Source organism: Bradyrhizobium sp. SUTN9-2 (genome assembly GCF_003122645.1).
GTDB classification, from domain to species: Bacteria; Pseudomonadota; Alphaproteobacteria; order Rhizobiales; family Xanthobacteraceae; genus Bradyrhizobium; species Bradyrhizobium yuanmingense.
Genome location: NZ_LAXE01000001.1, coordinates 1,311,822 through 1,367,976 on the forward strand (window position 1 = coordinate 1,311,822; position 56,155 = coordinate 1,367,976).

Genomic DNA, 56,155 nt, shown 5'->3' on the forward strand with positions numbered 1-56,155 from the left:
CCATCGCCGCCGCCATCGGCATCGACATCGTCTGTGGGGCGGGGGGAGGCGGCGCGGTGCGCACCGCGCGCAGATCGCCCTCGATCATCGAGAGGCGATCGACGACGTGACCGAGCGCGCTGTGGACGGCCTCGAGCGAGTCCTGGGTGTGCCGGTTGGTCTCGGCCTGACTGAAGCGGATGTCGGAGAGCTCGCGCTTGACGAGGTCGACCATGCCGGAATCGGGCGGCGGCGCGGAGCTGCGGCTCTCGGCGAGGGCCGCATAGGTCGCCTGCTGCCGTTCCAGGTGCCTGAGGATGTCGTGCAGCCCGTCCTCGACGCGGCTCAAATTGCCGTTGCGCGGATCGGCGGCGGCCTCGATCCGCTCCAGGAGATAGGAAACACGCTGCTCGAGATGGGCGAAGGTCGAGGCGGAATCGTTGCCGACCTGCATGCGGTCGAAACGGTCCGACAGCGCGCGGATCGCAGCTTCGAGATGCTCGGTGCTCTCGGACGGCTGCGGCCGCTCGCGGGTTTCCAGCGCCGCCGTGAGCGCCGCGATGCGCTGCTCCAGCGCCGCGAAGCTGTCGCCATGGCCGGACGCGCGGGTGATCTGGTCGACCTTGGACGACAGCAGCTGTACGTCTTCGGATAGCCGCGCCAGCGCCTCGTTGGAGGCGACGTTGGAGACGATGGCGCGCAGCGCGGAGATCGCGCCTTCGAGCTGCTGCACGGTCGAGGGATCGTCATTGGCGCGCAGGATCAGGTCGAGCTTGGCGCCGAGATTGCGGATCGCCTCGTCGTATCCGGTGAGCTGCTCGGCCGGCGTCAGCGTGCGCAGTACCTGCTTGATGTCGGACAGTGCGCGCTCGATGCCGGCAAGAACCTGCCCGTCGGTGCCGTTGGAGCGGGTCTCGTCGATCCGGCGGTGCAGCGAGCGGATCTCGTTCTCGATCGATTCGATCGCGCGCCGCGGCATCGCCTCGGTGATGGCGGCGCGGATTTCGGCCAACTCGCTGCGGAAGGCGTTGATGGCCTGCTCGGTATTGTCAGGCCGCTGCAGCGATTCGATCTGGCTCGTGATCTTGAGCAGATGGCGCTCGAGCGCGGAGAAATCCGGCCCCGGCTGCGGTGGCGGCGGCGCATAGCCAGGGGCGGGCGGCGCCATCGGCGGCGCGCAAGGAGCCGTTGGCGCAAGCGGCGGCGCGGCACGCGGCGGCATCTGCCGCGGCGCAAAGCCGTCGAGCTCGCTCTGGCGCGCGGTGATCTCGGCGACCGCGACGTCGAACGAAGCCGGGCTCAGGGGTGGTGAGCCGCGATAGACCTGCGCGGCGGCGCGCTCGACGGCATCGGCCTGGCGCTGGCGCGTCTCGGCCGGGGTGGGGCGAGGGGCCTGCGGCTGCGGCGCTTGCCGCTGTGGACGGGAGATCTGCGACAGGCGCGCGTCGAGCCGCGAGATCGCATCGTTGAGCTGGCGCGCGACGCCCTGCTCACGCGAGACGTCTGGTCGTGAGGCGTCTTGTCTTGAGGAGTCTTGGCGCGGCGCGGGTTTCGAGATTCGCTCGATCTGCTGAGTGATCGCGTCGAGCCGCTGGTGGATGTCGGCGACTTCGCGGCTCTCCTGACTCGGTCCTTGGCTCGGCACGTGCTGCGGACGCTGATCGTAGGATCCGCGGAAGTTGGGCGGGGCAGTATCGCCGAGCGTGGAGTTCAGCCAATCGTTGAGCGACATGCCGGCACGGCGCGCAGCAGCCTCGGCCCGCTCCCGGACGGATGGATCGATGCCGTCGACACTCCACGATACGCGCGAATTCATGACTCTGTCCGGTTCCGACTTCGGCACCCCACCCCGGCGCCTCCAGCTTCCCCACGCGTGCCGGTTGCAAAGACAATCGAATTTGGCGCGGGTCGTCTGCCTCGAAAACCGACTTTTTCCTGTTACGGTAAATAACGAGTTAAGGAATGCCGAGCCGCTGTCTTAAAGTTGGGCGGCGGGAACTGGGGGCGGTGTTGTGTCGCTCATCCGGTCCCGAAACAAACCGGTGTCATGCCCCGCGAAGGCGGGGCATCCAGTACGCCGCGGCTCCTCGGCTCTAGCCGCGCCCTCTCTGGAATACTGGATCGCCAGCCTTCGCGGGCGATGACAGCGGGGAGGCGGAAAGGGCTCGCGTAACGTCGGCGCCCTCAGCCCTTCTCGCGCTTGCCATCCTCGATCGGCACCACCGTCGCCTTGCCGCTCATCGCCGACAGCGCTTCCAGCGCCTCCTCGCAGAAATCGGCCACCATCTGCTCGTGGCGGGCGCCGAGCTGGAGCAGCAGCAGATTGCCGAGATCGAGCCGTCCCTCCGCCGTGCCGTCGGGAAAGCGCTTCTTCAGGATGCGCTCGTAATTGGCGTGGCGGTCGCGGTGGTGCTCCAGGCGGGCCATCAGGTCGGTGCGCATGGGCTCGATGTCGATGCTGTCGAGCGCATGCAGCCGCACCAGGAGGTCGTCCTTGATCGAGGGCGGCGTGCTTGGCCGCGCGGCCCAGTGCCGCAGTGCTGTTCGGCCCTCGGGAGTCAGCGTATAGATCAGTTTATTGGGCTTGCCCGACTGCACCACCTCGCGGCCCTGGATGTAGCCGCGGTCGCGCAGCTTGGAGAGCTCGCGGTAGATCTGCTGATGGTCGGCCTTCCAGAAGAAGCCGATCGAGGAATCGAACGTCTTGGCGAGTTCGTAGCCCGTCATCGGGCGTTCCGTCAGGCATGCGAGGATTGCGTCGCCCAGTGCCATGACTGGCCCCCTTCTTTAGGTTTGACCAAGCTGCTTGACTTTATGCGCATCGGCGCATATGCGTCAATGTGCATATGAGGCAGCGTGCAGGCGGGCCACAGGCCCGACTGAATAATCAAGTGAAATCAATCTCCTCGCTACTGTGCATGGGGTTGTTTTCGCACTTTTTGCCCTGGCCTTGAGGGAGGCACCCGACAATGACCGGCCTCGATTCCTGGTACGCCTACATGAAGTCTCACGACCGCGCTGCGCTCTGGGACTTGCTGCATCCCGACGCCGTGTTCGAAAGCCCGGTCGTGCATACGCCGCAGCGCGGCCGCGACATCACCTTCAAATACCTCTCCAGCGCCGAGAAGGTGCTCGGCGGCCCCGGCTTCACCTATGTCGGCGAGTGGCGCAGCGACAACGGCGCGGTGCTCGAATTCAAGAATGTCATCGACGGCATCGAGATCAATGGCGTCGACATCATCAGCTTCGATAGCGAGGGGCGCATCACCCACTTCAAGGTGATGGTGCGTCCGCTCAAGGCGATCAACATGCTGCACCGCCTGATGGCGGAGCAGCTTGCCGCCGCCCAATCATAAGCCCAACATCACCCTTCAAGCCCCAATACTTCAAGGACACGCCGGGAGACCCCAATGCCGATCTATAAAGCCCCCGTCGAAGACGTGAACTTCCTGCTCAACGACGTCTTCCAGATCGATCGCTACGACAACCTCGCCGGCTTCTCCGATGCGTCGAGCGACGTGCGCGAGGCCATCCTCGGCGAAGCCGCCAAGCTCGCCGAAGAGGTGCTGCAGCCGCTCAACCGCGTCGGCGATCTCGAAGGCTGCAAGCGCGCGGACGACGGCAGCGTCGCCACGCCGAAGGGGTTCAAGGAGGCGTTCAAGCAGGTCGCCGAGGGCGGCTGGCTCGGCCTGTCAGCGCCGACCGAATATGGCGGCCAGGGCCTGCCGGTGACGCTGAGCCAGGCGGTCAATGAATTCCAGATCTCCGCCAACATGGCGTTCTCGATGTATGGCGGCCTCACCATGGGCGCGACCGCGGCGCTCTTGGTGCACGGCACGCCCGAGCAGAAGAAGACCTACGTGCCGAAGATGGTGGCCGGCGAATGGACCGGCACCATGAACCTCACCGAGCCGCATTGCGGCACCGATCTCGGCATGCTCCGCACCAAGGCAGTGCGGCAGGCGGACGGCAGCTTCAAGATCACGGGCACCAAGATCTTCATCTCGGCCGGTGAGCACGACTTGGCCTCCAACATCATCCACCTCGTGCTCGCCCGCATCGAGGGCGCGCCGGCCGGCATCAAGGGCGTGTCGCTGTTCGTGGTGCCGAAGTTCCTGGTCAATGCCGACGGTTCGGTGGGCGCGCGCAACGGCGTCGTCTGCGGCTCGATCGAGCACAAGATGGGCATCCACGGCAATTCGACCTGCGTGATGAACTACGACAACGCCACCGGCTGGCTGATCGGCGAAGAGAACAAGGGCATGCAGGGCATGTTCGTGATGATGAACGAGGCCCGGCTCGGCGTCGCCGTGCAGGGCCTCGCGCAGTCCGAGGTCGCCTACCAGAACGCGGTCGCCTATGCCCGCGAGCGCATCCAGGGCCGCGCGCTGTCAGGCGTCAAGGCGCCGGACAAGCCGGCCGACCCGATCATCGTGCATCCCGACGTGCGCCGCACGCTGCTCTCGATCCGCGCGTTCAACGAGGCCGCGCGAGCCTTCGTGATGTGGACCGCGCTGAAGAGCGACGTCGCCCACCGCTCCGAAGACCCCAAGGACCGCCAGGCCGCCGACGACCACATGGGCCTGATGACCCCGGTGCTGAAGGGCTTCCTCACTGACTATGGCTTCGCCAACGCGGTGCAGGCGCAGCAGATGTATGGCGGCCACGGCTACATCGCCGAGCAGGGCATGGAGCAGTTCGTGCGCGATGCGCGCATCGCCATGATCTATGAAGGCGCCAACGGCATCCAGGCGCTCGACCTCGTCGGCCGCAAGCTGCCGCGCGACGGCGGCCGCGCCATCATGGCCTTCTTCGGCGAGGTCATGGCGTTCGCCAAGGAGAACGGCGGCGACGAGGCGCTGAAGCCCTTCATCACGCCGGTCTCGACCTCGCTCGGCCATCTGCAGCAGGCGACGACCTGGCTGATGCAGAACGCGATGGCTAAGCCCGACAATGCCGGTGCCGCCGCAACCGATTACCTGCATCTCTTCGGCTTCGTCGCGCTGGGCTACATGTGGGCGCGGATGGCCAAGGTGACGAATGCCAAGATTGCCGAGAGCGGGGCGACGCCCTATCTCTCCACAAAACTCGTCACCGGCCGCTTCTTCATGGAGCGGATGCTGCCGGAGACCGCCGCCAATCTCGCGCGCATCCAGGCCGGCTGCGCCACCATCATGGAACTGCCGGCGGAAGCTTTCTGAGCCTGCTTCCGCTGCCTGCTCCCAATCGTACCGAACATCACATCAGGAGGGCGTCATGCCTGAGGCATTCATCTACGACCACGTTCGCACCCCGCGCGGCCGCGGCAAGGCGGACGGCGCGCTGCACGAAGTCACCGCGCTCGCGCTTGCGACCGTGCCGCTGAAGGCGCTGAAGGACCGCAACAACCTGCCCGAGGATTCGGTCGATGACGTCGTGCTCGGCGTCGTCGATCCGGTTGGCGAAGCCGGCTCCGACATCGCGCGCTTCGCGGCGCTGAAGGCCGGTCTCGGCGAAGCCGTGCCCGGCGTGCAGATCAGCCGCTTCTGCGCTTCCGGCCTCGATGCCGTGAACTTCGCAGCGGCGCAGATCATGAGCGGCCAGCATGAGCTCGTGATCGGCGGCGGCGCCGAGTCGATGAGCCGCGTCGGCATCGGCGCCTCCGGCGGGGCCTGGCCGATGGATCCTTCGATGGCGGTGCCGGCCTACTTCATGCCGCAGGGCGTGTCGGCCGACCTGATCGCCACCAAGTACGGCTTCTCGCGCGACGACGTCGACGCCTACGCCGTGCAGAGCCAGCAGCGCGCCGGCAAGGCCTGGGACGAAGGCCGCTTCAACAAATCCGTGGTGCCGGTGAAGGACATCAACGGCCTCACCATCCTCGCCAAGGACGAGCACATGCGCCCCTCGACGACGATGCAGTCGCTGGCGCAGCTGCAGCCGTCGTTCACGATGATGGCGCAGATGGGCGGCTTCGACGGCGTCGCGGTGCAGTCGCATCCGGAGATCGAGCGCGTCAATTACGTGCACCATGCCGGCAATTCCTCGGGCATCGTCGACGGCGCCGGCGCCGTGCTGCTCGGCAGCAAGGAAGCTGGCAGCAAGTACGGCCTGAAGCCGCGCGCCAAGATCCGCGCATTCGCCAACATCGGCTCGGAGCCGGCGATGATGCTGACCGGTCCGGTCGACGTCACCGAGAAGCTGTTCGCGCGCTCCGGCATGAAGAAGTCGGACATCGACCTGTTCGAGCTCAACGAGGCTTTCGCCTCGGTCGTGCTGCGCTACATCCAGGCCTTCGACATCGACAATGCCAAGATCAACGTAAATGGCGGCGCGATCGCGCTCGGTCACCCGCTGGGGGCCACCGGCGCAATGATCCTCGGCACCGTGCTCGACGAGCTCGAGCGCACCAACAAGTCCACCGCCCTGGTCACGCTGTGCATTGGCGGCGGCATGGGCACCGCGACCATCATCGAGCGCGTCTAAGGGTTGAGGAGCAACCAACATGTCGTACAAGAACTTCAAGCTTGAGACCGATTCCGACGGTATTGCGCTCGTCACCTGGGACATCCCAGGCCGCTCCATGAACGTGCTCGACGAGACCTCGACCAACGAGCTCGAGGCGATCGTCAAGGCGACCACGGCGGATGCCGCGGTGAAGGGCGTCGTCATCACCTCGGCCAAGGAAGCGTTCTGCGCCGGCGCCGACCTGTCCATGCTCGAAGGCATGAACCAGGCCTATGCGAAGGTTTTCAAGGAGCAGGGCGAGACCGCGGCGAACCAGATGCTGTTCGACCAGAGCCGGCGCTTCTCGCAGGTGCTGCGCGGAATCGAAACCTCAGGCAAGCCGTGGGCGGCGGCGATCAACGGGCTCGCGCTCGGCGGCGGCTTCGAGATCACGCTGTGCTGCCATTATCGCGTCGCGGCGGAGAATCCCAAGACGCGCCTCGGCCTGCCCGAGGTCAAGGTCGGCCTATTCCCCGGCGCCGGCGGCACGCAGCGCGTGCCGCGCCTGGTGCCGCCGCAGGACGCCATGACCATCCTGCTCAAGGGCGACCCCGTCACGGTCGACAAGGCCAAGGCGCTGAATTTGATTCACGCCATCGTGCCCGCAGCCGACCTCATCAAAGCCGCCAAGGACTGGATCAAGGGCGGCGGCAAGGCCGTCGCGCCGTGGGACGAGAAGGGCTTCAAGCTGCCCGGCGGCCCGGTGTTCTCCAAGGCCGGCATGATGATGTTCCCGGCCGGCAACGCGATCTATCGCCGCGAGACCTACGACAATTACCCGGCCGCGCGGGCGATCATGAGCTGCGTCTATGAGGGCCTGCAGCTGCCGATCGACGCCGCGCTGCGGGTGGAGTCGCGCTACTTCACCTCGGTGCTGCGCTCCAAGGAAGCGGCTGCGATGATCCGCAGCCTGTTCCTGTCGATGCAGGAGCTCAACAAGGGCGCGCGCCGTCCCAAGGATGTGCCCGCGACCAAGGTGAAGAAGATCGCCGTGATCGGCGCCGGCTTCATGGGCGCGAGCGTCGGCTATGTCTCGGCCCGCGCCGGCCTCGACGTCGTCCTGATCGATCGCGACCAGGAGAGCGCCGACAAGGGCAAGGCGCATGCCCAGAAGGTGATCGAGGAGCAGATCAAGAAGGGCCGCGCCAAGCCCGCGGACGCCGAAGCGCTGCTCGCGCGCATCACGCCGACCGCGGACTACGCCGCGCTGAAGGACGTCGACCTCGTCATCGAGGCCGTGTTCGAGGACCGCAAGGTCAAGGCGGAGACTTTTGCCAAGGCGCAGCAATATCTGAAGCCTGATGTGATCTTCGCCTCCAACACTTCGACGCTGCCGATCACCTCGCTGGCCGAGAGTTTTAAGGATCAGGGGAAGTTCATCGGCATTCACTTCTTCTCGCCGGTCGAGAAGATGATGCTGGTCGAGATCATCCTCGGCAAGAACACCGGCGACGTCGCGCTCGCGACCGCGCTCGACTACGTCCGCCAGATCGGCAAGACGCCGATCGTGGTCAACGACTCCAGAGGCTTCTTCGCCAATCGCTGCGTCGGCCGCTACGTCGCCGAAGGCAACGAGATGTTCCTGGAGGGCGTGCCGCCCGCGATGATCGAGAACTGCGCCAAGATGGCCGGCATGCCGGTCGGCCCGCTCTCGCTCTCGGACGAGGTCGCGCTCGATCTCGGTCTCAAGATCATGAAGGCGACCGAAGCCGATCTCGGCCCCAACGCGATCAATCCCGAGCAGAAGAAGCTGATGGTGGAGATGGTCGAGAAGCAGGGCCGGCTCGGCCGCAAGAACAGCAAGGGCTTCTACGATTATCCCGAGAAGGGCAAGGGCCAGAAGAGCCTGTGGCCGGGCCTCTCGGCCTTGCAGCCGAAGCAGCTCGATCCCGATACGCTCGATATCGAGGAGCTGAAGCAGCGCTTCCTGGTGGTGCAGGCGGTGGAAGCGGCGCGCACGGTCGAAGATCACGTCATCACTGATCCGCGCGAAGCGGACGTCGGCTCGATCCTCGGCTTCGGCTTCGCGCCGTTCACCGGCGGCACCCTGTCCTACATCGACTTCATGGGCACGAAGAAGTTCGTCGAGCTCTGCCACAAGCTGGAGGCCAAGTACGGCTCGCGCTTCACCCCGCCGAAGCTCTTGGAAGAGATGGCCGCGAAGGGCGAGACCTTCTACGGCCGCTTCGCGCCGAAGAAGGCGGCGGCCTGACGAGAGGCTTGTAGCCCGGATGGAGCGCAAGCGAAATCCGGGAGCAGTCCTTCAACGCGAGAACCCCGGATTGCGCTTCGCTCCATCCGGGCTACGCAAATAAAGGCCGGATCATCGATCCGGCCTTCTTCATTTGCTGTCTCCGAACGGCGAGAAGGCGCGGCCCCCGACCGCATCGTCGGCGAGGCTGGCCTTCCAGCTGCCCTCGTCGCCGCGGCCGATGCGCACCTTGAAACGCCAACCATTCTGGTTGGTAAAGGCGACGTCCGCGCCGCTCTTCGTCCTGGCGTAGCGGCAGGGATATTCGGTCGGCCGGTCCGGAAAGACGATCTTGCCTTCCTTGCTCTCGAACACAGCCGAGGTGATCTGCGGATGGATCATGAAGATGCAATTGCGCTGCGACGCGACCGGCGTCGAGAGCCCGAGCATCGCGAGCGGCGCGCCGGCGGCGGTCATGAGGACGATCATGTTCATGGAGGCAATTGTCTCCTGGAGATGCTCCTTCGACGTCGCCGCGGATCAGATGGTTCACAAAAGGAAGGGCTGGATCATCGCTTGGGCGCTCTGCCTTGAGCCTTGTCACATCGATTGATGCGCTTTCGTCTCACCCCAGCACCCAATCCCTCCACCCCGGCCACGCTCGCTTCGCCCTGGCACCGCTCTTGCTGATGATCCACCGGATGGCCCATCGACAATGAAGGTGTCCCGCAATGATCCCCACGGTGTCTCAAGACAGCGCAGCCGGCGTTGCGGTAAGATACGCCCCCTTGTTGCTGCTGGATCGGCCGTGGCGCCGCCGCAGGCTCCTCCGGTGGCGCAGAAAAATTCCTTCGTGGTTTGGCCTGGTCTTACTCGTCCTCGTCTTTGATGTTGCGCTGGCCGTGCTTGCCTGGTTCGCCGTCGATCTCGTCCTGCACTGAAAGCTCACCTCTGTGCACGTAGAACGTCGCCGCCAAATAGGCGACCTGGCCGGCAATCAGGCAGCCGACGACGATTGGAACGCCCGTCCAGAATCCAAAGCCCGAGGTCTGAAGCACCGTCGCGGCAAGGATCGCAGTCGCCGGCGAGACCAGCAATAGAGTCCAGACTCGGAAGAATAGACCCGTCGCCAAGCCGGTGATTGCGCTCGCGAGCAGGAGGAGGATTACAGTCGTCACAATAGCTTTCCGGTCCGACGGTTAGCGTCCTGTCCCGCGCTGAAGTTGAGGCACAGGAGGATTGCTCTCACAAGGATGGCGACGTCCGCGGAGCGCAAAAGGCGGAGTTATTGTTAACCCGGACAATGCTCGTAAAATCCCCGTCAGCGCATCGCGAATCATCGGATTAGCGAATGACGCAAGCAAAGAGCCGAATCATCGGTCCGGCTCTTCGTCGACCCCGCCCGTCACGCTTCGCGAACGGCGGACCAGAGCTGACCGGCGATCATCTGGACAATCACTTGGCCTTCCGTCACGATCTGATTGCCGTCGAGGCCCAGCGCAGGGACTTGGCCCGAAGGAGGCCCCAACTTCAGATAATCCTCACCATTTCGGGCTTCTTGGCGCCGCTACCGACCTCGACCAGGCCACAGAGCGGGCTGGCCTCCAGGAGCACGAGGCGGGGACGGCGAGCACACACCGGGGAAACCATCCGGTTTCGAGGAATTTCCTTCCCCTGACGCTTGGCTCGGCCGAAAGAACGACTACATGCACCTGCTTGAAATAGTCAAGATTGATGCAGGTGCATCGAATGGAGTAAGAGACGGGCGACGAGCTTGAGCGGGACCATGAAACGCAAACCATCGACCGAGGCAACCGCCGCCTGGATCCGCCTGATGCGGGTGCAGAGCCGCGTGCTCGATTGCGTCGAGCAGGACTTGAAGAAGGCCGGCTTCCCACCGCTGGCCTGGTATGACGCGCTGCTCGAACTGTCGCGGGCGCCCTCGGGCGAGCTGCGGCCGGTGGAGCTCGAGCGGCAGATGCTGATCCCGCAATATTCGACCTCACGCCTGATCGACCGCCTGGTCGACGAGGGCCTCGCCTCGCGGCGCGAATGCAAGATCGACAAGCGCGGCCAGTTCGTCGAGATCACCGAAGCCGGCCGCGAGCTGCAGAAGCGAATGTGGGGCGCCTATTCGGCCGCGATCGAGAAATATGTCGGCTCCAAACTGTCGGACGCCGACGCCGTCAAGCTCAGCAATCTGCTCGATCGCCTGGGCTGCTCGTGCGGCGAGATGAAACTGCCGCCCGCGGCCGCCAACGAAACCATGCCGTCGCGATGATCGCGCGGCAATCCCGCTCGCCCGTGCAACCGGTGGGTTCGCGGGCCGTCCCTGTCACCCGCGCGCGTTCGGTCGAAGCGCTTTTGATTAGAGTTTGATATGGCGCGAGACCAGATCGACATGACGCCGCTGCAATCACGCGACGAGCTCGTCGCGTGGTTCGAGGCAGGCTGCAAGGACCCGTCCGAGTTCCGCATGGGCACCGAGCACGAGAAAACGCCGTTCACGCTCGACGGCCATCGTCCGGTGCCTTACGAGGGCGCGCGCGGCATCGGCGCGCTGCTCGAAGGCATGAAGCTCCTGCTCGGCTGGGAGCCGATCATGGAGCAGGGCAACATCATCGGCCTCTACGACGTCACCGGCGGCGGCGCCATCTCGCTCGAGCCCGGCGGACAGTTCGAGCTGTCCGGCGCGCCGGTCGAGAACGTGCACCAGACCCAGAGCGAGCTGATGGCGCACTTGGCGCAGGTGCGCGAGATCGCAACCCCGCTCGGCATCGGCTTCCTCGGCCTCGGCATGACGCCGTCCTGGTCGCGCGCCGATATCCCGGTGATGCCCAAGGGCCGCTACAAGATCATGACCAATTACATGCCGAAGGTCGGCCAATACGGCCTCGACATGATGTACCGGACCTGCACGGTGCAGACCAATCTCGACTTCTCCTCCGAAGCCGACATGGTCAAGAAGCTGCGCGTCTCGCTCGCGCTTCAGCCGGTCGCAACTGCACTGTTCGCCAATTCACCGTTCACCGAGGGCAGGCCGAACGGCTTCCTCTCGTTCCGGTCCGAGATCTGGCGCGACACCGACAATGCGCGCGCGGGCATGATGCCGTGGGCGTTCGAGGACGGCATGGGGTTCGAGCGCTATGTCGATTATGCGCTGGACGTGCCCATGTATTTCGTCAAGCGCGGCGAGGAGTACATTGACGTCTCGGGCTCCTCGTTCCGCGCCTTCTTCGACGGCCGCAACAACAACCTTCCCGGCGAGCGTCCGACCTTGTCGGACTGGGCCAACCACCTCTCGACGATCTTCCCGGAAGTGCGGCTCAAGCGCTATCTCGAGATGCGCGGCTCGGATGGCGGCCCGTGGGGCCGCTTGCCGGCGCTGCCGGCGTTCTGGGTCGGGCTGCTCTACGACGATGCCTCGCTCGATGCCGCCTGGGAGATCGTCAAGCACTGGAGCGCGCATGAACGCCAGGCCTTGCGCGACGACGTGCCGCGCATGGGCTTCAAGGCGCGGATCAAGGACCGCTATCTGTTCGAGATCGCCAAGGAATGCCTCGTTCTTGCTCATGCCGGCCTGCGCCGGCGCGGCCGGATCGATCAACTCGGCCGCGACGAAACCCGGCATCTCGAGCCGCTCGATCGCATCATCGATTCCGGCCGGACGCCGGCCGAGGAGATGCTGGATAAATTCAACGGACCCTGGAAGGGTTCGGTGGAACCGGCCTACGCGGAATACGCGTTCTAGACCTCTGAAGCCGGGCACCCAGGATTCAGTCGTTCATCGCCCATACAGGTTTGCGGCGATCAAATGACCGGCTGAAAAACCTGAGCGTCGTCAATAACTCGAAAGCTGTTCCGATGTGGAAGGGCCGCCTGTCCGGGGCCATCATGGCCAGCGCCGCGGCATGTGTCACGCTGCTTTCGCTTGCGTTTGCGAGCGCGCCGGCGCTTGCCCAGACGGCGTTCGACCGGCCCGGCGGCGACTATTTCAGTATGCCCGTCACCTCCGGCGATCCCGAGGATTGCGCGCTGCTGTGCGAGCGCGATCGCCGTTGCCGCTCCTGGAGCTTCAACTATCCCGATGTCGAAGGCGGCTCGGCCGTGTGCTGGCTGAAGAACACCGTGCCGGCCCGCGTGCCGGGTAGCTGCTGTATCTCCGGGGTGCGCGGCGCCGGCGTGATCGAGCCGCGCGTCGAAGGCGTCGAGACGTCGATCGACCGTCCCGGCGGCGACTTGCGCAATTTCGAGCTCAAGGACGGCGAAAGCGTCGAGGCCTGCAAGGCCGCCTGCACCGCCGACAACAAATGCCGCGCCTTCACCTATGCCCGCCCCGGCTACACCGGGCGCGAGGCGCGCTGCTTCCTGAAGAAGGAAATCAAGCCGCCGCGAAGGAAGGCGGGGTTCACGTCGGGCGTGGTGCGGTAGCATCCATACTCGTGCCCCGGACGCCATCAGCGCGTTTACGCGCGTCTTCGACGCGCTATGGCGGCGCTTCTTCAGCGCCGCACTGCAGAGACGGGACGCGTGAGGCACCTCACTCCGCCGCGATCACCGTGATCTCCGGCCACAGCGCTTTCCAGCGCTTAGCCTTCGCTTCGTAGTTCGCCGCGGAAAAATTCGGTCCTGGATTTGGCCGCGCGATCAGTGCCGCAATGTCGTCAAACCCGCGCGGTGCGTAGACCTCGTGGCCATCGCTTGCGCGCCTGACGCCGACCTGCGTGTTCTGCGTGAGGAAGCGGTCGATGCCTTCCCTCGAGCTTCTCAGCGGCGGATAGGGCAGGCCGTGCTTGGCCGGGTACCACATGTGCACGCGGGCCTGGTTGCGGACCTCGATCTTGGCGCCGAGATGCGCGAGGCGCGTATGGAGGGTGCGGATCACCGCGTCCTCGGCCTCCCACGATGTGTCGGCGTCGAAATAGAACACGTCGTAATCGGCGATGCCGTGGTCGATCGGGCGCCCCGTGACCACGTTCCACACCGTCTGCACCAGGCACCCCGACACCAGCCACGCATCCGGTAGTGCAAGCCGGTGCAGCTCGTCGGCGATCGCGGCGTTGACCGGATTGCGTAAGGCGAGCGCGAGGAATTCGTCCTTGCTCACCTGCGACCGGTCAGTGCACGGCGGTGAAGAACCGCGACAGCCTGAATCCGGACAGCCAGGTCCATACCGGCTGGCTGCGCATGCCGAGGTCCCAGGAGCCGACCACGGCGTCCGCACGGCCGATCAGATTATCGATCGGCAGCAGGCCGACGCCGCCGGAGCGCAGCGGCACGCGGCTATCGGCGGAATTGTCGCGGTTGTCGCCGAGCACGAACAGATGCCCGGCCGGGACCGTCACCTCGGGCGTGTTGTCGAGCGGACCGCTGTCGCGCATTTTGAAGATCAGATGCGAGACGCCGTTCGGCAGCGTCTCGACATAGCGATAGGCGGGCTCGCTGCCGCCACGGTCGTTCTCGGCGGCACCGATGCCGTCGGGCTTCAGCTCGGCCGGACGGTCGTTGATGAAGAGCTGGCCCTGCCGCATCTGGATGCGGTCGCCGGGCAGACCCACGACACGCTTGACCCAGGCCTGCGAACGATCGCCGGGCCAGCGGAAGACGACGACGTCGCCGAGCTTCGGCGTCTCCGCGAACACGCGGCCGCTTTCCGGCAGGCTGATCTGGATCGGCAGCGACGAGGTGCCGTAGCCATAGGGGAATTTCGAGGCGAGCAGCGCATCACCGATCAGGAGCGTCGGCTCCATCGAGCCCGACGGCACGTAGAACGGCTCGGCGAGCGCACCCTTGGCGATGAAGACCGCGGCGACGATGCCGGCGAGCTGAGCGATCTGTCCGCCCCAGCCGCTGCTTTTGCGCTTGGGGCTGACCGTGACCTTGTCTTCAACGCTCATGCGCCGGTTCCACCCACGGTGATGCGTTCCATCAGCAGCGACGGCTGGCCGACGCCGACAGGCACGCCCTGGCCGTTCTTGCCGCAGGTGCCGATGCCGGTGTCGAGCGCGAGGTCGTTGCCGATCATGCGGATGCGATGCAGGTCGGTCGGTCCGTTGCCGATCAGCATGGCGCCTTTCAGGGGCGCCCCGATCTTGCCGTTCTCGATCTTGTAGGCCTCGGTGCACTGGAACACGTATTTGCCCGAGGTGATGTCGACCTGTCCGCCGCCGAAATTCGCGGCGAACACGCCGTTCTTCACCGAGGCGATGATCTCGGCCGGATCGCGGTCGCCGGCGAGCATGTAGGTGTTGGTCATGCGCGGCATCGGCACATGGGCATAACCCTGGCGACGGCCGTTGCCGGTCGGCTTCATGTTCATCAGCCGCGCGTTCTGGCGGTCCTGCATGTAGCCGACCAGGATGCCGTCCTCGATCAGCACGGTGCGATTGGTGGGCGTGCCCTCGTCGTCGATCGACAGCGAGCCGCGGCGCGAGGCGATGGTGCCGTCGTCGACCACGGTGACGCCCTTGGCCGCGACCTGCTGGCCCATCAGGCCCGCAAAAGCAGATGTCTTCTTGCGATTGAAGTCGCCCTCGAGGCCATGGCCCACCGCTTCATGCAGCATCACGCCGGGCCAGCCGGCGCCGAGCACGACGTCCATCTCGCCGGCGGGCGCCGGAATCGATTCCAGATTGACCAGCGCCTCGCGCAGCGCGCCGTCGGCGGCCTCGCGCCAATTCCTGCTCTCGATGAACTCGGCATAGCCGGCGCGGCCGCCATAGCCCTTGCTGCCGCTCTCCTGCCGGTCGCCCTGGCCGGCGACCACGGAGATGTTGACGCGCACCAGCGGACGGATGTCGCGATAGCTCTCTCCGTCGGGCCGCAGGATCTCGACGACCTGCCAGGTCGCGCCGAGACTGACGCTGACCTGCCGCACCCGTGGATCCTTGTCGCGCAGGTAAGCGTCGATCTCGGCGAGCAGTTTTACTTTTGTCTCGAAGCCTGGGGCATCCAGGGGATTGTCGTCGCCATAGAGGCGGACATTGGTATGCGGCGGCGGCGCCGAGAAGCTGCCGGAGTAGCCGCCGCGCACGGCGGCAACCGCGTCCGCCGCGCGAATCAGCGCCGGCAGCGACACGTCGGAGGAATGCGCATAGCCGACCGCATCATCCTTGACGGCGCGCAGGCCAAAACCCTGCGAGGTGTCGTAGGTCGCCTGCTTCAGCCGCCCATTGTCGAACATGAGAGCTTCGGTCTGGCTGTATTCCAGGAACAGCTCGCCGTCGTCGGCGCCGGAAAGCCCACGCGCGACCTCGCTGCGAACCTGGTCGCGATCGAGATTGGCACGGTCGAGCAGGGAGGTCGTGGCAGGATTGGTCATGCGTCCGTCCATTAGCCGGGGATGTGGGGCAAGATAATGGTTTCGGATCGGTTCCGCGAGAGCGCGAAGCCTCACATTACGGAAACAAAAGGATTGTCAAGGTTAGCCGCTGCTACGGCAGCTTGTCATAGCCCTCACCCAGTCCGTTCAGGCTGAGCGGGAAGCCGATGCCTTCTTCCGGCGTCTCGAAGATGATGAAGGTCGCGGTCTTGGCGCTGCGGAGCTGGCCGAGCAGCTTGTCTTCCAGCACGACCTCGGCGACGCAGCCATTGGGCAGGCAGCGGACGAAGCCGGCGCGGCCGACGTCCTGGTTGTCGAGCTTGAGCCCGAGGCCGGAGGGCAAGAGGACCCCGAGCGGAGCGACCACGCGCATCAGCCGGCTCTTCTGGTCGGCGGTCTTGAGCACGATCACGGTCAGGCCGGCATTGGAGCGGTCTTCGGCCACCACGCTCTGGATCAGGGCGCATTGCTCGGTCTGGGCGCCGGGCGGGGTGTCGCAGCGGATCTGCCAGTCGCCATGGACGGAGCGCACCGCGCCCTGCGCATGGGCGAGCCCCGGCAGCGCCAGCAGGACCATCGCAGCCACGAGGCCGGCGAGCGCCGGGAGGCCGTTCGCCGGCCTTGCCATCGATCTCGAAAGCCCCATCGGGTCGGTCCCTCTGCTCGCCTGGGTTGCTCGCGCTTGGCGGACTGATCTGGCGGACTGATACGGAATGACGGCGTCTTGAAGGCGATTCCCAAGCAAATTCCGCGCCGCCCACACCGCCATTGCCCGCACGAATCAGGCTGCCGCGTGGCAGTCTTCCAGTGCCTACCGCGGGCAATTCCGCTGTCAAGCCGCAGCGTCCCGGGAAACGGTATTTTTGTCTGATCTTGCTGGGAAATATCTTGCCGGTGATGGCTGGCAGGCGGGGCTCAAGACTGCATTGCGATAGATCAAGAATTATGGTTTGAGAGGCTTGATTTCGCGTTCTAGCGATCTGGCCCCAATTCCTCTTAGAGGTATTCTTGCGTGGCGGTTTGTCGGACTGGCGGATCGAATAAGCGTTTCCCGCAAGCAGGGGAATGCACGTGGGGTGATCTCGGAAGGGGAGCGCGAACGACATGAGGATGTCGATGGGTCGGGTGGGCCGGCAATTGCTGGGATTGGCCACCATCGCCTTGGTGGCGACTGGAGTCACGCTGGCGACGGGTGGTGCGGCCTTGGCCGAGCTCGGGCAGCCGGCGCCGTGGGAGTGGACGCTTCAGCAGTCCGGTTCCCCGGTGATGGACAACATCGTCTGGTTCCATAACTTCCTCTTCGTGCTGATCACTCTGATCACGCTGTTCGTCCTGGCGCTGCTCGTGATCGTGGTCGTCAAGTTCAACGCGAAGGCCAATCCGGTGCCGTCGCGGACCACCCACAACACGCTGATCGAGGTGGCTTGGACGCTCGTCCCGGTGCTGATCCTGGTCGGCATTTCGGTGCCGTCGTTCCGGCTGCTGTTCCTGGAGCTCGACATTCCGAAAGCGGACCTGACCGTGAAGGCGACCGGCAAGCAGTGGTACTGGTCCTATGCCTATCCGGATAACGGCAAGTTCGAATTCGATTCGCTGATGGCGCAGGACAAGCAGCCCCGTCTGCTCGGCGTCGACAACGAGATGGTGGTGCCGGTCAACAAGGTGATTCGCGTCCAGACCACGGGTGCGGACGTCATCCATGCGTTCGCGCTGCCGGCTTTCGGCGTCAAGATCGACGCCATTCCCGGCCGTCTGAACGAGACCTGGTTCAAGGCTACCAAGACCGGCATGTACTACGGTCAGTGCTCGGAACTGTGCGGCAAGGATCACGCCTTCATGCCGATTGCGATCCGCGTGGTGAGCGACCAGGAGTTCGCCTCCTGGGTCGAGACGGCGAAGAAGAAATTTGCGAGCGGCGGCACCAGCACCTACGCCTCCGCGGCCGGCCCGACGCAGTAAGCGCCGGGGGCGGCCTGAGGGACTGAAAGCGATAAGGGTGGGACCTCCAAAGGTCCGAATGGGACGCAAGGCAGGATTTGAAAATGGCAACGAGCGCAGCGGCACACGGCGATCACGCGCATCATGACGAGCATGCCCATCCGACCGGATGGCGGCGCTACGTCTATTCGACCAATCACAAGGACATCGGCACGATGTACCTGATCTTCGCGGTCGTCGCCGGCATCATCGGTGCGGCGATGTCGATCGCGATCCGGGCCGAGTTGATGTATCCGGGCGTGCAGGTCTTCCACGAGGCCCATACCTACAACGTGTTCGTGACCTCGCACGGCCTGATCATGATCTTCTTCATGGTCATGCCCGCGATGATCGGCGGCTTCGGCAACTGGTTCGTGCCGCTGATGATCGGCGCGCCAGACATGGCGTTCCCGCGCATGAACAACATCTCGTTCTGGCTGCTGCCGGCATCGTTCGCGCTGCTCTTGATGTCGACCTTCGTCGAGGGCGAGCCGGGCTCCAACGGCGTCGGGGCGGGTTGGACCATCTACGCGCCGCTGTCGACCTCGGGCCATCCCGGCCCGGCGGTTGACTTCGCGATCCTGTCGCTGCACCTCGCCGGTGCTTCCTCGATCCTGGGCGCGATCAACTTCATCACCACCATCTTCAACATGCGCGCGCCGGGCATGACCCTGCACAAGATGCCGCTGTTCGTGTGGTCGATCCTGGTGACGGTGTTCCTGCTGCTGTTGTCACTGCCGGTGCTCGCCGGTGCGATCACCATGCTGCTCACCGACCGCAATTTCGGCACGACGTTCTTCGCCCCCGACGGCGGCGGCGACCCCGTGCTGTTCCAGCATCTGTTCTGGTTCTTCGGTCACCCCGAGGTCTACATCCTGATCCTGCCCGGCTTCGGCATGATCAGCCAGATCGTCTCGACCTTCTCGCGCAAGCCCGTGTTCGGCTATCTCGGCATGGCCTATGCCATGGTCGCGATCGGCGGCATCGGCTTCGTGGTGTGGGCGCACCACATGTACACGGTCGGCATGTCCTCGGCGACGCAGGCCTATTTCGTCGCCGCCACGATGGTCATCGCGGTTCCGACCGGCGTGAAGATCTTCTCCTGGATCGCCACGATGTGGGGCGGCTCGATCGAATTCCGCGCGCCGATGATCTGGGCGGTGGGCTTCATCTTCCTGTTCACGGTCGGCGGCGTGACCGGCGTCGTGCTGGCGAACGCGGGTGTCGATCGCGTGCTCCAGGAGACGTACTACGTCGTCGCCCACTTCCACTACGTGCTGTCGCTCGGCGCGGTATTCGCGATCTTCGCCGGCTGGTACTACTGGTTTCCGAAGATGTCGGGCTACATGTACAATGAGGGCCTTGCCAAGCTGCACTTCTGGGTCACCTTCGTCGGCGTCAACCTGGTGTTTTTCCCGCAGCACTTCCTCGGCCTGTCCGGCATGCCGCGCCGCTACATCGACTATCCCGATGCGTTCGCGGGCTGGAACCTGGTCTCGTCGGTCGGCTCATACATCTCCGGCTTCGGCGTGCTTATCTTCCTCTACTGCGTGCTGGACGCCTTCATGAAGAGGGTGCCGGCAGGCGACAATCCCTGGGGTGCCGGCGCGACCACGCTGGAGTGGACGCTGTCCTCGCCGCCGCCCTTCCATCAGTTCGAAGTGCTGCCCCGCGTGCAGTAACCAATCCCCCGCGGCGCCCGTGACGGGCGCCGCGGCGCTGTAACGAAGCGAGTAGATCTAAGTGTCCGTCCTCGACAACAACGCCATCGACATCAATCCCCACATCTCCGAAGCGGAGGTTGGCGATTATCTCGCATTGCTCAAGCCGCGGGTGATGTCGTTGGTGATCTTCACTGCGCTGGTCGGGATGGCGATGGCCCCGGGGCATTTCCACCCGGTGCTGGCGATCACCTCGCTGCTCTGCATTGCCGTCGGCGCCGGTGCCTCCGGGGCGCTCAACATGGCGCTCGAAGGCGACATCGACGCCAAGATGTCGCGCACGGCGAACCGGCCGATCCCGCGCGGCCGCATCACCCGCCCCGAGGCGATGGCGTTCGGCATGACGCTCGCCTTCTTCTCGGTGATGACGCTCGGCATCCTCGTCAACTGGATCGCGGGTGCGCTGCTCGCCTTCACCATCTTCTTCTACGTCGTGATCTACACGATGTGGCTGAAGCGCTGGACCGCGCAGAACATCGTGATCGGCGGCGCCGCCGGTGCGCTGCCGCCGGTGGTGGCCTGGGCCTCGGTGACGGGCACGGTCGATGTCGAGCCGCTGCTGCTGTTCGCCATCATCTTCTTCTGGACCCCGCCGCATTTCTGGGCGCTGGCGCTGTTCCGCTCCGACGACTACGCGCGCGCCGGCATTCCGATGCTGCCGAACGTCGCCGGTCCCGACGCCACGCGTCTGCAGATCCTGCTCTACACCATCGTGCTGATCGCGGTCGCCGCCGCGCCCTGGGCGCTCGGCTATTTCGATGCCGTCTACGGCGTGGTCTCGCTGATTCTCGGTGCCGGCATGCTGGTGCTCGCCATCAACGTCTATCTGCGCCGCGAGCGCAGCCAGTCGCTGCGCGCGACCCGCAAGCTGTTTGCCTTCTCGATCCTGTACCTGTTCGCGCTGTTTGCGACCCTGCTGGCCGAGGTCGTGTACCGGGCGCTTGCTCCGATGGTTGGGGGCGCATGATCACCGCGATGGCCGACAAACCCGAGCCGGAAGGAATCGTCCTCACCGAGGCGCAGCGGAAGAGCCGTCGTCAGCGCTCCATCGCGATCGCTTTGGCGCTCGGCGTGCTCGTGGTGCTGTTCTTCGCCGTCACCATGGTCAAGGGGCCGGCCGTGCTCGTGCGGCCGATGTAGGAAATATGGATCACGAGCCCACCATATCGCAGGACGTCAGCGCCAAGCCGGGCCATCGCAACCTGGGCAAGGGCCGCGGGCTGGGGCGCGATGTGGTGGTCGCGTCCATCTGCGGCGGCGTGGTCGCGCTGATGGTCGGCGCCTCCTACGCGGCGGTGCCGTTCTACAATTGGTTCTGCCGCGCCACCGGATTCAACGGCACGACGCAGGTGGCGACCTCTGCGCCGGCCACGGGCCCGATCGCGCGGAAGATCTCGGTGCGCTTCGATTCCAACGTCGCGCCCGGCCTGCCCTGGAAGTTCGAGCCGGAGCAGAGCGAGATCGAGGTCAATATCGGCCAGGTCGTGACCGTCTTCTACACCGTGACCAACCAGGCGGCGCGCGCCACCGCGGGCCAGGCCGCCTATAACGTCGCGCCCCTGACGGTCGGCGCCTATTTCCAGAAGATCAACTGCTTCTGCTTCACCGAGCAGACCATGGCACCCGGTGAGAAGCGCGAGATGCCGGTCGTGTTCTACGTCGACCCGTCGATCGCCGCCGACCACGAGAACGACGGGCTGAGCACGATCACGCTGTCCTACACGTTCTATCCGGTGCGCGATCCCGTGGTGAAACCGCTGGCATCGGGCGAAGCCGACAAGCGCAAGGGAAATCTTTGACCGCAGGGCTCACGCGCAGGCGGTTGGACGCAAGGGGATAAGTGCCGGACAGGCACGGGATTGAGGAGAGAGACGGAAATGGCCACGGCGCACACCAAGCATCACGACTATCACCTGGTCGATCCCTCTCCCTGGCCGGCGGTCGGCTCGCTCTCGGCCTTCATCATGGCGGTCGGCGCGGTCGCCTGGATGCACCACATGTTCTCGGCGGCGCCGATCGTATTCGGCGTCGGCACCGTGGGCGTGCTCTACACCATGGCGAGCTGGTGGGCCGACGTGATCAAGGAGGCCCAGTACAAGGGCGATCACACCCGGGTCGTGCAGCTGCATCACCGCTACGGCATGATCCTGTTCATCGCCTCCGAGGTGATGTTCTTCGTCGCCTGGTTCTGGGCCTATTTCAACGCGGCGCTGTTTCCGGCCGATGCCGTCCACGCCACCCGCGATGCGGTGTTCGGTTGCGGCCTCGGCACGCAGCCCGGCGCCTGCGCGGTCCCGGGCACCTGGCCGCCGAAGGGCATCGAGACCTTCGATCCCTGGCATCTGCCGCTGCTGAACACGCTGATCCTGCTCACGTCAGGCACCACCGTCACCTGGGCGCACCATGCGCTGCTCGAGAACGACCGCCAGGGCCTGAAGTATGGCCTGATCCTCACCGTCGTCCTCGGCGCGCTCTTCACCTGCGTGCAGGCCTATGAGTACGCCCACGCGGCGTTCTCCTTCGGTGGCAACGTCTACGGCGCGACGTTCTTCATGGCGACCGGATTCCACGGCTTCCATGTGCTGGTCGGCACCATCTTCCTGCTGGTGTGCCTGTTCCGCGCCTATGCCGGTCACTTCACGCCGAAGCAGCATCTCGGCTTCGAGTTCGCGGCCTGGTACTGGCACTTCGTCGACGTGGTCTGGCTGTTCCTGTTCCTCTGCATCTACGTCTGGGGACGCGGCGCCGAGACCATGGCCAGCGCCGCGCACTGAGCCCGATCGAACCGATCAGAAAGGGCGGCCGCAGGGCCGCCCTTTCGCTTTCCGGCCGCCGGAAGTTTCGTCGGAAACTGTGATAGAGTCCGCCATCATGAACGACAGTGCCGGCACACCCCCGTCCGAAACCACCGTCCTGCAAAGCGCGCTGCGTGGGCTTGCCTGCAAATGCCCGCGCTGCGGCCAGGGCAAGCTTTATGCGGGCTTTCTGACGCTCGCGCCCGCATGCGACCGTTGCGGGCTCGACTATGCCTTCATCGATACCGGCGACGGCCCGGCGATCTTCATCATCATGCTGGCCGGCGGCATCGTCGTCGCGTGCGCCCTCATCGTCGAAGTCAAATACCAGCCGCCATATTGGCTGCATGCGGTGCTCTGGCTGCCGCTCATCCTCGCCACCACGCTGTTGCCGCTGCGCTCGATGAAGTCGTTGCTGATCGCGCTGCAATTCCACCACAAGGCGGCGCCGGGCCGGTTGGTCGATCGCGCGAAATGAATGAGCCTGCGTCGCGCAAGGCCCCCGTGGCCGGCTTCGCGCTATTCACGCTGTTCCTCACGGCTGTGTTCGTGGCGCTCGGTGTCTGGCAGCTGCAGCGCCGCACCGCCAAGCACGAGTTGATTGCGGCGCTCACCGAGCGGCTTGCGGCCGCGCCGGTTGCGCTGCCGCCGTCCGCGCAATGGGTCGCGCTCAATCCCGCCCGCGACGAATTCCGCCGCGTCAGCTTCACCGCGACCTACGCAGCCCTCCCCGATGCAATGGTCTATTCCTCCGGCTCGGCGGTGCGCAAGGACGCCTCCGGCCCCGGCACCTGGGCGTTCCTGCCGGCGCGGCTTCCCGGCGGCGAGATGGTCGTGATCGACGCGGGTTTCGTCGAGAACACGATGCAGGACCGCGGCGTCGAGGATCGCGCGGTGAACAAGCTTATCACGGGCCAACCGGTTGAGCTCACCGGCTATCTGCGCTTTCCCGAGGCGCCAAGCTGGCTGACTCCGGCGGAGAATCGCGGCAAGCGGCTCTGGTTCGTGCGCGATCATCTGGCAATCGCAAGCGTGCTGGGCTGGGGCACGGTTGCGCCGTTCTATATCGATCTCGAACGGCCCGCGCCGGCGAACGGCATCCCGCGTCCGGGACCGCTCCAGGTGAATCTCAAGGACGACCATCTGCAATATGCAATCACCTGGTTCACGCTTGCAGGCGCCGTGCTCATCGCCTTCGGCGTGTGGGCAAGAGGCCGGCGGCAGAGCTGAGCTCATTGGCAGGTCCATCGAGGGAACCCGGTATCGCCCGGGGTTTATTATTCAGCGCATATTCACGAGGGTGGTTCTAAGCCGCCAATATTGTCCGCGGCAGATTGGGTGCGGCGTGAGTGATTTCGACCAGATGGGAATTATCGTCGACTGGGTGGATGCCTGCCGTAAGGGCGACCTCACAGCCCTGCTCGACCTCTATGCCGACGACGCGCAGCTCGAATGCACCTGCGACGGCGCGCGGCGCTTTCGTGGCCGGAGCGAGATCGAGGCCTATTGGCAGCCGCGGCTCAGCGCCTTCTCCTCGGCGGGGTTCGGGCTGGAAGAGATCAATCCCGCGCCCCACGGCGTCCACCTCGAATATTCCGTCGCCGGCGCGCTGCGCATTCAGGCCTCGTTCCGCTTCAGCCCGGATGGCAAGATCCGCAGCACGCTGTGCGAACCGGCGCGACAGAATGCGCATGATGGTTGCGCCTGCTGAATTAGCCTGGTGACGGAACGTCCCGCATCGTCTCCGCCGGAAGGCGGCAGCGCACGTAGGTTCGGTCATCCACGCGCAACAGCGATAGCGATCCGCTGAGCGCGCGCACGCGCTCATGCATGCCGGTCAGGCCCCGGCCGAAGACGTTGTCCGCAGGGAAACCGCCGCCATCGTCGGAGATCTCGACGACGAGCGTCTTGTCGGCAACCGTCGCCTGCACATGTGCGTTGCCCGCGTTGGCATGTCGCAGCACGTTGGTCAGTGCCTCCTGGATCACTCGATAGACGGTCTGCGCCAGCGGTCCGCCGATTGCGCTGAGATCGCGATCGATCGCATCCGTCAGCACGATATGAGGTGCCTGCTTGCGAAAATTCCGGAGCAGCGTTTGCACGCTGCTCGAAAGGCCGAGCTCTTCGATATAGAGCGGCCGCAGCCGGTCCAGGATGCGGCGGTTGGTCTGCTGCAGGGCCTCGACCGATTGCAGCAGGTCCTGTGCCGAATTGCCGAGATGTCCCGTTGGCTCGGAGGCATCGGTCAGCGCGATCGTGCCGGCGCGGATGCTGAAGAGGAGGGGCCCGAGCTCGTCGTGCAGTTCGCGGGCGAGATCGCGCCGCTCGTCATCCTGCAGCGACACCAGGCGGTGCATCAGATAGCGATTGTCCTGGCTGAGTTGCGCCAGTGTCGCTGCCAGCGCATTGGCTTCCTCGCAGCTCTGCCGGATCTCCGGCGGTCCTCCGACCGGGATCGGCCTTGCGTAGTCGCCGCGCCGAATCCGCGTAAGACCGTCGCCGAGATGTTGCAGGGGGCGCAGGGCCGAACCGGCGAAGACATAGGCAACGGTGCCGGTGAGCACCATCAGGACAGCGACCAGGCTGGTCAGCGCAAGGAAGCCGATCCACTTCTCGAACAAGTCGGCCGATATGTCCGGGAAGAACACGATATCGCCGACATGTCTGCCGTCTATGACGATCGGAAACGCCGCTTCCATCTCTGGTATGGTGATGAGGTTGACGAACCATTGCGGAACCTTCTTCAGGTTGCGCAAGTCTTTCGGAGAAGGCGGGGGACCTCCGTCCATGCGGCGGAATTGAATATCCGTGGAGGCGTCCAAGGACTGAACAAATGCATCGAGGGTCTTTTGCGGATTGTCCGATGCGCGCAGGGTGCTGTTGAGCGCGGCGGCGATGGTCTGGATCGAGCGTCGAGCCGGCTCGTGTTCATCAGCTACCTGACCTGGTGCAAATATCCGCAGTAATATGCCGCCCAGGATCAGGGCTGCGAGAAGGCTCGCGCCGAGCGGGAGAAACAATTGCGTTCGGAACGAAAGTCGTCGCCACATTAGGTCAATTCTAACGCGTATCGGCCGGATTTGCTCTTTCCATTTATTCCCGGCGGGCTATGAGTCGAAAAACAAGAGAGTGCGCGATGCAAGATACCGCCAAGCTGGCGACGAGGGTCCTGATCGTCGACGACCATCCCGTGGTGCTGTCCGGCTGCCGCACCCTGTTCGCATCCGACCATTCAATCCGCATTGACGAGGCGAGCGATGCCAAATCCGGGCATCGCGCCTATGTCAGCAAGCGGCCCGACGTCACCGTGATCGACATCAGTCTGCCCGACGTCTCCGGGTTCGAGCTGATGCGGCGCATCCGCAAGGACGACCCCGACGCCAAGATCATCATGTTCAGCATGAACGACGATCCGGCGTTCGTCGTGCGGGCCGTCGAGCTCGGGGCGCAGGGCTATGTCTCCAAAGGCGACGATCCCAGGATCCTGCTCAAAGCGGTGCGCAAGGTGGTCGCGGGTGACAACTTCATCTCGCCGCAGCTTGCGGAAGCCGTGACGTTTTCCGGCGCGGCGATCAAGGCCAACCCCGCGTCACAGATGACGCCGCGGGAGCTCGAAATTCTTCGCTTGCTCGGACGCGGCGACAAGATCGTCGAGGTCGCCGAGGCGCTCGGCATCTCCTACAAGACGGTCGCCAACACCACGTCCCTGCTCAAGCAGAAGCTTGGCGCCAAGAACCATTCCGACCTGATCCGGATCGCAGTGGAAATCGGAATGAACTGACTTTCGCCATCGACCGAACCGGCTGCTCCGGGATGCAGCGGTTCGGCCGACGGATCGACGCCGCCGTTGGCCGGGCAATGCATTGGACAACGGGCTGACACCCATCCGCCGACACAATGGGCCGAGGCTGTATTCGTTCCCGCGACTGATTCGGGAAAAAGCGGAATTCAGGGTCAGGATCACGGCCGGGGCTTGGCTGCAACTGCCAAAAGCGAACCAGAGCCGGATCGGGAAGAATAGGAACATTTTCGACACGCGCGGGGTTTTGGACTTGACGATTTCATGACAGGCGACGAAAGCTTGCCGGAACAGTTTTGAGGGCTCGGCGACCCCGACGAGGCAACTGGTCTGCACACAACGACAGGCCTTCCAAGAGAAGGGCTGCGGCAATGCCGCAGCCCTTTTTCATTGGGCGAGGGGTACGCCGGAAGCGGTTTCCCGATGCCGCAAAACACTCTATGGTGGTTCAAAGCCACCGGCTGTTGACAAGTAATTACGTAAAATCAAAGGCTTAAGGGTCGAGCTCCGGCCCGGCCGCCTTTGGAGGGCAGTTTGACTCGCTATATCTCGACCCGGGGCGAAGCCCCCGAACTCGGCTTTTGTGACGTGATGCTGACCGGGCTTGCCCGCGACGGCGGCCTGTATGTGCCGGCGGTGTGGCCACAGCTTCCGAGCGAGACGATCGCCGGCTTCTTCGGCCGCCCCTATTGGGAGGTCGCGGTCGACGTGATTCGTCCCTTCGCCGGTGGCGAGATTTCCGACGCCGAGCTCGGGCGCATGGCGAACGAGGCCTATGCCACCTTCCGCCATCCTGCGGTGGTGCCGCTGCGCCAGATGTCCCCGCACCAGTTCGTGCTGGAGCTGTTCCACGGTCCGACGCTCGCCTTCAAGGACGTGGCGATGCAGCTGATCTCGCGGCTGATGGACCATGTGCTAGAAAAGCGCGGCCAGCGCACCACCATCGTGGTCGCGACGTCAGGCGATACCGGCGGCGCCGCGGTCGAAGCCTTTGCGGGCCTCGAGAACGTCGATCTAATCGTGCTGTTTCCGCACGGCCGCATCTCCGAGGTGCAGCGGCGGATGATGACCACGACGGGCGCGGCCAACGTCCATGCGCTCGCCATCGAGGGCACCTTCGACGACTGCCAGGCGCTCGTGAAGGGAATGTTCAACAACCATCGCTTCCGCGATGCGACCTCGCTCTCCGGCGTCAATTCCATCAACTGGGCGCGCATCGTCGCGCAGGTGGTCTACTATTTCACCTCTGCCGTCGCGGTCGGTGCTCCGGCGCGCGCGGTCGATTTCGTCGTTCCGACGGGCAATTTCGGCGACATCTTCGCCGGCTACGTCGCCAAGCGCATGGGGCTGCCGGTGCGCACCCTGCGCATCGCCGCCAACGTCAACGACATCCTGGCGCGCACGCTGAAGACCGGCATCTACGAGGTGCGTGAGGTGCACGCGACGGCATCGCCGTCGATGGACATCCAGATCTCCTCGAACTTCGAACGGCTGCTGTTCGAGGCCGGCCGGCGCGATGCCGACGGCGTGCGCCGCCTGATGGAACAGCTGAAGCAGTCCGGCCGCTTCGTGCTGCCCGATGCGACACTCGCCGCGATCCGCGAGGAGTTCGATGCCGGGCGCGCCGACGAGACCGAGACTGCGGCTGCGATCCGCGCCGCCTGGCGCGAAGCAGGCGAGCTGGTCGATCCTCATACCGCCGTGGCGCTCGCCGTCGCGGACCGCGACACCACCGATACGAAGGTGCCGAGCATCGTGCTCTCCACCGCCCATCCGGCCAAGTTCCCCGACGCCGTCGAGGCGGCTTGCGGCCAGCGGCCGCAACTGCCGGCCTGGCTCGACGGCCTGATGACCAAATCCGAACACATGAGGGTGATGAAGAACGATCAGGTCGAGCTCGAGCGGTTCGTGCTGTCCGCCAGCCGCGCCGCAAAGCAGGGAGTTGCCGGATGAGCGTCGAGATGTCCAAGCTTGCCTCCGGCCTCACCGTCGTCACCGACGAGATGCCCCACCTCGAGACGGCGGCGCTCGGCGTCTGGGCCGGCGTCGGCGGACGCGACGAGAAGCCGAACGAGCACGGCATCTCGCATCTGTTGGAACACATGGCGTTCAAGGGCACGACCAGGCGCTCCTCGCGCGAGATCGTCGAGGAGATCGAGGCGGTCGGCGGCGACCTCAATGCCGGCACCTCGACCGAGACCACGTCCTATTACGCGCGGGTGCTAAAGGCCGACGTGCCGCTCGCGCTCGACGTGCTCGCCGACATCCTCGCCAATCCGGCCTTTGAGCCCGACGAGCTGGAGCGCGAGAAGAACGTCATCGTGCAGGAGATCGGTGCCGCGCAGGACACGCCCGATGACGTCGTGTTCGAGCATCTGAACGAGCTCTGCTATCCCGACCAGCCGATGGGCCGTTCGCTGCTCGGCACCGCCAAGACGCTGCGCGCCTTCAACCGCGACATGCTGCGTGGCTATCTGTCGACGCATTATCGCGGGCCCGACATGGTGGTGGCCGCGGCCGGGGCGGTCGACCACGGTCAGGTCGTCGCCGAGGTCGAAAAGCGTTTTGCGAGCTTCGAGGGGACGCCCGGGCCGAAGCCGCAGGCCGCTCGGTTCGGCCAGGGCGGCGCCAAGGTGGTGCATCGCGAGCTCGAGCAGGCGCATCTGACGCTGGCGCTCGAGGGGGTGCCGCAGACCGATCCTTCGCTGTTCTCGCTGCAGGTCTTCACCAATGTCCTTGGCGGCGGAATGTCGTCGCGCCTGTTCCAGGAGGTGCGCGAGAAGCGCGGCCTCTGCTACTCTATCTACACCTTCCACGCCCCCTACACCGATACCGGCTTTTTCGGCCTCTATACCGGCACCGATCCCGCCGACGCGCCGGAGATGATGGAGGTCGTGGTCGACATCATGAACGAATCGGTGGAGACGCTGACCGACGCCGAGATCGCCCGAGCCAAGGCACAGATGAAGGCGGGGTTGCTGATGGCGCTGGAGAGCTGCTCCTCCCGCGCCGAGCAGCTCGCCCGGCATGTGCTGGCCTACGGGCGGCCGCAGACAGTGCAGGAACTGGTTGCCCGGATCGACGCCGTCAGCATCGAATCGACCCGGGACGCGGCCCGTGCGCTGCTGTCGCGCAGCCGGCCTGCGGTCGTCGCATTGGGCAGCGGCAGGGGTCTGGACACGGCGGTGTCTTTTGCGGAAGGATTGACACGGGCGCGCGCCAAGGCGCGGCTGCATTAGGAGCCGCGTGCGGGCCTCGCCCCGGGAAGCATCACCATGGCCCTCTTTCGCCTGCCATCCAGTGGACCCGCCGCCCTGGCGCCGCGCGGCAACGGGCTGCTCCTGCGCGCGCCGCAAATGTCCGACTTCCTGCAATGGGCTCATTTGCGCGAGACCAGCCGCGACTATCTGACGCCTTGGGAGCCGATCTGGCCGTCCGACGATCTCACCCGCTCCGGCTTCCGCCGTCGCCTGCGCCGCTATGCCGAGGACATTGCCGCGGACCGCTCCTATCCCTTTCTGATCTTCCGCGAGCTCGACGGTGCCCTGGTCGGCGGCATCACGCTCGCCAATGTCCGGCGCGGCATCGTGCAGGCCGGCACCATCGGCTATTGGGTCGGCCAGCCTTATGCCCATCGCGGCTACATGACGGCCGCACTGCGAGTGCTGCTGCCGACGCTGTTCGGCGAGCTCAATCTGCACCGGGTCGAGGCCGCCTGCATCCCGACCAATGCGCCGTCGATCCGGGTGCTGGAGAAGTGCGGCTTCTCGCGCGAGGGCCTGGCGCGCCGCTATCTCTGCATCAACGGGGTCTGGCAGGATCACCTGCTGTTCGGCCTGCTGCACGAGGACTTCCGCGGCTGAGCAGCCTGATGGATGCGGCCAAATCCCTTCTTGCCGCCTTGGGTTCGCCGATATTGGCGATATAACCCGGCCGGAACATTGTCATGGAGTACGGGTGTTGATGGTGCAGGAGCTTCGGTCATCGCGGACGAGGTTGCGGCGGGGCGCAGCGGTCGTGCTGGCATTATCGGTCGGGCTCGCCTCCGTCTCGCCGGTAGCGGCACAGTCGTTGACCGACCGCTTCAAGAGCCTGTTCGGCGGCAAGTCCGACGAGCCGGCGGAGCCGAAGCCGGCGCCTGCGCCCGGGCAGCCGGCCGAAGACGACCTCGATTGCCCGCAGGTCACGGTGCGCGCGGGCGCCTCGACCTACGCGGTCGGCGCCAGCGGCAAGCCGGCGGTCGGCAATGACATCCGCTTCCAGGCCTCGATCACCAAGATGGCGCGCGAATGCTTGCGCAGCAGTGCCGGCATCACGGCCCGGATCGGCATCCAGGGCCGTGTCATCGCCGGCCCCGCCGGGGCGCCTGCCTCCGTCGAGGTGCCGCTGCGCATCGCCGTCGTGCAGGGCGGCGTCGGCGAGAAGGTGATCGCCTCGAAGGCCTACCGGACCACGGTGGCGATGTCGGAAGGCGGCAGCGTGCCCTTCACCTTCGTCGCCGAGGATCTGGCCTATCCGGTGCCGGCGCCCGCGGTTGCCGATACCTACATCTTCTATGTCGGCTTCGACCCGCAGGCGCTCTCGCCGGAGCCGAGAGGGAAGAAGAAGAAGTAGGGGAGATCTTGCGGCAATGTCAGCTGTCATTGCCCGCGAAGGCGGGCAATCCAGTATTCCAGAGGCCGCGGTGCTTGAACTGAGAAGCCTCGGCGTACTGGATCACCCGCCCCAGTGCGCAAGTGCGCGCAAGGTGGGTAATGATACCGCACTTGTGGATGCTGTTACCCGACAGACAAAAAAGCCGGCGCTCGTCGCGCCGGCTTTTTGATTGGGTAAGGCAAACCCCTCAGTTCAGCTTCTGCCTGACTTCGTTGATGCCCTTGGCGAGCAGGTCGTCGGCGATCTGGCCCTTGACTGACTGCGACAGGATCGTGGAGGCAGCCTGCACGGCGGCTTCCGCGGCGGCTGCCCGGACGTCCGCGAGAGCCTGAGCCTCGGCGAGTGCGATCTTGCCCTCGGCGGTCTTGGTGCGGCGGGTGACGAAATCTTCCAATTTCGCCTTGGCCTCTGCTGCGATGCGCTCCGCTTCGGCGTTCGCGTTGGCGATGATGTCGGCGGCCTCGCGCTCGGCACCGGCAGTGCGCGCCTTGTAGTCGGCGAGCACCTTGGTGGCCTCCTGCTTGAGGCGCGCCGCCTCGTCCAGCTCGGCCTTGATACGAGCGGCGCGATGATCGAGCGCCGACATCGCCGTCTTGAACACCCCCACATAGGCGAAGATCACCATCAGGATCACGAAGGCGACGGCGACCCAAAACTCAGGTGTGAAGAACATCGAGACTAACCCTTCAAGGTCGCATCAACGGCGGCATTGACCGACGCTGCATCCGGAACGACGCCCGTGAGCTGCTGAACGATGGTGCCGGCTGCATCGGCCGCGATGCCGCGGACGTTGCTCATGGCGGTCGCGCGGGTCGAGGCAATGGTCTTCTCCGCCTCGGCGAGCTTGGCGGACAGTTGCTCTTCCAGCGCCTTGCGTTCGGCTTCCGCCTGCGCATTCGCCTTCTCGCGGGATTCGTTGCCGATCGCCTGTGCGCGTGCGCGCGCCGACGCGAGCTCGCCTTCATAGGCCTTGAGCGCCGCCTCGGACTGGTCCTTCAGCTTCTGCGCTTCGGCGAGATCGCCCTCGATCTTGTTCTGACGCGCCTCGATCGCACCCCCGACACGCGGCAGCGCGAACCGGGAGACGATCAGATACAGCGCGACGAAGGCGATCGCGAGCGACACCAGTTGCGAAGCAAAGGTGCTGCTCTCGAAAGGCGGAAAGCCACCGCCGTGGTGACCGCCATCGGCCTCCGTGTGAGCGCCGGTACCTTTGGCGCCGCCATGACTTTCAGCCATGGAGTTCTCCTGTTGCTGTCAGACGCGCCGCCTCCCACCTGGAAGCGGCGCGAACGCGTTCAGAGCGGGACGAACAGCAGCAGCAGAGCGATCAGCAGCGAGAAGATGCCGAGCGCTTCGGTCACGGCGAAGCCGAAGATCAGGTTGCCGAACTGACCCTGAGCAGCTGCCGGGTTGCGCATGGCTGCGGACAGATAATTGCCGAAGATGAAGGCCACGCCGATGCCGGCGCCGCCCATGCCGATGCACGCGATGCCCGCGCCGAGAAACTTAGCTGCTTGCGGATCCATTTTTGACTCCTTGGAAGAAAGACAGGTGTGGGTGGAAAAGCACCCGGATCACTCAGTGTCCAGGGTGAATGGCGTCGTTGAGGTAGATACAGGTCAAGATCGCAAACACATAGGCTTGCAGGAACGCGACCAGCAGTTCGAGCGCGGTGAGCGCGACGGCGAGCGCCAGCGGCATGACACCGCCGATCCAGCCGACCACGCCAAGAGACGCGCCGAGCATGGCAACGAAGCCGGCGAACACCTTCAGCGCGATGTGGCCCGCGAGCATGTTCGCGAACAGTCGAACGCTGTGCGAGACCGGCCGCAGGAAGAACGACAGCACCTCGATCGCCATGACCAGCGGCAGGATGTAGCCGGGAACGCCCGAGGGCACGAACACTTTCAGGAACTTCAGGCCGTTCTTGTAGAGGCCGTAGATCAGGACCGTGAAGAACACCAGCAGCGCCAGCGCCGCAGTGACGATGAGATGGCTCGTCACGGTGAACGTGTACGGAACGATGCCTACGAGGTTCGAGACGCAGATGAACATGAACAGCGAGAAGATCAGCGGGAAGAACCGCATGCCATCCGCTCCGGCAGTGCTGCGGATCATGCTGGCCACGAACTCATAGGAGAGCTCGGCCACCGACTGCAGACGCCCCGGAACCAGCTGCTTGCCGCTGGTGAGCAGAAGCAGCGCGATGATCCCCACCGCGACGAACATGTAGAGAGAGGCATTGGTGAAGGCGATCGTGTGATCGCCGATACGGCCGATCGTGAAGAGCGGTTCGACGTTGAACTGATGGATCGGGTCGATTTTCATCCGCGCGGCATCTCTCGTCTGCTGGACAAGCCGACCAGTGAAGATTGGTCGGCCGGCTGTGCCGGCGAGCGGCACGACAGTTAACCCGGCTAGGCCAATTACGAACCACCGCGCCTGTTCGGACCCGCGCCTGCCGTTCTCACCACATTCACCACGCCGGCGATGAAGCCCAGCAGCAGGAACGCGATGAATCCGAAAGGCGACGTCGACAGCAAGTGGTCGAACCCCCAGCCAATCCCCGCTCCGACAGCGACGCCGGCGATCAACTCCGAGGATAGTCGGAAACCAAGCGCCATCGCCGAGGCTCTGGCCGCTTTGTCTCCATCGTCACCTGCGGGTTGCTCGGTCTTGGCCCGGCGGTCGCGAAATTCGGACAACCGCTGATCAAGGTTTCCGAGCCGATCGGAAAGCGCGGCTTCCTCGGGCGATCTATCGCGATCTCCATCCTCGCCGTGTCCCGTGCCCTGTGTCATGCAACGAAGACCCGAAACGCTGCGGCTGAATGGAAATTGCGCCCGTCACCCTCAAAAGCCGCGCGGACCATACTGATGGCCTATAATCAAGTCAAGCCAAGTCACGATTGCGTCCCTTCCGATTATGTATTTGATTTACTTGATGATATTGACGCGCACGGCAGCGCTGCACACAGCGTGACGCCGCACCGCAGCAGGTCTGCTTGCGAACGGCGGACGCAGCCGTGCTTTCGCCGCGCTCGCGGGATCAAAGAAGCCGCCGCGTTCGTTGATTTCGGGGGCGGCTTTTTGGCGGCGGATTGCCGGCTGGGGGTGTAGAATTGCAACCGCAGCCGCAGCAGTGCCGGGCGGAGACAATGATGAGACCTGCGACGTCATCCACGACATCATGGCTCGCGGCGGCGGCCGCGGTGATGGTAGTCAGCGGCGGCCTCGCGGCCGCGCAATCTACGCCCGACGGCGAAAATGGCCGCTACAGCATGACGCCCATCCCCGAGGGCGTGCTGCGGCTCGACACGCGCACCGGCACGGTGTCGACCTGCACCAGGAACGGCGCCGGTTGGGCCTGCTACGCGGTGCCCGACGAGCGGACCGCACTCGACGCCGAGATCGGCGGGCTCCAGGCCGAGGTCGAGCGGCTGAAGGCACAGCTCGCGGCGGGGCCAACGGTATCGGGCAAGATCGACGAGGCGCTGCCGAAATCCGATCCACTCAGGAAGCCCGAGCCCAAGGTCGCCGAGGGCGAGCGCAAGATCGAGATCCCGCTGCCGAGCGAGCAGGACGTCGACCGCATGATGTCGTTCCTGGAAAAGGCCTGGCGGCGGCTGATCGACATGGCCAACCGCGTGCAGAAAGACGTGTCGGGGAAGATCTGATGCGGGTCCCTCCATGACATCAGCCAGATCCGTCACCCGCTCCGCACCATCGTCCGTACAGGCCACGACCGTCACATCGGCACTGCTCACCGTGCAGACGCCTGGCCGCGGCTTCACTGATCTGACCAGCGAGGCCGCGAGATTCATCGCCGAGGCGCACGCGGGTGAGGGCGCGTTGACGCTGTTCATCCGCCACACCTCGGCCTCGCTGACGATCCAGGAGAACGCCGATCCCTCCGTGCTGGTCGATCTTACGACGGCGCTGTCACGGCTCGCGCCGGAGAACGCGGGGTGGACCCATGATACCGAGGGGCCGGACGACATGCCGGCCCATATCAAGACCATGCTGACGCAGACTTCGCTTCAGGTCCCGGTCCTGAGCGGCAAGCTCGCGCTCGGCACCTGGCAGGCGATCTACCTGATCGAGCATCGCAGCCGCCCGCACCGCCGTGAGATCGTGCTGCAATTCATCGGCAGCGATCGATAACCACACAAAGCAAAACCGGCCGCGGAGACCGCGGCCGGTTCGTGCCGTCGATTGTTGCTGCGATCAGTTCGCCTTGATGTCGACGTCCTTGGTTTCCGGCAGGAACAGGAAGCCGATCACCACGGTAATCGAGGCGAAGATGATCGGGTACCAGAGACCGGCATAGATGTCGCCGGTCGAGGCCACGATGGCGAAGGCGGTGGCGGGCAGGAGGCCGCCGAACCAGCCGTTGCCGATGTGGTAGGGCAGCGACATCGAAGTGTAGCGGATGCGGGTCGGGAATAATTCGACCAGCATCGCCGCGATCGGGCCGTACACCATGGTCACGAACAGGACCAGGACGAACAGCAGGCCGATGATCGCCGCCACCTGCGGACGGAAGACGTCGAACGGATGCGACATCTTCACGATGCCGGCGTCACCCGCCTTGGGATAGCCAGCCGCCTGCACTGCGGCGAGAACCGCCGGGTTGCTGTCCTTGGCATTGGTGTAGGGCACGTCCTTGCCGTTGACCACGACCTTTACGCCCGAGCCGGCCGGACCCGACGTCGTCGCGTACCTGACCGACGATTGCGACAGGTAGGCGCGCGCGGTGTCGCAAGGCGCGGTGAAGACGCGGGTGCCGACCGGGTTGAACAGATCGCCGCAGCCGGCGGGATCGGCCACCACCTCGACCTTGACCGACTCGATGGCCTTTTCCAGCGCCGGGTTGGCGTTGGACGTGATCATCTTGAAGATCGGGAAGAAGGTCAGCGCCGCGATCAGACAGCCGCCGAGGATGATCGGCTTGCGGCCGATCTTGTCGGACAACATGCCGAACACGATGAAGAAGCCGGTGCCGAGCAGCAGCGACCATGCAATCAGCAGGTTGGCGGTATAGCCGTCGACCTTCAGGATCGATTGCAGGAAGAACAGCGCGTAGAACTGGCCGGTGTACCAGACCACGCCCTGGCCCATCACACCACCGAGCAAAGCGAGCAGCACGAGCTTGCCGTTCTGCCAGTTGCCGAAGGCCTCCGTCAGCGGCGCCTTCGAACCCTTCCCCTCTTCCTTCATCTTCTGGAAGATCGGCGATTCGTTCAGGCGAAGCCGGATCCAGACCGAGATGCCGAGCAGCAGCACCGAGACCAGGAACGGAATGCGCCAGCCCCACGCCGCGAAATCGGCCTCACCGAGCGCGGTGCGGGTGAACAGAATCACCAGCAGCGACAGGAACAGGCCGAGGGTTGCCGTGGTCTGGATGAAGGAGGTGTAGAAGCCGCGCTTGCCGTTCGGCGCATGCTCCGCGACGTAGGTCGCCGCACCGCCATATTCGCCGCCGAGCGCCAGACCTTGGGCGAGGCGCAGCACGATCAGGATGATCGGGGCCGCGATGCCGATGGTCGCCGCGTTGGGCAACAGGCCGACGATGAAGGTCGACAGACCCATGATCAGGATGGTGACGAGGAAGGTGTATTTGCGGCCGACGATGTCGCCGACACGGCCGAACACGATCGCGCCGAACGGACGCACCAGGAAGCCCGCGGCAAACGCCAGCAGCGCGAAGATATCGCGGGTTGCCGGCGGATAGGCCGAGAAGAACTGCGCGCCGATGATGCCGGCCAGCGAGCCGTAGAGATAGAAGTCGTACCACTCGAAGACGGTACCGAGCGAGGAGGCGAGAATGACGAACCGTTCGTCCTTCGTCATCCCGGCGCCGGCAGATGGTGCCGATGTTGCAGTTACTGTCGTCATTCAGATTCGCTCCCGCTTGTTTTCTTTTCAAGAACCGATTCGCGCCACGCGGGCGCGCCACCAATCGGGGGCGAGCAATTACATGCCTATCGCGTCCGGCCCAATAGTACTTTCGACGCGACTCGGAAGGATCGCGGAGATGTCGGACGGGAAATCACGGAGCCGCGGGAACGAAATACCGTGGGGTCTGCAGCCTCAAACTAAAGTCCAAGGACGGAAAAGCCCATCGCGACAATCCACATCACGACTGACACCAGGGCAGACCAGTATGCGAACACCAGATAGGTTTCTCGCATCACCGCCGAGACTGTTTTTTGTGCATGCGGCTGAGGCGGGCGTCTGTCTTTTGGAAGATACAGCCACATCTCGGTGCGGCGGTGGTCTTTGGTCCGCGCCTCCTGCGCTTTCAGGAGAAGCACCAGTGTCATGATCAGGCTCAGAAAGCCTCCCGCCTGAAACGCGGAGCGCGGCAGAAACGAAAGGCCGATCATGACGCAGAATATGGCGAGGGAGGCAAATCCGCACGCGCGCAGGACCGTTTCAAAGGCGATGCGGCGCATTTCTTCCATGAGGAGGAACTCCGTCGCCTGGCTCATTGGGATCGAGATGCGTCTAGGGTAGTCCCTGCGGGGCCTGCCTTCAATGGTTCCCGCCCGCCGTTCAGAGGCCGACGCTGATGAAATTGCCGGCGGCGGGGAGCGCCAGGATAGCCGTGCCGGCCAGCCAGATCCAAAGCGAGACGCCGTTCGACTCCTGTGCGCCGGTGACGCGTTCGTAGATGGCGGCGGGAATGCCGCCCAGGATCACGGTGGCGGTCGAGACCATCAGCGAGGCGAACATCAGCGTCAGCGACATGTTTCCGAACAGAAGAGGGCCTGCGAGCGGTTGGACGTAGAGCAGGGCGAAGATCAGCCAAAGCTGGTTGAAGAGGCCGTTGATCATTCCGAAGAAGGCAATACCGATCAGGAAGAAGTTGCGGTTCATGATCCTCCTCCCGCAAGCCGCGGCGCGAGGTTGAGCACGAGCAATGTGTAGTGGAGCACGATCCGCAACCAGAACATCCAGACAAAACCGAACAGCCACACGATGGCTGGAGGAACTGCCTTCGGCGTGACGGTTGCAATGGCGGTGAGCACCGGATCGGTGAGGCGGCAGAAGAAGCGCCAGATATAGTTCGGCGAGTCGGCGTCGACGAAGAGGCCGAGCAGGAAGCGGCCGAGCATGGTGTACATCAGAGCCGCCAGAACGAAGTTCGGCAGGTGGAAATACCAGTATCTGGCGAACGAGTCGGCAATGTCCAAAATCTGTTCTCCTCCGGACCTCGCTCTGGCGCAGTATGGTCTTGCGAGGGCTGCCTGCTCGGCCCGGGCCATCGGGCATTCTGCACCGGCCGCCGCACCCAACAATGTCAAGGCAGACGGATCTGGGCAAGCGAGCGCCGCCGGTCGCAAACAAGAACGGGGCCTCGCAAGGCCCCGTTCGTCGCAATCGATCCGATCGCTCAGGTCGTTTTCTCTTCGAGCACCGTGCGGCCTCGCGGCTTGCGAATCTCGTCGACATAGGCCTGCATTTCCCGCGACGGCGCCCTTCCCAGCAGGCTCACGATGATGATCACCGCGAAGCCGAATGGCGTCCCCAGCAAACCGCATGCGATGTTGTTGAGGTTGAACCAACCCACCTTGTTGGCGAGCGGGTGGGCCAGCGTCGGCCAACTCTCCATGGCGTTGGGCAATGCCATGGCCTTGGCGATGTCCACCAGCGGTGCGCCGGTGACCGGATTGAGCAGCGACGTCATGCCGAAATACTTGACGCCCGCGCCCGGGAAATAGCGCGTGACGAGCAGGTAGAACATGCACAGCCCAAATCCGGCGATGATGCCGCAGATCGCGCCCGTGGACGTCGTGCGCTTCCACCACACACCCATCACAAGCGCCGGGAAGTTGCCCGCCATCGCCAGGGAGAACGCCCAGCCGACCATGGCCAGGATATCCCCGGGCTTGGTGGCAGCCGTCGCCGCGGCAATGACTGCGACCGCCAGCAGCAGCACGCGCGCGATGATCAGCCGGCGTGCCGTCGGCGCGTTCGGATCGATCATCTTGTAGTAGACATCATGCGACAATGCATTGGCGATCGCGAGCAGCAGCCCGTCGGCGGTGGACAGAGCCGCGGCCAGGCCGCCGGCCGCGACGAGGCCCGAGATCACGTAGGGAAGCCCCGCGATCTCCGGTGTCGAGAGCACGATCACGTCCGTGTTGATCACGAAGTCCTGCAGCCGGACCACACCGGGGTGACCGGCAACGGCCTTGCAGGCGGCAATGACGGCGTCGATGTTGACGGCGTTCTTGCCGCAGATCTGGATCAGCCCGAGCTCGCCCCAGCTGAACAGCCAGGGCCTGATCGCGGACAGATCGCGCCCGATGATGTTCGTGTACACCTCCAGCTTCGAGAACGCCGCATAGGCAGGCGCCGAGAAGTACAGGAGGAAGATGAACAGCAGCGACCATGCCACGGATTGCCGCGCCTCACGCACCGACGGTGTCGTGAAGTAGCGCATCAAGATGTGCGGCAGCGAGGCCGTCCCGACCATCATGCACAGAATGATCGCAAAGAAGTTCAGCGGGCTATAGCTGAAGAACGGCTGAATGTGCGGCTTGAGGCTTGCCGCCGCCGCCAGTCCGTTCGCGAGCATGTCCTGTTCGCGCGCCGTGATGTCCGCGATCGCGTGCCCATAGGTCAGCTGCGGAAGCGGTATCCCGTAGATCTTGGTCGACAGGATCACGATCGGTGTCAGGTAGGCTATGATCAGCACGATGTACTGGGCCACCTGCGTCCAGGTCACCGCGCGCATGCCGCCCAGCATCGAGCAGACCAGGATGCCGACCAGACCCGCGAAAACCGCGAGCTCGAACTGCATTCCGAGGAAGCGCGAGGCAATGATGCCCGTGCCGTAGATCTGCGCCGTGACATAGGTGAACGAGCAGGCGACGAGCACGACGACGCCCAGCGCCCGGGCGAAATTGCCGCCATAACGGAAGGACAAGAAGTCGGGCACCGTATAGGCGCCGAATTTGCGCAGATAAGGCCCGATCAGGATGGAGACCAGCACGAAGCCGCCGGTCCATCCGAGCACCCAGGCAAGTCCGTCATAGCCGAGCAGGAACAGCGTGCCCGCCATGCCGACGAAGGACGCTGCCGACATCCAGTCGGCACCGGTCGCCATGCCGTTGTAGAACGCCGGTACGCTGCGACCGGCCACATAGTATTCCGAGACTTGCGCCGTTCGCGACAGAATGCCGATGATGGCGTAGACCGCGAGCGTGAAGAACACGAACAGGTAGCCGAGAACCTTGTTCGGCACCCCGATCACTTCGAGGGCGGCGAGCAGAAGGACGAACGCGACGAATCCACCGGTGTAGAAGCCGTAGATCCGCCCGAGGTTGCTGAGAAAGTCGGAGCCGCCGGTTGAGGCCTGCGTAGCCATGTTCAATCCCCCTAATCGTCTTCTGCGAAGCCGAATTCTCGGTCGATCTTGTCCTGCTGTCTGGCGAAGACGAACAGGATGACCACGAAGGCGATCAGCGAACCCTGCGCGGCCATATAGAAGCCGAGCGGGAAGCCAAGGATCGGCAGCTTGATGGCGTTGAGCGGAACCACGAACATGTGGATGACGTATCCGAAGAAGAACCAGATGCCGAGGTTGATCAGCATCAGGCGCGAGGTCTTGCGCCAGTGGGCTTCTTCTCGTTCTTTGAGATTTTGGGAGTCAGGCATGGGCTGCATTTCCTCTGTCAGCACTCCGGCATGCGAGCCGGAGGAATCGAGGGGTTGCATACCCGTCGCTGCGGCCCCCCCGTGCCGCCTTCCAACCGGTCTTTCGCCAATTTGGAATGTCGGAGGCTAACATCAGGAGTGCCGAGGTCTTTCTAATACTTTCGGAGGGAACCGATGTTGCGGATGCGAACGGCGCTGCGGCCGTTGACAATTCGGGCGCGGCGAGCGCGGGATAGCACGGCGATTCCGTTTGGCAGGATCGGATTGCGATGAAGCTGCTGCAGAAATTCTTTCGTCCCCGGCCGCCGATTGGCGATCGCAAGGCGCTTGCCGACTTCATAGACGCGCAGTCGGCATTCATCGTGCAAAAGGGTATTTACGAGTATTCGCGTGCCCGCGCGGGCCATTACGCCAAGGTGCTGTTTGCCGAGGAAGGCTTTGCACAAGCCGTCGAACGGTCGCGCTGGCAGGCTTATCCGCTCGGGCTTGCGATGGTCGGCGAGATGGTCGAGGGGGTATTGCGCCCACATGCCGGCATGCACCGCCGGGCGGTTCTCGACCAGATGATCCTCGTCGTCCTCTCGGTTTTCGACCGTTACCCCGTGCCGCCGTCGCTCGGCGAGGACGCCTGGCTTGAGGCCCGGCGCGAGCTGGAGCAGAGGCTCGACCTTGTTGGCGGGCATGCGCCCAAGCGCGTGATGGACATTCCCGAGCCGCTGGCGGAAACCTATTTTGCGATGATGCCGATCCACGAAAAGCTGCGCGGACGGGATTTCGAGACGATCCGCAATTACCTGCGCGTCAGCCTGTGCAACATCCATGACGAATTGGTCGATCGCATCGATGCGGCTGCCGTGACCAACAGGCTGCTGGCGTAGGATCGCCCGGCCTCTGCCAATGCCCGGTTTCCCGGCCAGCATCGCACGGTCCGGGCCTTCCGAGGGAGGACAATGGATACGACGAGTGGTGCTGCCCCGCTTTTGTCGCTCGACGCCGTTGTCATCGATGCCGAAACGACTGGGCTCGATCCGCGCAAGGCGCGGGTGATCGAGCTTGCCGGCGTGCGTCTGTCGGCCGGAAAGCTGGTCGACGGCGGTTCGTTCGTTCAATTACTGCGGCCGGCCGATCAACCGATCCCCGCCGAAACGACGCGCATTCACGGCATCGATGATGCCATGGTCGCTGAATCGCCGCTATTCGTGGATGTGTGGCCGCGTTTCGAGGCATTCCTCGGCCGGACGGTCGTCATCGGGCACATGATCGGTTTCGATCTGGCCGTCCTGAAGCGCGAATGCGATCTGGCGGGATTGCCATGGTCCCGGCCTCGAACGCTCGATACCAGACTGCTTGCGGAGATCGTTGCGCCGGACCTCGGCGGATACCAGCTGGAGAATCTTGCGGCCTGGCTTGGCATTGACGTAGCCGGCCGGCACTCCGCTCTCGGCGATGCGATCACGACGGCACGGATCTTCCTTGCGCTGCTGCCGAGGCTGCGCGAGCACGGCATCCGGACCGTCGCTCAAGCCGAGCGGGTCTGTCGCGCGCTCACCACGGTGCTCGACGATCAGGTGCGGATGGGTTGGGTCGAGCCGGTCGAAGCGACGGCTCGTATCGATGCAGAGCAAACGCTGAAGCGATTCGACGCCTATGCCTATCGCCACCGCAACCGCGACATCATGCGGTATCCCGTCATTTTTGTCGGTCCGGACGTTTCGGTGAGCGAAGCCCTGGCGCGAATGACCAGCGAGAGAATATCGGCTGTGTACGTCGGTGCGGCGGATGCGGCCGCCGACGATATCAAGGCCGTCGAGGCCGGGATCGTTACCGAGCGTGACGTGCTGCGGGCGATCGCCCGGCTCGGTGCCCCCGCGCTGGAGCTGCCGGTGCACCGCATCATGAGCAGGCCGCTGGCGGCGATTCCCGAGGACGCGCTTGTCTATCGCGCGATTGGCCGGATGAATCGCCTCAAGACCCGCCATCTCGGCGTCGTCGATGAGGCCGGCCGGGTGGTCGGTGCGTTGTCCGCGCGGGACCTGCTGCGTCTGCGGGCAGGGGAGGCCATATCGCTCGGCGACGAGATCGAGGATGCTGCGGATACGCAGGCATTGGCGCTGGCCTGGGCGAAGCTGCCGCGGGTTGCGGAGGTGCTCCTGGCGGAAGGATTGTCCGGGCGTCAGATTGCGGAGGTGATCTCCAGCGAGCTCTGCGCCCTCACCCGTCAGGCCGCTGTGATCGCCGAGCGGATCATGCGGGATCGCGGTCGGGGCGCGGCCCCCACGCCCTACACGCTGATCGTGCTCGGGTCTGCCGGGCGCGGCGAAAGCCTGCTGGCGATGGATCAGGACAATGCCGTGATCTTCGCGCAAGGCGAGCCGGGAGGCGACGAGGATCGCTGGTTTGAGACGTTCGCAGCGCACGTTGCAGATATTCTGCACGAGGCCGGTGTGCCCTATTGCAAGGGAGGCGTCATGGCGAAAAACCCACCCTGGCGCGGCTCTGTTGCAACGTGGCGGGACCGCATCGAGCACTGGGTCTGCCGCTCCAGTCCAAAGGATCTGCTGTCGGTCGATATCTTTTTCGATCTCCGGGCCGTTCATGGCGACGGCAGCCTTGCCGTCGCGGTCAGGCAGGCGGCTTTCGCGGCAGCCGAGGGGCAGGTCGCGTTCGCGAAGCTTATGGTCGAGGGGATCAGCGTCCCTGCGAGCCTGAAATTCTTCGGCGGCATTCGCACTGACGGCGGTCGCATCGACCTCAAGGCGGCAGGGCTGTTCGGCCTGGTCGCTGCAGCGCGTGCGATGGCGATCCGATACCATGTGATGGGCCGGTCGACATCGCAGCGCCTCGCGGGCGTGAAGGCCCTGCTTGGCCGTGGCCAGACCGATCTCGATGCGCTCGACGAGGCCCATGGTATCTTTCTGGAGCTGATCGTGTCGCAACAGATTGCGGATGTGGCGCAGGGGACGCCGCCCTCCAATGCGGTGTTGGTCAAGCCGTTGTCGGGCCGTGATCGCGAGCGATTGAGGGCAGCGCTTCAAGCGGTCGCCGTGATCGATGAGTTGACCCGGGACCTGCTGTTCAGGGATTGATGAGACTCGTCAGCGGCTTTTTGCGCTGCAACATCAGTTGGTTGGCGCCTGTGATTAACCGCCTTGCGACTACGGGCGGAAGGTTGCCTTGCAAGACGGCTCCAGTCAGTAAACAATCGCAATTGCTGCTTGATCAGCAACGAGTTGAACTTCTTTCCCGATCTTTCGTCGGCCTGCGGAACAGATGACTGCAACAGCCAATGCAAACACCCATCTCGTCATCGCCGATGATCATCCCCTGTTCCGCGATGCGCTGCGGCAGGCGGTGGCGGGCGTTCTCCCCGCGGCTCGGATCGACGAGGCCGGATCCTTCGAGGATCTGACCAAGCTTCTTGAGCAGGCCTCCGAGGTCGACCTGGTCCTGCTCGACCTCTCCATGCCTGGGATCTCCGGCTTTTCCGGCCTGATCTATCTGCGTGCGCAATACCCGGCGATCCCGGTCGTGATCGTCTCGGCCTCCGACGACAGCGCCACGATCCGCCGTTCGCTCGATTTCGGCGCGTCCGGCTTCATCCCGAAGCGGTTCGGGGTCGAGACCTTGCGCGACGCCATCCTCAAGGTGATGGAGGGCGACGTCTGGGTCCCCGCCGATACCGACCTCTCCGCCGCCGCCGATCCCGACATGACCCGCCTGCGCGACCGCCTGGTGACGCTGACGCCTCAGCAGGTTCGCGTCCTGATGATGCTGTCGGAGGGCCTTCTCAACAAGCAGATCGCCTACGAGCTCGGTGTCTCAGAGGCCACCATCAAGGCGCATGTCTCGGCGATCCTGCAGAAGCTCGGCGTCGAGAGCCGGACGCAAGCGGTGATTGCCGCCGCCAAGATCGCCGGCGGCCAGTGGAAGCAGGGTACGCCGACGGAATAGGGCTGCTACAGCGTGGTCAGAAGCACGCTGGCCGCTTTGATATCCGCCGTATCGGCGCCCTCGGCAAAGCCCTCGAGCGCCGATTGGAGCCATCGCTTCGCCTCGTCGCGCTGCCCGCGTCCGGCAAACAGCCCGGCGAGATCGATCGCAGCGCGCAGCTCCCAGGCCGTGGCGCCTTGCCGGCGGCTGAGATCCAGGGATTGCATGAAGTGGGCTTCTGCCTGCTCGGCGTCGGGCTCGGGCAGCGACAACAGAACTCTGCCTTTCATCCGCAGCAATTCGGGCATGTAGAGATGATCGCCGCTCTGATCGACGAGGCGGATCGCATCGTCGATCAGGCGCGCACTCTGCTCGACCTGTCCAAGCGCCAACAAGCCTTGAACCAGTGCGATGTTGAAGGTTGTGGTGAGCAGTTCGTAGCCGGCCTCGTGGAGCTTGCGTAGGCAAGCCATGATCGTATCGACGCCTTGCGCGGCGTCTCCCCGACGGATCGCCAGTTCGCCTTTCACGCCGCGGCCCACCACGAGATAGGGACCCATCGAGCGAGATTCGGCATGCGCGATGAATTGGTCGATGCTCTGCTCGGCGCCGTCGAGATCGCCGTCCCAGAGCGAGATCGAGACCGCCCAGATCAACGCGATGCACAGCGTGATCGGATGCTCCATCTGCGCGGCTTCAGTCACCGTCTGTTGCGCCAGCTGCCGCGCGTCCGCGGGACGGCCCTGCAACCAGAGTTCGCGCGCCAGCGTGATGCCGGCCCGGTTGCGATGATCGAAGCCATGGATGGTGCTGATTCGTTCGGCGCCCGGCCCTTGCCATGCGACCTCCAGCATCTTGAGCGCGTCGCGGTGCTCGCCGGCCAGATGCAGCGAGACCCCGAGCAACGAATGGGCGAGGACGATCGAGCCCGGATCGCCGAGCGGCTGCGCGACCGCAAGGCTCTGCTGCGCATAGCCAAGCGCGGCATCGAACTGCCCCATCCGTTCGTGGAAGATGTGCATGCGGCCGAGCAGCTGGAGCTGGTTCGGCGCGTCGCCGCGCGCCTCCGCGATCGCAAGGCTCCTGCTCAAGGCCACGCGCGCCGCCTCGCTGCCGCCGCGCGTGAACATCAGGGTCAGCCCGAGGGCGGCCTGGATGTGCATTTCATCGGCGCTGCCACGCGCGGACGGGGTCATCGCAAGCAGTGCCCGTTCCGACCAGCGCCGGCATTCGATCAAGAGGGACATCGCGAGGAAGATCGGCGCTGCCGCGGCGGCGAGCGCAATGCCGGCCGTGGCGTCGCCGCCCGCGCCAAAGCACCAGTCCAGCGCGGCACGCACATTGTGGAGCGCGGAGAAGTGGATCGCCCGTTCGTCGGCGTTCGGCGTTGCCGCCCATGTGCTGCCGGCCTGCTCCAGCCATCGCCGGTAGTAGGTCGCGTGGCGGGCGGCGAGCCCGGCGTCGTTCGGCTCGATCTCGAGCAGATAGGCGCGCGTGGTATCGAGCAGACGGTAGCGCATCATGGCGCCGACCGGCCGCGGCGCGACCATCGATTTGGCGACGAGACTGTCGATGGCATCGAACAAATGGGAGCGGTCGGCACGTTCATCCGGGACGACCTCGAGGGCGGCGTCGATGGTGAAGTGACCTGCGAAGACCGCCAGCCTGCGGAGGACGAGGCGCTCGATGTCGGACAGCAGCCCGTAGCTCCAGTCCAGCGTCGCCCGCAACGTCTTCTGTCGCGGGGGCGCGGTGCGCTGGCCCTGCCAGAGCAGATTGAGACGCTCATCGAGCAGCGCGGCCGTCTGCTCCAGGCCGTAAGCTTCGACCCGGCCGGCGGCGAGCTCGATCGCCAGGGCCATGCCGTCGAGGTTGCGGCAGATCCTCGCGATAGTCGCGGCGTTGGTATCGTCGAGCGCGATCTGCGCGCCGCCAGCGGTCGCCCGTTCGATGAAGAGCTGAAGCGCGGGATAGGTCTGTGCAGCCGCCGCACTCAGCCCGGCACTATCAGGCGGTACGGCGAGCGGCGCCAGTCGATAGACCTGCTCGCCCTCGACGCGCAGGGCTTCGCGGCTGGTGGCGAGGATGTGGACATCAGGCGCAGCGTGGAAGATCGCCGAAGCCAGCGGTGCCGCCGCGGCGATGACATGCTCGCAATTGTCGAGGATGAGCAGCAACCGCTTGTCCCTGACATGCGCGAGCAGCGCGGGCAGGGGATCGTCGGTCTCGGCCGGCAAGCCGAGCATCAACAGGATCGAGGTGATCACGAGATTGGGATCGCTGAGCGCGGCAAGGTCGACGAAGTGCGCGGCGTCGGAGAACGTCGCGAGCAGGTCGTGGGCGATCGCCACCGCGACGGCAGTCTTGCCCACGCCGCCCGGACCGACGATCGTGACGAAGCGCGAGGTGAGAAGCTTGTCGGAGATGGTGGTGACCGCCTGGTCGCGCCCGATCATCCGTTGCAGCCGATTCGGCAGCTTGACCGGCGGCAGTTCCATCGGCGGGGACGAGCGCCGCGCCGCCGGAAGCTGCGTGTGCGAGATCGGTGCCACGAAGCAATAGCCGCGCCCGGAGAGCGTCGTGATGTATCGCGCGCCGTCCTTGCCGTCGCCGAGCGCCTTGCGGAGAGCGGCGATGTGAAAGCGCAGATTGGCCTCTTCGACGGTGATGCCGGGCCACACCAGCGCCATCAGATCCCATTTGCTGACGACCTCGTTCGGCCGCGACATCAGTGCGATCAGCGCGTCGAAGGCCTTCGAACCCAGCGGCACCGCGACGCCGTCGCGCGTCACGAGCCTTTCATGTGGCGCCACGGTGAATGGTCCGAACGAGAGTCTTGGCCCGGTCGGCGTGGTCATCGCGAAATCTTGCTCATTTGCGAACCGGATAGCCAGAGGGCAGCCATCCCGCAAGGCCTGCGTTGCATCGGCCTCAGACCGTGTTTGCAAGCCTCCCATAAGCTTCTGCGCCGGCCTCACAACTTCTCACAAGTCCAAACGGGTCTCCGGGGCGCGTCGCTGCTAGTCAGTTTGCGCGACGGCAAGGAGCTCTTCATGACGCAAACGGCAAAACTGCTCTACACGGCCCGGACCCACACCAGCGGAGGCCGGCACGACGGCATATCGCGCAGTTCCGACGGTCGCCTCGACGTCAAGCTGTCGCCGCCGGGCGGGGCCGGCATCGGCACAAATCCCGAGCAATTGTTTGCGGCCGGCTGGTCGGCCTGCTTCGAAGGCGCCATGGAACTCGCCGCGCGCAAGCAGAAGGTGACCCTTCCCAGGAAAAGCGCGATCGATGCGGAGATCGATCTGGTGCTCGACGAGGGCGCCTACGCGCTGAGGGCGCGCCTCAATGTCAGCCTGCCGGGACTCGACCCCGAGATCGCACGCGGCATCATCGATGAAGCGCATCAAACCTGCCCCTACTCCAAGGCCGTCCGCGGCAACATCGACGTCACGGTCGCGCTGATCTGACGCACCATCATAAATCACGACAAGGTCACATCATCATGAAGCAGCTCATCGATCAGCACCGCCGCCAGTTTCTCGGCATCGCCACCGGAGCCGCCGCCGCCGGCATCGGCGTGATCGCGTTCGCTCGTGCCGAGACCGAACCGCAGCGATCCCAAGCATCGAATGCGTCCTTCGGCGCGATCAAGCAGATCGATGCCGGCGTTCTCAACGTCGGCTATGCCGAGGCGGGTCCCTCGAACGGTCCGGTGGCGATCCTGCTGCATGGCTGGCCCTACGACATTCACGCCTTCATCGACGTCGCGCCCCTCCTGGCAAAGGCCGGCTATCGCGTGATCATCCCATACTTGCGTGGCTACGGCACGACGCACTTCCTCTCCAGCGAAACGCCGCGCAACGGCGAGCCTGTGGCCATGGCCGCGGACATCATCGCGCTGATGGACAAGCTCGAGATCAAGAAAGCCGTCGTCGCCGGCTTCGACTGGGGTGCACGCACCGCCGACATCATCGCCGCGCTGTGGCCGGACCGTTGTCGCGCGTTGGTAGCGGTCAGCGGCTATCTGATCTCGAGCCAGGCTGCCGGCAACGCGCCGTTGCCGCCGCAGGCGGAGCTGCAATGGTGGTACCAGTTCTACTTCGCGACCGAACGCGGCCGGGCCGGATACGAGAAGTACACGCACGATTTCGCCAAGCTGATCTGGAAGCTGGCCTCGCCGCAGTGGAAGTTCGACGACGCCACCTTCAACAGGAGCGCGGCGGCGCTCGGCAACAGGGATCACGTCGCGATCACGATCCACAATTACCGCTGGCGGCTCGGGCTTGCCCAGGGCGAGGCGAAATACGAGCCTCTCGAAAAGAAGCTGGCCGCAGCTCCGCAAATCGAAGTGCCGACGATCACGATGGAGGGCGATGCCAACGGCGCGCCCCATCCCGATCCTAGCGCCTACGCCAAGAAGTTCTCAGGCCGATATGAGTTTCGCCTGATCACCGGCGGTGTCGGCCACAATCTGCCGCAGGAAGCGCCACAAGCCTTTGCCAAGGCCGTCATCGACGCCGATGGCGCCTAGGCATTCGTCGGCACCTCCGTCCAGCCTCATTGATCGAGCCCGATGAAACATCATGACGATAGCCGAACCCGATAAGAAGAAATCTCTCCACACCACAATGATCGTGCTGACCGTGGTCCTCCTCGTCGTGCTCCTGACCTGCATGCCCTACCTCGTCACGATCGCCTTCGCGGAAGGGCCAGCGGAACATAGCGCGGCGGACGCCTCGCCGATCTTCGGCGTCACAATCCCAGCCGGCTATAAGCGGTGGGAGCTGATCGCGCCGGCCGAAGAGGCCGCGCCACTCGACGAGCTGCGCGCTGTTGTCGGCAATCAGACCGCAATCGACGCCTATCAGGCCGGAAAACTGCCGTTCCCGGATGGCACCATTCTGGTCAAGCGCGCGTGGAAGCGGAAACAGTCACCCGAGTTTGCGTCCGCGACGATTCCCGGCGCCGCCACCACGGTCCAGGTGATGGTGAAGGATTCCAGGAAATACGCCGCTACCGGCGGCTGGGGCTTTGGCCGCTTCATCAACGGCAAGCCGGTGGACGAGGCGCAGCACCGCACCTGCTTCGCCTGCCACGAAGCCCGCGCCAAGAGCCGCGACTATGTCTTCACGCGGCTCGCGCCTTGAGACATACGGTGACTGGCTTGAAGACTTGGTTCATCAGCGGCAGCTCTCGCGGGCTTGGCCGTGCCATCACGGAAGCGGCACTCGCCGCGGGCGACCAGGTGGTTGCCACTGCGCGGACGCTCCAACCGCTTGAACCGTTGCGGGAACGTTTCGCTGAAAGACTGTGCCTTGCAACGCTCGACGTCACGGATGAAGCTGCCGCGCCGGCAGCCATCGCGCTTGCTGCGGAGACGTTCGGCGGACTCGACGTGGTCGTCAACAATGCCGGCTACGGCGACCTCGGATCGGTCGAGGATACTGGCCTGGACTCGTTCCGGCGGCAGATCGAGGCCAATTTGATAGGCACCATTATCGTCACCAAGGCGGCGATTCCGGTGCTGCGCCGGCAGCGCCGTGGCCACATCGTGCAAGTCTCGTCCGTAGGCGGCCGGATCGGCGCCCCAGCCCGCGCCGCCTATTCGGCCGCGAAATGGGGTATCGAGGGCTTTTCGGAATCGCTGGCGCGCGAGATGGCGCTGATCGGCGTGAACGTCACGATCGTCGAGCCCGGCGGCTTTCGCACCGGCTTTGCGCGAGCCGCACATGGGACCGGCGAAGGACGCCCGGAATACGATGCGCTCGTCGGCGCTGCCGTCAGGATGCAGCGCGATTACGACGGCCGGCAGCCCGGCGATCCAGCCAAAGCCGCGGCCGTGGTTCTGAAGCTTGCCGATATGGAGCGCCCGCCTCTGCGCATTGCGCTCGGAAGCGATGCCGTCGACGCCATCGCTGCGATCGATAAGCTCCGCCTCGAAGAGCTGGAGAGGTGGCGAGCGCTCAGCGTATCGACTGACTATTGACCCCGGGGGCCTCACTCCGCCGCCACCATCTGCTGCGTGCGCCACTGCCCGAGCAGGGCACGCAGCGAAGCCGGCTTCACCGGCTTGTTGAGCACTGCGATCTTCTCGTCGCGCGCGGCGACCTGCACGGCGGGGCTGCGGTCGGCCGTGATCAGGATCGCAGGGATGGTATCGCCGAAACGGCGGCGGATCTCGCGGATGGCGGCGATGCCGTTGCCGCGATCGAGGTGATAATCGACCAGAAGGCCGGTGACGCGGCGGCCGGCGGTTTCGATCGCAGCGATCGCGCCTTCGGGATCGGCGACCGCGATCACCTCGGCATCCCAGGCCTTGAGCAGCGTGCGCATGCCGTCGAGGATCGCCGCATCGTTCTCGATGCAGACGATCAGCGCGCCCGAGATCGGTGTGCGCGCCAGCGGCGTCGCGCTGGTCACGGCCGCGGTGTGGGTGACCGCCTTCGCCGTCGGCACGGTCACCGAGAACACCGAGCCGCCGCTTCGATTGCCGTCGATGGCGATGCCGTGCTTGAGCACGCGGGCCAGGCGTTCCACGATCGAGAGGCCGAGGCCCAGACCGCGCGCGATCCGCGCCCCCTGCTCCAGGCGATGGAATTCCTTGAAGATCTCGCCGCGCTTGACCGCGGGGATACCGACGCCGGTGTCGTAGACGCAGATCTTGAGCGAGGCGCCGCGGCGGCGGCAGCCGACCAGCACGCGGCCGCGCGGGGTATACTTGATCGCGTTCGAGATCAGGTTCTGGAGCAGGCGCCGCAGCAGGAGCCGGTCCGACTCGACCGGCAGCGAGCAGGGCACGAAGGCGAGCTCCAGGCCCTTGGCGCGCGCGATCGGCGCGAACTCGATTTCCAGCGACCGCATCAGATCGGCCATCTTGAAGCTCGAGATCGAGGTCGCCATCGCGCCGGCATCGAGCCTGGAAATGTCGAGCAGCGCGCCGAGGATTTCCTCGATCGCCTGCAAGGATTCGTCGATGTTCTCGACCAGCCGCGTCTCCTCGCCATTGTGCTGGCGCTCGACGAGGCTGGTGACGTAGAGCCGCGCCGCGTTCAGCGGCTGCAGGATGTCATGGCTGGCGGCGGCGAGGAAACGCGTCTTGGAGATGCTGGCGTCCTCCGCCGCGCTCTTGGCGATGGCCAGCTCGGAGTTCAGCCGCGTCAGCTCCTCGGTGCGGTCGCGCACGCGCTTTTCCAGCGTCGCATTGGCGCGCTCCAGCGCTTCGGCGGCTTCGAAGCTCGGCGTGACGTCGGTGAAGGTGATGACGAAGCCCCCGCCGGGCATGCGGTTGGTGAGCACTTCGATCACCATGTGGCGTTCCGGCAGCCGCTCGAGATAAGGCTCGCTGTCGGTGGTGTAGGCCGCAAGGCGCCGTTCCAGCAGGGCCTCGCGCTCAAGCGGATCGTTCGGATCGCCGAGGCCGATGAACTCCAGGATCTCGCGCAAGGGCGTGCCGAACTGGATCAGATGCAGTGGCACATTGAGGAGGTCCCCGAACTGCCGGTTGGAGCAGATCAGTTGCAGATCGGCGTCGAACACGGCGATGCCCTGACGCACATGGTTGAGCGCGGTCTGCAGGATCTCGCGGTTGAAATGCAGCGCGGCGTGCGAATCGTCGAGCAGCTTCAGCGCGGCCTTGGCGGAGACCGTCCGCTTGCGCAGCAGCAGCGACATCACGAGGCGGGAGGAGGCCGCGCCGATCGAGGAGGCAATCAGATGCTCGGCGTGTTGCAGCAGCTCGAAATCGGCGGGCGCACCGGGCTCCAGCCGCACGTTGCGCCGCGCCGAGAAGGCCTCGAAGGAGTGCCGTGCGCGGTCGGGCCCGAGATATTGCGCCACCGTGGTCTGGATGTCCTGCACGGTGACGGTGCTGCGCCAGCGGCGGAAGCTCGGGGAGATCGGTGCGAGCGTATTGGGCACGAACAGATCGGCTTGCAGCAGCTCGATGGAGGATGGCCGGCGCGCCAGCGACAGCAGTACATAGGTCAGGATGTTGAGCGACAGCGACCAGATCACGCCGTGCATCAGGGGCGGCAGGTCGGCGCCGAACAGTGCCTGCGGCCGCAGCGCCTCGATGCCGAACGGGCCGTGCTGCAGCAGCAGGATGCCTGACGTCGAGGAATCCATGAAGCTCGGCATGAACAGCGTGTAGAGCCACACCGCAAACCCGACCAGCATGCCGCCGATCGCCCCGCGCGCGGTCGCGCGCCGCCAGAGCAGGCCGCCGAAGAAGCTCGGGGCGAGCTGGGCGATGGCGGCAAAGGAGAGCAGGCCGATCGCCGCGAGCTGGGTGCTGCCGAGCGCGCGATAGTAGAAATAGGCCATCACCATGATGGCGAAGATCGCGAGCCGGCGCGAGCGCAGCAGGAAGTTGCTGAAATCGGCCCCGCCGGCGCGCCCCTCCGGCCGACGTTTCAGCACCAGCGGCACCACGAGGTCGTTCGAGACCATGATGGAGAGCGCGACGCATTCGACGATCACCATGGCGGTCGCCGCCGACAGCCCGCCGACGAAGACGGCGACGCTGAGCAGGTTCGCGCCGCTCTCGATCGGCAGGGCCAGCACGTACATATCAGGGTCGGCCGTGCCGAACGGGAAGGTCACGAGGCCGGCGAGCGCGATCGGGATCACGAACAGGTTGATGGCGACGAGGTAGAGCGGAAACAGCCAGCGCGCGCGGCCGACCTCGGCATCCGAGGAATTCTCCACCACGCTGACGTGAAACTGGCGCGGCAGCAGCATGATCGCGCACAGCGACAGCAATGTCATGGTCAGGAAGTTGCCGATCGACGGCGAATAATTGATGGCGCGCACCGCTTCCGGCGTCCTCATCGCGCGCTCGATCAATTCATGCGGCGAGAACATCCAGAAGGTGACGAAGATGCCGGCGGCGAGGAAGGCGACCAGTTTGATGATGGACTCGGTCGCGATCGCCAGCATCAGGCCGTGCTGGTGCTCGGTCGCGTCGGTCTGTCGCGTGCCGAACAGCACAGCGAAGGCCGCCATCGTCAGCGTCACCATCAGCGCCATGTCGCCGAGGATCGGGATGTGCGAGAAGGCCTGATCTTCGCTCAGGATTGTGCCCAGCGAAGAAGCCACCGCCTTGAGCTGGAGCGCGATATAGGGCACCGAGCCGATGATCGCGATTGCGGCGACGGTCGCCGCCACCGCCTGGCTCTTGCCGTAGCGTGCCCCGATGAAGTCGGCGATCGAGGTGATGTTGTGGGCTTTCGCCAGCTGGATCACGCGTCGGAGCACCCCGGCCCCCAACCCGATCATCAGGATCGGGCCGACATAGATCGCGAGGAAATCGGTCGAGGTGCGGGTCGCGAAGCCGACCGACCCGAAGAAGGTCCAGGACGTGCAGTAGATCGCCAGCGACAGCGGATAGATCAGCCCGGAGGCGCGGCCGCGACCGGCCGGCGAGCGGCGGTCGCCGTGGCTCGCCACCAGGAACAGGAAGCCGATATAGCCGAAGGCGGCGGCGATCACGCCCCAATCGTGCAGCATGGGTCGGGGGCTCTCTCCCTGGGCGCCGGCGGCGCCCGAGCTCATTTTCCTTGCAAACCTAGCGCGTTGAGCGAGTGCAGGCGACAGCGAAATGCCGTGCGGCGGTAGGAACTGCCGGCGTCGTTAAGCGGTGGGGCGAGCTGTCCGCCCGCTCTTACCCTCCAGGGGAGGGTAAAAGAGGCCTATTCCGCGGCCAGCGACTTCGCGCGCAGCGGCAGGCCGAGGCGGTCCCACACTTGCAGCAGCGCTTCGGCGAGCTGATCGATCAGGCCGTCGTCGTGATAGGGCGAGGGCGTGATACGCAGGCGCTCGGTGCCCTTGGCGACGGTCGGATAGTTGATCGGCTGGATGTAGATCCCGTGCTGTTCGAGCAGCAGGTCGGAAGCCTGCTTGCACTTCTCGGGATCGCCGACGAACAGCGGTACGATGTGTGTGTCGCTCGACATCACCGGCAGGCCGGCGGCATTAAGGATCGCCTTGACCCGGGCGGCACGGTCCTGGTGGCGCTCGCGCTCCCAGCTCGACGTCTTCAGGTGCCTGATCGCGGCGGTCGCGGCCGAGCAGACCGCCGGCGGCAGCGCGGTGGTGAAGATGAAGCCCGGCGCATAGGAGCGCACGGCGTCGATGATCTGGCCGTTGGCGGCGATGTAGCCGCCGAGACAGCCGAACGCCTTGGCCAGCGTGCCCTCGAGAATGTCGATGCGATGCATCACGCCGTCGCGCTCGGCGATGCCGCCGCCGCGCGGGCCGTACATGCCGACGGCGTGGACTTCGTCGACATAGGTCATCGCGCCATATTTCTCGGCGAGATCGCAGATCCTGGCGAGCGGCGCGACATCGCCGTCCATGGAATAGAGACTCTCGCAGACGATCAGCTTCGGCCGATCGGGACCGGCCGCTTTCAACAGCTCTTCGAGATGCGCAACGTCGTTGTGGCGGAACACGATCCGCTCGCAGCCGGACTGGCGGATGCCCTCGATCATCGAATTGTGGTTGAGCTCGTCCGACAGGATCAGGCAGTTCGGAATGAGCTTTGCGATGGTCGGGATGCCGGTCTGGTTCGAGACATAGCCCGAGGTGAACAGCAGCGCGGCTTCCTTGCCGTGGAGATCGGCGAGCTCGGCTTCGAGCTGCACCAGCGGATGATGCGTGCCGGCGATGTTGCGGGTGCCGCCGGCGCCGGTGCCGACGCGCGTGGCAGTCTCGACCATGGCGCCGACCACCTTCGGATGCTGGCCCATGCCGAGATAGTCGTTGGAGCACCAGATCACGACGTCGCGCTTGCCCTTGGGCGAGTGCCAGACCGCATGCGGGAACCGGCCGGCCGTGCGTTCGAGGTCGGCGAACACGCGATAACGCCGCTCGGTGTGGAGACGATCGAGGGCGGAATCGAAGAATTGGGCGTAATCCATCGGCAAACCTGCAACGGAACCTGACCAAGGGGACGGGTCTACTTAGAGCTTTTCCAGCTCCAATGTCTATGCGCTATCCCACATTTGGATCTGTGGGGCATTTGGGCAAAATGCCCTATCCGGCGCGTCTCAGTTTGATCCCGATCAATCCTGCGCGACATATAATGCTGCTCTGCACCATCTGCCGGGGCGACCCAGCCTATGGTCTTCCGTCGCGGCCCGGCGCGCGCTTTCCTTGCTCAACCAGGCTCTCGAAAGGACCCTTCCATGAAGCGCGTGATGATCCTCAACGGCCCCAACCTCAACATGCTCGGCATCCGCGAGCCGCACATCTACGGCACGACGACGCTCGCGGAGGTCAACGCGAGCTGCGAGGACGCGGCCGCCAGGCTCGGCCTCAAGCTCGCCTTCCACCAGTCCAACCACGAGGGCGTGCTGGTTGATCTGATCCAGTCGGCGCGGCAGGACGCCGAGGCCATCGTCATCAATCCGGCCGGCCTCTCCTTCACCTCGGTCTCGATCATGGACGCGATCAAGACGTTCGAGGGTCCGGTGCTGGAGGTGCACATCTCCAACATCCACGCCCGTGACGAATATCACCGGCACTCCAAGATCTCGTACGTGGCGACCGGCGTGATCTGCGGGCTCGGGCCGTTCGGCTACATCGCGGCGCTGCACGCGATCGCGAATATGAAGTGAGGCGC

55 protein-coding genes and 1 pseudogene are annotated in these 56,155 nt (G+C 64.9%); 33 read left to right on the plus strand and 23 right to left on the minus strand.

All coding sequences use genetic code 11. The features are described 5' to 3' along the window. Positions 1–1,795, minus strand: a pseudogene (locus XF30_RS06140) (hypothetical protein); the annotation flags it as partial. A gap of 368 nt (positions 1,796–2,163) precedes the next feature. After that, positions 2,164–2,751 carry a PadR family transcriptional regulator gene (locus XF30_RS06145; protein WP_036020538.1) on the minus strand — a complete coding sequence of 196 codons (588 nt, stop codon included), beginning with the start codon at positions 2,749–2,751 and terminating at the stop codon, positions 2,164–2,166. A 197-nt stretch (positions 2,752–2,948) separates the two neighbouring features. Here XF30_RS06145 and XF30_RS06150 point away from each other — a divergent pair, with 197 nt between their 5' ends. From XF30_RS06150 to XF30_RS06165, 4 genes are read left to right on the plus strand one after another with little or no spacing between them, the layout of a single operon-like run. Beyond that, positions 2,949–3,335, plus strand: a complete 387-nt coding sequence (locus XF30_RS06150; protein WP_035996505.1) for a nuclear transport factor 2 family protein — start codon at positions 2,949–2,951, stop codon at positions 3,333–3,335. A gap of 54 nt (positions 3,336–3,389) precedes the next feature. Then, positions 3,390–5,180 (plus strand): acyl-CoA dehydrogenase C-terminal domain-containing protein, encoded by a 1,791-nt coding sequence (locus tag XF30_RS06155; RefSeq protein WP_109142203.1) that lies wholly within the window; start codon positions 3,390–3,392, stop codon positions 5,178–5,180. 55 nt (positions 5,181–5,235) lie between these two features. After that, on the plus strand, positions 5,236–6,444 hold the full coding sequence (locus XF30_RS06160) for an acetyl-CoA C-acetyltransferase (protein WP_109142204.1): 1,209 nt from the start codon (positions 5,236–5,238) through the stop codon (positions 6,442–6,444). 19 nt (positions 6,445–6,463) lie between these two features. Continuing rightward, positions 6,464–8,677, plus strand: coding sequence for an FAD-dependent oxidoreductase (locus tag XF30_RS06165; protein WP_109142205.1), 2,214 nt, complete (start codon positions 6,464–6,466; stop codon positions 8,675–8,677). A gap of 129 nt (positions 8,678–8,806) precedes the next feature. Here XF30_RS06165 and XF30_RS06170 read toward each other — a convergent pair whose 3' ends face one another. After that, complete coding sequence (locus XF30_RS06170) at positions 8,807–9,151, minus strand: hypothetical protein (RefSeq protein WP_109142206.1); 345 nt, start codon at positions 9,149–9,151, stop codon at positions 8,807–8,809. Between the two features lie 374 nt (positions 9,152–9,525). Further along, entirely contained in the window at positions 9,526–9,834 is a 309-nt protein-coding gene (locus XF30_RS06175; RefSeq protein ID WP_225113003.1) for a hypothetical protein, read from the minus strand. Positions 9,835–10,442: 608 nt separating this feature from the next. Here XF30_RS06175 and XF30_RS06180 point away from each other — a divergent pair. The 3 genes from XF30_RS06180 (at position 10,443) to XF30_RS06190 (ending at position 13,087) form a co-directional block, all read left to right on the plus strand. Further along, positions 10,443–10,937 (plus strand): MarR family winged helix-turn-helix transcriptional regulator, encoded by a 495-nt coding sequence (locus tag XF30_RS06180; RefSeq protein ID WP_035996519.1) that lies wholly within the window; start codon positions 10,443–10,445, stop codon positions 10,935–10,937. A 99-nt stretch (positions 10,938–11,036) separates the two neighbouring features. Further along, positions 11,037–12,407 (plus strand): glutamate--cysteine ligase, encoded by a 1,371-nt coding sequence (locus XF30_RS06185; protein WP_036020556.1) that lies wholly within the window; start codon positions 11,037–11,039, stop codon positions 12,405–12,407. A gap of 113 nt (positions 12,408–12,520) precedes the next feature. Further along, positions 12,521–13,087, plus strand: a complete 567-nt coding sequence (locus tag XF30_RS06190; protein WP_109142207.1) for a PAN domain-containing protein — start codon at positions 12,521–12,523, stop codon at positions 13,085–13,087. Between the two features lie 109 nt (positions 13,088–13,196). On the opposite strand, the gene XF30_RS06195 is transcribed toward XF30_RS06190, so the two are convergent. From XF30_RS06195 to XF30_RS06210, 4 genes are all read right to left on the minus strand, one after another. Next, positions 13,197–13,763 carry a nucleotidyltransferase family protein gene (locus XF30_RS06195; RefSeq protein ID WP_109142208.1) on the minus strand — a complete coding sequence of 189 codons (567 nt, stop codon included), beginning with the start codon at positions 13,761–13,763 and terminating at the stop codon, positions 13,197–13,199. A gap of 10 nt (positions 13,764–13,773) precedes the next feature. Further along, positions 13,774–14,553, minus strand: coding sequence for a signal peptidase I (gene lepB, locus XF30_RS06200; RefSeq protein ID WP_109142209.1), 780 nt, complete (start codon positions 14,551–14,553; stop codon positions 13,774–13,776). Then, positions 14,550–15,977 (minus strand): metalloprotease TldD, encoded by a 1,428-nt coding sequence (gene tldD / locus XF30_RS06205; protein ID WP_109145594.1) that lies wholly within the window; start codon positions 15,975–15,977, stop codon positions 14,550–14,552. The genes lepB and tldD overlap by 4 nt, the downstream gene beginning before the upstream one ends. A 112-nt stretch (positions 15,978–16,089) precedes the next feature. Beyond that, positions 16,090–16,623, minus strand: a complete 534-nt coding sequence (locus XF30_RS06210; RefSeq protein WP_035996576.1) for an invasion associated locus B family protein — start codon at positions 16,621–16,623, stop codon at positions 16,090–16,092. Positions 16,624–17,081: 458 nt separating this feature from the next. Between XF30_RS06210 and coxB the strand changes: the two genes are divergently transcribed. From coxB to XF30_RS06255, 9 genes are all read left to right on the plus strand, one after another. Further along, positions 17,082–17,936 carry a cytochrome c oxidase subunit II gene (gene coxB / locus XF30_RS06215; protein ID WP_035996579.1) on the plus strand — a complete coding sequence of 285 codons (855 nt, stop codon included), beginning with the start codon at positions 17,082–17,084 and terminating at the stop codon, positions 17,934–17,936. A gap of 83 nt (positions 17,937–18,019) precedes the next feature. Beyond that, positions 18,020–19,636, plus strand: coding sequence for a cytochrome c oxidase subunit I (gene ctaD / locus XF30_RS06220; protein ID WP_035996582.1), 1,617 nt, complete (start codon positions 18,020–18,022; stop codon positions 19,634–19,636). Positions 19,637–19,697: 61 nt separating this feature from the next. Continuing rightward, positions 19,698–20,642 carry a heme o synthase gene (locus tag XF30_RS06225; RefSeq protein ID WP_109142210.1) on the plus strand — a complete coding sequence of 315 codons (945 nt, stop codon included), beginning with the start codon at positions 19,698–19,700 and terminating at the stop codon, positions 20,640–20,642. Beyond that, positions 20,639–20,815: a cytochrome c oxidase system small membrane protein gene (locus tag XF30_RS06230; RefSeq protein WP_035996586.1), complete on the plus strand. Its 177-nt coding sequence runs from the start codon at positions 20,639–20,641 to the stop codon at positions 20,813–20,815. The genes XF30_RS06225 and XF30_RS06230 overlap by 4 nt, the downstream gene beginning before the upstream one ends. A 5-nt stretch (positions 20,816–20,820) precedes the next feature. After that, a complete protein-coding gene (locus XF30_RS06235) occupies positions 20,821–21,474 on the plus strand; it encodes a cytochrome c oxidase assembly protein (protein ID WP_109142211.1) in 654 nt (217 codons plus the stop codon). A 78-nt stretch (positions 21,475–21,552) separates the two neighbouring features. Then, positions 21,553–22,449 (plus strand): cytochrome c oxidase subunit 3, encoded by an 897-nt coding sequence (locus XF30_RS06240; RefSeq protein ID WP_035996590.1) that lies wholly within the window; start codon positions 21,553–21,555, stop codon positions 22,447–22,449. Between the two features lie 97 nt (positions 22,450–22,546). Next, a complete protein-coding gene (locus tag XF30_RS06245) occupies positions 22,547–22,948 on the plus strand; it encodes a DUF983 domain-containing protein (RefSeq protein WP_035996593.1) in 402 nt (133 codons plus the stop codon). Continuing rightward, the gene (locus tag XF30_RS06250; protein ID WP_035996596.1) at positions 22,945–23,700 is read left to right on the plus strand and encodes an SURF1 family protein; all 756 of its coding nucleotides are present in this window, start codon (positions 22,945–22,947) and stop codon (positions 23,698–23,700) included. The genes XF30_RS06245 and XF30_RS06250 overlap by 4 nt, the downstream gene beginning before the upstream one ends. A 115-nt stretch (positions 23,701–23,815) precedes the next feature. Next, positions 23,816–24,181 (plus strand): nuclear transport factor 2 family protein, encoded by a 366-nt coding sequence (locus tag XF30_RS06255; RefSeq protein ID WP_035996598.1) that lies wholly within the window; start codon positions 23,816–23,818, stop codon positions 24,179–24,181. Position 24,182: 1 nt separating this feature from the next. Here XF30_RS06255 and XF30_RS06260 read toward each other — a convergent pair whose 3' ends face one another. Then, positions 24,183–25,520, minus strand: a complete 1,338-nt coding sequence (locus tag XF30_RS06260) for a histidine kinase (protein ID WP_109142212.1) — start codon at positions 25,518–25,520, stop codon at positions 24,183–24,185. An 86-nt stretch (positions 25,521–25,606) separates the two neighbouring features. On the opposite strand from XF30_RS06260, the gene XF30_RS06265 reads away from it, so the two are divergent. From XF30_RS06265 to XF30_RS37650, 6 genes are all read left to right on the plus strand, one after another. Then, positions 25,607–26,251, plus strand: coding sequence for a response regulator transcription factor (locus XF30_RS06265; protein WP_028178165.1), 645 nt, complete (start codon positions 25,607–25,609; stop codon positions 26,249–26,251). Positions 26,252–26,803: 552 nt separating this feature from the next. After that, complete coding sequence (thrC, locus tag XF30_RS06275; RefSeq protein ID WP_192893051.1) at positions 26,804–28,222, plus strand: threonine synthase; 1,419 nt, start codon at positions 26,804–26,806, stop codon at positions 28,220–28,222. Further along, a complete protein-coding gene (locus XF30_RS06280) occupies positions 28,219–29,508 on the plus strand; it encodes a M16 family metallopeptidase (RefSeq protein WP_036040217.1) in 1,290 nt (429 codons plus the stop codon). Before thrC ends, XF30_RS06280 begins: the two co-directional genes overlap by 4 nt. 36 nt (positions 29,509–29,544) lie before the next feature. Continuing rightward, positions 29,545–30,132 carry a GNAT family N-acetyltransferase gene (locus XF30_RS06285; RefSeq protein WP_035996611.1) on the plus strand — a complete coding sequence of 196 codons (588 nt, stop codon included), beginning with the start codon at positions 29,545–29,547 and terminating at the stop codon, positions 30,130–30,132. 100 nt (positions 30,133–30,232) lie between these two features. After that, positions 30,233–30,883, plus strand: coding sequence for a hypothetical protein (locus XF30_RS06290; RefSeq protein WP_035996613.1), 651 nt, complete (start codon positions 30,233–30,235; stop codon positions 30,881–30,883). 16 nt (positions 30,884–30,899) lie between these two features. After that, positions 30,900–31,094 carry a hypothetical protein gene (locus XF30_RS37650; protein WP_146207664.1) on the plus strand — a complete coding sequence of 65 codons (195 nt, stop codon included), beginning with the start codon at positions 30,900–30,902 and terminating at the stop codon, positions 31,092–31,094. A gap of 18 nt (positions 31,095–31,112) precedes the next feature. Here the strand turns inward: XF30_RS37650 and XF30_RS06295 are convergent, their stop codons facing one another. The 5 genes from XF30_RS06295 to XF30_RS06315 all read right to left on the minus strand — a co-directional run bounded on the left by XF30_RS06295 (position 31,113) and on the right by XF30_RS06315 (position 33,729). After that, positions 31,113–31,598 carry a F0F1 ATP synthase subunit B family protein gene (locus tag XF30_RS06295; RefSeq protein ID WP_035996616.1) on the minus strand — a complete coding sequence of 162 codons (486 nt, stop codon included), beginning with the start codon at positions 31,596–31,598 and terminating at the stop codon, positions 31,113–31,115. A 5-nt stretch (positions 31,599–31,603) separates the two neighbouring features. After that, positions 31,604–32,164, minus strand: a complete 561-nt coding sequence (locus tag XF30_RS06300; protein WP_036040220.1) for a F0F1 ATP synthase subunit B — start codon at positions 32,162–32,164, stop codon at positions 31,604–31,606. Positions 32,165–32,223: 59 nt separating this feature from the next. Next, on the minus strand, positions 32,224–32,454 hold the full coding sequence (locus XF30_RS06305; protein ID WP_008541273.1) for a F0F1 ATP synthase subunit C: 231 nt from the start codon (positions 32,452–32,454) through the stop codon (positions 32,224–32,226). A gap of 52 nt (positions 32,455–32,506) precedes the next feature. Continuing rightward, complete coding sequence (locus XF30_RS06310; RefSeq protein ID WP_035996621.1) at positions 32,507–33,256, minus strand: F0F1 ATP synthase subunit A; 750 nt, start codon at positions 33,254–33,256, stop codon at positions 32,507–32,509. Positions 33,257–33,354: 98 nt separating this feature from the next. Then, on the minus strand, positions 33,355–33,729 hold the full coding sequence (locus XF30_RS06315) for an AtpZ/AtpI family protein (RefSeq protein WP_035996624.1): 375 nt from the start codon (positions 33,727–33,729) through the stop codon (positions 33,355–33,357). Positions 33,730–33,804: 75 nt separating this feature from the next. Here XF30_RS06315 and XF30_RS38395 point away from each other — a divergent pair, with 75 nt between their 5' ends. From XF30_RS38395 to XF30_RS06330, 3 genes are read left to right on the plus strand one after another with little or no spacing between them, the layout of a single operon-like run. Then, complete coding sequence (locus XF30_RS38395; RefSeq protein WP_192893052.1) at positions 33,805–34,047, plus strand: hypothetical protein; 243 nt, start codon at positions 33,805–33,807, stop codon at positions 34,045–34,047. Between the two features lie 41 nt (positions 34,048–34,088). Continuing rightward, complete coding sequence (locus tag XF30_RS06325; protein WP_109145596.1) at positions 34,089–34,604, plus strand: hypothetical protein; 516 nt, start codon at positions 34,089–34,091, stop codon at positions 34,602–34,604. Between the two features lie 13 nt (positions 34,605–34,617). Further along, a complete protein-coding gene (locus tag XF30_RS06330) occupies positions 34,618–35,091 on the plus strand; it encodes a secondary thiamine-phosphate synthase enzyme YjbQ (RefSeq protein ID WP_036020587.1) in 474 nt (157 codons plus the stop codon). A gap of 63 nt (positions 35,092–35,154) precedes the next feature. Here XF30_RS06330 and XF30_RS06335 read toward each other — a convergent pair whose 3' ends face one another. From XF30_RS06335 to XF30_RS06360, 6 genes are all read right to left on the minus strand, one after another. Then, complete coding sequence (locus XF30_RS06335; RefSeq protein WP_192893387.1) at positions 35,155–36,780, minus strand: MFS transporter; 1,626 nt, start codon at positions 36,778–36,780, stop codon at positions 35,155–35,157. A gap of 245 nt (positions 36,781–37,025) precedes the next feature. Then, on the minus strand, positions 37,026–37,421 hold the full coding sequence (locus XF30_RS06340) for a hypothetical protein (protein ID WP_035996630.1): 396 nt from the start codon (positions 37,419–37,421) through the stop codon (positions 37,026–37,028). Positions 37,422–37,485: 64 nt separating this feature from the next. Further along, positions 37,486–37,809: a hypothetical protein gene (locus tag XF30_RS06345; protein ID WP_035996632.1), complete on the minus strand. Its 324-nt coding sequence runs from the start codon at positions 37,807–37,809 to the stop codon at positions 37,486–37,488. Further along, positions 37,806–38,126 carry a YggT family protein gene (locus tag XF30_RS06350; protein ID WP_035996633.1) on the minus strand — a complete coding sequence of 107 codons (321 nt, stop codon included), beginning with the start codon at positions 38,124–38,126 and terminating at the stop codon, positions 37,806–37,808. The genes XF30_RS06345 and XF30_RS06350 overlap by 4 nt, the downstream gene beginning before the upstream one ends. A gap of 200 nt (positions 38,127–38,326) precedes the next feature. After that, positions 38,327–40,306, minus strand: coding sequence for a sodium:solute symporter family protein (locus XF30_RS06355; protein ID WP_036040224.1), 1,980 nt, complete (start codon positions 40,304–40,306; stop codon positions 38,327–38,329). An 11-nt stretch (positions 40,307–40,317) separates the two neighbouring features. Continuing rightward, complete coding sequence (locus tag XF30_RS06360; protein WP_035996678.1) at positions 40,318–40,596, minus strand: DUF4212 domain-containing protein; 279 nt, start codon at positions 40,594–40,596, stop codon at positions 40,318–40,320. Positions 40,597–40,865: 269 nt separating this feature from the next. On the opposite strand from XF30_RS06360, the gene XF30_RS06365 reads away from it, so the two are divergent. The 3 genes from XF30_RS06365 to XF30_RS06375 all read left to right on the plus strand — a co-directional run bounded on the left by XF30_RS06365 (position 40,866) and on the right by XF30_RS06375 (position 44,547). Continuing rightward, positions 40,866–41,474, plus strand: a complete 609-nt coding sequence (locus XF30_RS06365) for a hypothetical protein (RefSeq protein WP_057028414.1) — start codon at positions 40,866–40,868, stop codon at positions 41,472–41,474. 72 nt (positions 41,475–41,546) lie between these two features. Beyond that, entirely contained in the window at positions 41,547–43,682 is a 2,136-nt protein-coding gene (locus tag XF30_RS06370) for a DUF294 nucleotidyltransferase-like domain-containing protein (protein ID WP_109142216.1), read from the plus strand. Between the two features lie 184 nt (positions 43,683–43,866). Continuing rightward, positions 43,867–44,547 (plus strand): response regulator transcription factor, encoded by a 681-nt coding sequence (locus XF30_RS06375; protein WP_035996645.1) that lies wholly within the window; start codon positions 43,867–43,869, stop codon positions 44,545–44,547. Between the two features lie 5 nt (positions 44,548–44,552). Here XF30_RS06375 and XF30_RS06380 read toward each other — a convergent pair whose 3' ends face one another. Further along, positions 44,553–47,384, minus strand: coding sequence for an ATP-binding protein (locus tag XF30_RS06380; protein WP_109142217.1), 2,832 nt, complete (start codon positions 47,382–47,384; stop codon positions 44,553–44,555). A 195-nt stretch (positions 47,385–47,579) separates the two neighbouring features. On the opposite strand from XF30_RS06380, the gene XF30_RS06385 reads away from it, so the two are divergent. The 4 genes from XF30_RS06385 to XF30_RS06400 are packed head-to-tail and all read left to right on the plus strand — an operon-like array spanning position 47,580 to position 50,518. Next, on the plus strand, positions 47,580–47,999 hold the full coding sequence (locus XF30_RS06385; RefSeq protein WP_035996651.1) for an organic hydroperoxide resistance protein: 420 nt from the start codon (positions 47,580–47,582) through the stop codon (positions 47,997–47,999). Positions 48,000–48,034: 35 nt separating this feature from the next. Further along, positions 48,035–49,063 carry an alpha/beta fold hydrolase gene (locus XF30_RS06390; RefSeq protein ID WP_109142218.1) on the plus strand — a complete coding sequence of 343 codons (1,029 nt, stop codon included), beginning with the start codon at positions 48,035–48,037 and terminating at the stop codon, positions 49,061–49,063. 52 nt (positions 49,064–49,115) lie between these two features. Further along, positions 49,116–49,679, plus strand: coding sequence for a cytochrome P460 family protein (locus XF30_RS06395; RefSeq protein WP_109142219.1), 564 nt, complete (start codon positions 49,116–49,118; stop codon positions 49,677–49,679). Positions 49,680–49,696: 17 nt separating this feature from the next. Next, complete coding sequence (locus tag XF30_RS06400) at positions 49,697–50,518, plus strand: SDR family NAD(P)-dependent oxidoreductase (RefSeq protein ID WP_035996659.1); 822 nt, start codon at positions 49,697–49,699, stop codon at positions 50,516–50,518. 11 nt (positions 50,519–50,529) lie between these two features. Here XF30_RS06400 and XF30_RS06405 read toward each other — a convergent pair whose 3' ends face one another. Further along, a complete protein-coding gene (locus tag XF30_RS06405) occupies positions 50,530–54,039 on the minus strand; it encodes a PAS domain-containing hybrid sensor histidine kinase/response regulator (protein WP_109145597.1) in 3,510 nt (1,169 codons plus the stop codon). A 182-nt stretch (positions 54,040–54,221) separates the two neighbouring features. Further along, positions 54,222–55,451: a 5-aminolevulinate synthase gene (gene hemA / locus XF30_RS06410; RefSeq protein ID WP_035996665.1), complete on the minus strand. Its 1,230-nt coding sequence runs from the start codon at positions 55,449–55,451 to the stop codon at positions 54,222–54,224. 267 nt (positions 55,452–55,718) lie between these two features. On the opposite strand from hemA, the gene aroQ reads away from it, so the two are divergent. Further along, a complete protein-coding gene (gene aroQ, locus XF30_RS06415) occupies positions 55,719–56,150 on the plus strand; it encodes a type II 3-dehydroquinate dehydratase (protein ID WP_036020614.1) in 432 nt (143 codons plus the stop codon). Positions 56,151–56,155 lie beyond the last annotated feature (5 nt).

What these genes read in the sequence shown, in the direction of transcription:
- XF30_RS06145 (WP_036020538.1), bottom strand. Translation starts at nt 2,751, where the DNA reads ATGGCACTGGGCGACGCAATCCTCGCATGCCTGACGGAACGCCCGATG.
- XF30_RS06150 (WP_035996505.1), top strand. Translation starts at nt 2,949, where the DNA reads ATGACCGGCCTCGATTCCTGGTACGCCTACATGAAGTCTCACGACCGC.
- XF30_RS06155 (WP_109142203.1), top strand. Translation starts at nt 3,390, where the DNA reads ATGCCGATCTATAAAGCCCCCGTCGAAGACGTGAACTTCCTGCTCAAC.
- XF30_RS06160 (WP_109142204.1), top strand. Translation starts at nt 5,236, where the DNA reads ATGCCTGAGGCATTCATCTACGACCACGTTCGCACCCCGCGCGGCCGC.
- XF30_RS06165 (WP_109142205.1), top strand. Translation starts at nt 6,464, where the DNA reads ATGTCGTACAAGAACTTCAAGCTTGAGACCGATTCCGACGGTATTGCG.
- XF30_RS06170 (WP_109142206.1), bottom strand. Translation starts at nt 9,151, where the DNA reads ATGAACATGATCGTCCTCATGACCGCCGCCGGCGCGCCGCTCGCGATG.
- XF30_RS06180 (WP_035996519.1), top strand. Translation starts at nt 10,443, where the DNA reads ATGAAACGCAAACCATCGACCGAGGCAACCGCCGCCTGGATCCGCCTG.
- XF30_RS06185 (WP_036020556.1), top strand. Translation starts at nt 11,037, where the DNA reads ATGGCGCGAGACCAGATCGACATGACGCCGCTGCAATCACGCGACGAG.
- XF30_RS06190 (WP_109142207.1), top strand. Translation starts at nt 12,521, where the DNA reads ATGTGGAAGGGCCGCCTGTCCGGGGCCATCATGGCCAGCGCCGCGGCA.
- lepB (WP_109142209.1), bottom strand. Translation starts at nt 14,553, where the DNA reads ATGAGCGTTGAAGACAAGGTCACGGTCAGCCCCAAGCGCAAAAGCAGC.
- tldD (WP_109145594.1), bottom strand. Translation starts at nt 15,977, where the DNA reads ATGACCAATCCTGCCACGACCTCCCTGCTCGACCGTGCCAATCTCGAT.
- XF30_RS06210 (WP_035996576.1), bottom strand. Translation starts at nt 16,623, where the DNA reads ATGGGGCTTTCGAGATCGATGGCAAGGCCGGCGAACGGCCTCCCGGCG.
- coxB (WP_035996579.1), top strand. Translation starts at nt 17,082, where the DNA reads ATGAGGATGTCGATGGGTCGGGTGGGCCGGCAATTGCTGGGATTGGCC.
- ctaD (WP_035996582.1), top strand. Translation starts at nt 18,020, where the DNA reads ATGGCAACGAGCGCAGCGGCACACGGCGATCACGCGCATCATGACGAG.
- XF30_RS06230 (WP_035996586.1), top strand. Translation starts at nt 20,639, where the DNA reads ATGATCACCGCGATGGCCGACAAACCCGAGCCGGAAGGAATCGTCCTC.
- XF30_RS06235 (WP_109142211.1), top strand. Translation starts at nt 20,821, where the DNA reads ATGGATCACGAGCCCACCATATCGCAGGACGTCAGCGCCAAGCCGGGC.
- XF30_RS06240 (WP_035996590.1), top strand. Translation starts at nt 21,553, where the DNA reads ATGGCCACGGCGCACACCAAGCATCACGACTATCACCTGGTCGATCCC.
- XF30_RS06245 (WP_035996593.1), top strand. Translation starts at nt 22,547, where the DNA reads ATGAACGACAGTGCCGGCACACCCCCGTCCGAAACCACCGTCCTGCAA.
- XF30_RS06250 (WP_035996596.1), top strand. Translation starts at nt 22,945, where the DNA reads ATGAATGAGCCTGCGTCGCGCAAGGCCCCCGTGGCCGGCTTCGCGCTA.
- XF30_RS06260 (WP_109142212.1), bottom strand. Translation starts at nt 25,520, where the DNA reads ATGTGGCGACGACTTTCGTTCCGAACGCAATTGTTTCTCCCGCTCGGC.
- XF30_RS06265 (WP_028178165.1), top strand. Translation starts at nt 25,607, where the DNA reads ATGCAAGATACCGCCAAGCTGGCGACGAGGGTCCTGATCGTCGACGAC.
- XF30_RS06280 (WP_036040217.1), top strand. Translation starts at nt 28,219, where the DNA reads ATGAGCGTCGAGATGTCCAAGCTTGCCTCCGGCCTCACCGTCGTCACC.
- XF30_RS06285 (WP_035996611.1), top strand. Translation starts at nt 29,545, where the DNA reads ATGGCCCTCTTTCGCCTGCCATCCAGTGGACCCGCCGCCCTGGCGCCG.
- XF30_RS06290 (WP_035996613.1), top strand. Translation starts at nt 30,233, where the DNA reads ATGGTGCAGGAGCTTCGGTCATCGCGGACGAGGTTGCGGCGGGGCGCA.
- XF30_RS37650 (WP_146207664.1), top strand. Translation starts at nt 30,900, where the DNA reads ATGTCAGCTGTCATTGCCCGCGAAGGCGGGCAATCCAGTATTCCAGAG.
- XF30_RS06295 (WP_035996616.1), bottom strand. Translation starts at nt 31,598, where the DNA reads ATGTTCTTCACACCTGAGTTTTGGGTCGCCGTCGCCTTCGTGATCCTG.
- XF30_RS06300 (WP_036040220.1), bottom strand. Translation starts at nt 32,164, where the DNA reads ATGGCTGAAAGTCATGGCGGCGCCAAAGGTACCGGCGCTCACACGGAG.
- XF30_RS06305 (WP_008541273.1), bottom strand. Translation starts at nt 32,454, where the DNA reads ATGGATCCGCAAGCAGCTAAGTTTCTCGGCGCGGGCATCGCGTGCATC.
- XF30_RS06310 (WP_035996621.1), bottom strand. Translation starts at nt 33,256, where the DNA reads ATGAAAATCGACCCGATCCATCAGTTCAACGTCGAACCGCTCTTCACG.
- XF30_RS06315 (WP_035996624.1), bottom strand. Translation starts at nt 33,729, where the DNA reads ATGACACAGGGCACGGGACACGGCGAGGATGGAGATCGCGATAGATCG.
- XF30_RS38395 (WP_192893052.1), top strand. Translation starts at nt 33,805, where the DNA reads ATGGCCTATAATCAAGTCAAGCCAAGTCACGATTGCGTCCCTTCCGAT.
- XF30_RS06325 (WP_109145596.1), top strand. Translation starts at nt 34,089, where the DNA reads ATGAGACCTGCGACGTCATCCACGACATCATGGCTCGCGGCGGCGGCC.
- XF30_RS06330 (WP_036020587.1), top strand. Translation starts at nt 34,618, where the DNA reads ATGACATCAGCCAGATCCGTCACCCGCTCCGCACCATCGTCCGTACAG.
- XF30_RS06335 (WP_192893387.1), bottom strand. Translation starts at nt 36,780, where the DNA reads ATGACGAAGGACGAACGGTTCGTCATTCTCGCCTCCTCGCTCGGTACC.
- XF30_RS06340 (WP_035996630.1), bottom strand. Translation starts at nt 37,421, where the DNA reads ATGAGCCAGGCGACGGAGTTCCTCCTCATGGAAGAAATGCGCCGCATC.
- XF30_RS06345 (WP_035996632.1), bottom strand. Translation starts at nt 37,809, where the DNA reads ATGAACCGCAACTTCTTCCTGATCGGTATTGCCTTCTTCGGAATGATC.
- XF30_RS06355 (WP_036040224.1), bottom strand. Translation starts at nt 40,306, where the DNA reads ATGGCTACGCAGGCCTCAACCGGCGGCTCCGACTTTCTCAGCAACCTC.
- XF30_RS06360 (WP_035996678.1), bottom strand. Translation starts at nt 40,596, where the DNA reads ATGCCTGACTCCCAAAATCTCAAAGAACGAGAAGAAGCCCACTGGCGC.
- XF30_RS06365 (WP_057028414.1), top strand. Translation starts at nt 40,866, where the DNA reads ATGAAGCTGCTGCAGAAATTCTTTCGTCCCCGGCCGCCGATTGGCGAT.
- XF30_RS06370 (WP_109142216.1), top strand. Translation starts at nt 41,547, where the DNA reads ATGGATACGACGAGTGGTGCTGCCCCGCTTTTGTCGCTCGACGCCGTT.
- XF30_RS06375 (WP_035996645.1), top strand. Translation starts at nt 43,867, where the DNA reads ATGACTGCAACAGCCAATGCAAACACCCATCTCGTCATCGCCGATGAT.
- XF30_RS06380 (WP_109142217.1), bottom strand. Translation starts at nt 47,384, where the DNA reads ATGACCACGCCGACCGGGCCAAGACTCTCGTTCGGACCATTCACCGTG.
- XF30_RS06385 (WP_035996651.1), top strand. Translation starts at nt 47,580, where the DNA reads ATGACGCAAACGGCAAAACTGCTCTACACGGCCCGGACCCACACCAGC.
- XF30_RS06390 (WP_109142218.1), top strand. Translation starts at nt 48,035, where the DNA reads ATGAAGCAGCTCATCGATCAGCACCGCCGCCAGTTTCTCGGCATCGCC.
- XF30_RS06395 (WP_109142219.1), top strand. Translation starts at nt 49,116, where the DNA reads ATGACGATAGCCGAACCCGATAAGAAGAAATCTCTCCACACCACAATG.
- XF30_RS06405 (WP_109145597.1), bottom strand. Translation starts at nt 54,039, where the DNA reads ATGCTGCACGATTGGGGCGTGATCGCCGCCGCCTTCGGCTATATCGGC.
- hemA (WP_035996665.1), bottom strand. Translation starts at nt 55,451, where the DNA reads ATGGATTACGCCCAATTCTTCGATTCCGCCCTCGATCGTCTCCACACC.
- aroQ (WP_036020614.1), top strand. Translation starts at nt 55,719, where the DNA reads ATGAAGCGCGTGATGATCCTCAACGGCCCCAACCTCAACATGCTCGGC.